At 59.8% G+C, this 57671-nt stretch carries 51 protein-coding genes (2 of these 51 running past the window's edge); 29 read left to right on the forward strand and 22 right to left on the reverse strand.

The genetic code is table 11. The features are described 5' to 3' along the window. The 3 genes from IB254_RS04115 to dnaQ all read right to left on the reverse strand — a co-directional run. Positions 1-520, reverse strand: partial view of a GNAT family N-acetyltransferase gene (locus IB254_RS04115; RefSeq protein WP_192227359.1) — the 5' portion only. Its footprint begins 95 nt before the window's first position; the window shows 520 of its 615 coding nt (coding positions 1-520); the start codon lies at positions 518-520; the stop codon falls past the left edge of the window. A 14-nt stretch (positions 521-534) separates the two neighbouring features. Continuing rightward, the gene (locus IB254_RS04120; RefSeq protein ID WP_192416502.1) at positions 535-2790 is read right to left on the reverse strand and encodes an Orn/Lys/Arg decarboxylase N-terminal domain-containing protein; all 2256 of its coding nucleotides are present in this window, start codon (positions 2788-2790) and stop codon (positions 535-537) included. 229 nt (positions 2791-3019) lie between these two features. Next, positions 3020-3778 carry a DNA polymerase III subunit epsilon gene (dnaQ, locus tag IB254_RS04125; protein ID WP_008038265.1) on the reverse strand — a complete coding sequence of 253 codons (759 nt, stop codon included), beginning with the start codon at positions 3776-3778 and terminating at the stop codon, positions 3020-3022. A 190-nt stretch (positions 3779-3968) separates the two neighbouring features. On the opposite strand from dnaQ, the gene IB254_RS04130 reads away from it, so the two are divergent. After that, positions 3969-4280 carry a DUF2388 domain-containing protein gene (locus IB254_RS04130; RefSeq protein ID WP_008038263.1) on the forward strand — a complete coding sequence of 104 codons (312 nt, stop codon included), beginning with the start codon at positions 3969-3971 and terminating at the stop codon, positions 4278-4280. Between the two features lie 96 nt (positions 4281-4376). Here the strand turns inward: IB254_RS04130 and rnhA are convergent, their stop codons facing one another. Continuing rightward, positions 4377-4829 carry a ribonuclease HI gene (gene rnhA, locus IB254_RS04135; RefSeq protein ID WP_008028618.1) on the reverse strand — a complete coding sequence of 151 codons (453 nt, stop codon included), beginning with the start codon at positions 4827-4829 and terminating at the stop codon, positions 4377-4379. Between the two features lie 90 nt (positions 4830-4919). Then, entirely contained in the window at positions 4920-5678 is a 759-nt protein-coding gene (locus tag IB254_RS04140) for a methyltransferase domain-containing protein (RefSeq protein WP_008038260.1), read from the reverse strand. Positions 5679-5743: 65 nt separating this feature from the next. On the opposite strand from IB254_RS04140, the gene gloB reads away from it, so the two are divergent. From gloB to fabI, 8 genes are all read left to right on the forward strand, one after another. Then, complete coding sequence (gene gloB / locus IB254_RS04145) at positions 5744-6511, forward strand: hydroxyacylglutathione hydrolase (RefSeq protein ID WP_192416503.1); 768 nt, start codon at positions 5744-5746, stop codon at positions 6509-6511. Positions 6512-6610: 99 nt separating this feature from the next. Next, on the forward strand, positions 6611-8068 hold the full coding sequence (locus IB254_RS04150; RefSeq protein ID WP_192416504.1) for a transglycosylase SLT domain-containing protein: 1458 nt from the start codon (positions 6611-6613) through the stop codon (positions 8066-8068). 353 nt (positions 8069-8421) lie between these two features. Further along, positions 8422-10236 (forward strand): extracellular solute-binding protein, encoded by a 1815-nt coding sequence (locus tag IB254_RS04155; RefSeq protein WP_412548217.1) that lies wholly within the window; start codon positions 8422-8424, stop codon positions 10234-10236. Then, entirely contained in the window at positions 10233-12074 is a 1842-nt protein-coding gene (locus tag IB254_RS04160) for an extracellular solute-binding protein (RefSeq protein ID WP_192227362.1), read from the forward strand. Before IB254_RS04155 ends, IB254_RS04160 begins: the two co-directional genes overlap by 4 nt. 3 nt (positions 12075-12077) lie before the next feature. After that, a complete protein-coding gene (locus IB254_RS04165; protein WP_008028636.1) occupies positions 12078-13151 on the forward strand; it encodes a microcin C ABC transporter permease YejB in 1074 nt (357 codons plus the stop codon). Between the two features lies 1 nt (position 13152). Continuing rightward, complete coding sequence (locus tag IB254_RS04170) at positions 13153-14172, forward strand: ABC transporter permease (protein ID WP_008028637.1); 1020 nt, start codon at positions 13153-13155, stop codon at positions 14170-14172. A 1-nt stretch (position 14173) separates the two neighbouring features. Further along, positions 14174-15784, forward strand: a complete 1611-nt coding sequence (locus tag IB254_RS04175) for an ABC transporter ATP-binding protein (protein ID WP_192416506.1) — start codon at positions 14174-14176, stop codon at positions 15782-15784. A gap of 21 nt (positions 15785-15805) precedes the next feature. After that, on the forward strand, positions 15806-16600 hold the full coding sequence (gene fabI / locus IB254_RS04180) for an enoyl-ACP reductase FabI (protein WP_008028639.1): 795 nt from the start codon (positions 15806-15808) through the stop codon (positions 16598-16600). A gap of 163 nt (positions 16601-16763) precedes the next feature. On the opposite strand, the gene IB254_RS04185 is transcribed toward fabI, so the two are convergent. Continuing rightward, complete coding sequence (locus tag IB254_RS04185; RefSeq protein WP_192416507.1) at positions 16764-17645, reverse strand: LysR family transcriptional regulator; 882 nt, start codon at positions 17643-17645, stop codon at positions 16764-16766. Positions 17646-17759: 114 nt separating this feature from the next. Between IB254_RS04185 and IB254_RS04190 the strand changes: the two genes are divergently transcribed. After that, positions 17760-18185, forward strand: a complete 426-nt coding sequence (locus IB254_RS04190; RefSeq protein ID WP_192416508.1) for a VOC family protein — start codon at positions 17760-17762, stop codon at positions 18183-18185. Between the two features lie 149 nt (positions 18186-18334). Here the strand turns inward: IB254_RS04190 and IB254_RS04195 are convergent, their stop codons facing one another. From IB254_RS04195 to IB254_RS04215, 5 genes are all read right to left on the reverse strand, one after another. Then, positions 18335-18916 (reverse strand): GGDEF domain-containing protein, encoded by a 582-nt coding sequence (locus IB254_RS04195; RefSeq protein WP_192416509.1) that lies wholly within the window; start codon positions 18914-18916, stop codon positions 18335-18337. A 74-nt stretch (positions 18917-18990) separates the two neighbouring features. Further along, positions 18991-19569, reverse strand: a complete 579-nt coding sequence (locus IB254_RS04200) for a hypothetical protein (RefSeq protein WP_192416510.1) — start codon at positions 19567-19569, stop codon at positions 18991-18993. 1 nt (position 19570) lies between these two features. Then, on the reverse strand, positions 19571-21739 hold the full coding sequence (locus tag IB254_RS04205; protein WP_192416511.1) for a xanthine dehydrogenase family protein molybdopterin-binding subunit: 2169 nt from the start codon (positions 21737-21739) through the stop codon (positions 19571-19573). A 15-nt stretch (positions 21740-21754) separates the two neighbouring features. Continuing rightward, positions 21755-22210: a (2Fe-2S)-binding protein gene (locus tag IB254_RS04210; protein ID WP_192227367.1), complete on the reverse strand. Its 456-nt coding sequence runs from the start codon at positions 22208-22210 to the stop codon at positions 21755-21757. Between the two features lie 296 nt (positions 22211-22506). Next, positions 22507-23352: an oxidoreductase gene (locus IB254_RS04215; RefSeq protein WP_192416512.1), complete on the reverse strand. Its 846-nt coding sequence runs from the start codon at positions 23350-23352 to the stop codon at positions 22507-22509. Between the two features lie 113 nt (positions 23353-23465). Between IB254_RS04215 and IB254_RS04220 the strand changes: the two genes are divergently transcribed. Then, a complete protein-coding gene (locus tag IB254_RS04220) occupies positions 23466-24386 on the forward strand; it encodes a LysR family transcriptional regulator (protein ID WP_192416513.1) in 921 nt (306 codons plus the stop codon). A 34-nt stretch (positions 24387-24420) separates the two neighbouring features. Here IB254_RS04220 and IB254_RS04225 read toward each other — a convergent pair whose 3' ends face one another. Next, positions 24421-24669 carry a transmembrane sensor/regulator PpyR gene (locus tag IB254_RS04225; RefSeq protein ID WP_192416514.1) on the reverse strand — a complete coding sequence of 83 codons (249 nt, stop codon included), beginning with the start codon at positions 24667-24669 and terminating at the stop codon, positions 24421-24423. Between the two features lie 293 nt (positions 24670-24962). Between IB254_RS04225 and IB254_RS04230 the strand changes: the two genes are divergently transcribed. The 5 genes from IB254_RS04230 to IB254_RS04250 all read left to right on the forward strand — a co-directional run bounded on the left by IB254_RS04230 (position 24963) and on the right by IB254_RS04250 (position 30537). Continuing rightward, entirely contained in the window at positions 24963-25487 is a 525-nt protein-coding gene (locus tag IB254_RS04230; protein WP_192416515.1) for a sigma-70 family RNA polymerase sigma factor, read from the forward strand. Between the two features lie 4 nt (positions 25488-25491). Next, positions 25492-26475: a FecR domain-containing protein gene (locus IB254_RS04235; protein ID WP_192416516.1), complete on the forward strand. Its 984-nt coding sequence runs from the start codon at positions 25492-25494 to the stop codon at positions 26473-26475. 103 nt (positions 26476-26578) lie between these two features. Then, positions 26579-29071 carry a TonB-dependent siderophore receptor gene (locus tag IB254_RS04240; RefSeq protein ID WP_192416517.1) on the forward strand — a complete coding sequence of 831 codons (2493 nt, stop codon included), beginning with the start codon at positions 26579-26581 and terminating at the stop codon, positions 29069-29071. Positions 29072-29164: 93 nt separating this feature from the next. After that, positions 29165-29668, forward strand: coding sequence for a VOC family protein (locus IB254_RS04245; RefSeq protein WP_008038228.1), 504 nt, complete (start codon positions 29165-29167; stop codon positions 29666-29668). A 35-nt stretch (positions 29669-29703) separates the two neighbouring features. Then, entirely contained in the window at positions 29704-30537 is an 834-nt protein-coding gene (locus IB254_RS04250) for an AraC family transcriptional regulator (RefSeq protein WP_192416518.1), read from the forward strand. Between the two features lie 8 nt (positions 30538-30545). On the opposite strand, the gene IB254_RS04255 is transcribed toward IB254_RS04250, so the two are convergent. Next, entirely contained in the window at positions 30546-31133 is a 588-nt protein-coding gene (locus IB254_RS04255) for a LysE family translocator (RefSeq protein ID WP_192227376.1), read from the reverse strand. An 85-nt stretch (positions 31134-31218) separates the two neighbouring features. Further along, positions 31219-32550 carry a PLP-dependent aminotransferase family protein gene (locus tag IB254_RS04260; RefSeq protein WP_192416519.1) on the reverse strand — a complete coding sequence of 444 codons (1332 nt, stop codon included), beginning with the start codon at positions 32548-32550 and terminating at the stop codon, positions 31219-31221. Positions 32551-32651: 101 nt separating this feature from the next. Between IB254_RS04260 and IB254_RS04265 the strand changes: the two genes are divergently transcribed. The 7 genes from IB254_RS04265 to IB254_RS04295 all read left to right on the forward strand — a co-directional run bounded on the left by IB254_RS04265 (position 32652) and on the right by IB254_RS04295 (position 41085). After that, the gene (locus tag IB254_RS04265) at positions 32652-33548 is read left to right on the forward strand and encodes a DMT family transporter (RefSeq protein ID WP_192416520.1); all 897 of its coding nucleotides are present in this window, start codon (positions 32652-32654) and stop codon (positions 33546-33548) included. Positions 33549-33639: 91 nt separating this feature from the next. Further along, complete coding sequence (locus tag IB254_RS04270) at positions 33640-34260, forward strand: LysE family translocator (protein WP_192416521.1); 621 nt, start codon at positions 33640-33642, stop codon at positions 34258-34260. A 504-nt stretch (positions 34261-34764) separates the two neighbouring features. Next, positions 34765-36267, forward strand: a complete 1503-nt coding sequence (locus tag IB254_RS04275; protein WP_192416522.1) for an O-antigen ligase family protein — start codon at positions 34765-34767, stop codon at positions 36265-36267. 550 nt (positions 36268-36817) lie between these two features. Continuing rightward, positions 36818-38461: an O-antigen ligase family protein gene (locus IB254_RS04280; RefSeq protein ID WP_225602237.1), complete on the forward strand. Its 1644-nt coding sequence runs from the start codon at positions 36818-36820 to the stop codon at positions 38459-38461. 74 nt (positions 38462-38535) lie between these two features. Further along, positions 38536-39618, forward strand: a complete 1083-nt coding sequence (locus IB254_RS04285) for a bifunctional transcriptional activator/DNA repair enzyme AdaA (RefSeq protein ID WP_192416524.1) — start codon at positions 38536-38538, stop codon at positions 39616-39618. Positions 39619-39649: 31 nt separating this feature from the next. After that, positions 39650-40462, forward strand: a complete 813-nt coding sequence (locus IB254_RS04290; RefSeq protein ID WP_192416525.1) for an isocitrate lyase/PEP mutase family protein — start codon at positions 39650-39652, stop codon at positions 40460-40462. 5 nt (positions 40463-40467) lie between these two features. Continuing rightward, positions 40468-41085 (forward strand): DNA-3-methyladenine glycosylase family protein, encoded by a 618-nt coding sequence (locus IB254_RS04295; RefSeq protein ID WP_192416526.1) that lies wholly within the window; start codon positions 40468-40470, stop codon positions 41083-41085. Between the two features lie 130 nt (positions 41086-41215). On the opposite strand, the gene IB254_RS04300 is transcribed toward IB254_RS04295, so the two are convergent. The 3 genes from IB254_RS04300 to IB254_RS04310 all read right to left on the reverse strand — a co-directional run bounded on the left by IB254_RS04300 (position 41216) and on the right by IB254_RS04310 (position 44410). Continuing rightward, entirely contained in the window at positions 41216-42313 is a 1098-nt protein-coding gene (locus tag IB254_RS04300) for an extracellular solute-binding protein (RefSeq protein ID WP_192416527.1), read from the reverse strand. Positions 42314-42315: 2 nt separating this feature from the next. Next, a complete protein-coding gene (gene aguA, locus IB254_RS04305; protein WP_192416528.1) occupies positions 42316-43425 on the reverse strand; it encodes an agmatine deiminase in 1110 nt (369 codons plus the stop codon). Between the two features lie 100 nt (positions 43426-43525). Continuing rightward, positions 43526-44410, reverse strand: a complete 885-nt coding sequence (locus IB254_RS04310; protein ID WP_192416529.1) for a LysR substrate-binding domain-containing protein — start codon at positions 44408-44410, stop codon at positions 43526-43528. Positions 44411-44668: 258 nt separating this feature from the next. Between IB254_RS04310 and IB254_RS04315 the strand changes: the two genes are divergently transcribed. The 4 genes from IB254_RS04315 (at position 44669) to IB254_RS04330 (ending at position 48920) form a co-directional block, all read left to right on the forward strand. Beyond that, a complete protein-coding gene (locus IB254_RS04315) occupies positions 44669-45070 on the forward strand; it encodes a PaaI family thioesterase (RefSeq protein ID WP_008028682.1) in 402 nt (133 codons plus the stop codon). Positions 45071-45127: 57 nt separating this feature from the next. Beyond that, positions 45128-45616: a GFA family protein gene (locus tag IB254_RS04320; RefSeq protein WP_192416530.1), complete on the forward strand. Its 489-nt coding sequence runs from the start codon at positions 45128-45130 to the stop codon at positions 45614-45616. 106 nt (positions 45617-45722) lie between these two features. Beyond that, positions 45723-47972, forward strand: a complete 2250-nt coding sequence (locus IB254_RS04325) for a TonB-dependent siderophore receptor (RefSeq protein ID WP_192416531.1) — start codon at positions 45723-45725, stop codon at positions 47970-47972. Positions 47973-48131: 159 nt separating this feature from the next. Next, on the forward strand, positions 48132-48920 hold the full coding sequence (locus IB254_RS04330; RefSeq protein ID WP_192416532.1) for a MipA/OmpV family protein: 789 nt from the start codon (positions 48132-48134) through the stop codon (positions 48918-48920). Between the two features lie 110 nt (positions 48921-49030). Here IB254_RS04330 and IB254_RS04335 read toward each other — a convergent pair whose 3' ends face one another. From IB254_RS04335 to IB254_RS04345, 3 genes are all read right to left on the reverse strand, one after another. Then, entirely contained in the window at positions 49031-50317 is a 1287-nt protein-coding gene (locus IB254_RS04335) for an ATP-binding protein (RefSeq protein WP_192416533.1), read from the reverse strand. Then, positions 50318-51025: a winged helix-turn-helix domain-containing protein gene (locus IB254_RS04340; protein WP_032828732.1), complete on the reverse strand. Its 708-nt coding sequence runs from the start codon at positions 51023-51025 to the stop codon at positions 50318-50320. Between the two features lie 230 nt (positions 51026-51255). Next, complete coding sequence (locus IB254_RS04345) at positions 51256-51864, reverse strand: tRNA-(ms[2]io[6]A)-hydroxylase (RefSeq protein WP_008028695.1); 609 nt, start codon at positions 51862-51864, stop codon at positions 51256-51258. Positions 51865-52022: 158 nt separating this feature from the next. Here IB254_RS04345 and IB254_RS04350 point away from each other — a divergent pair, with 158 nt between their 5' ends. Beyond that, positions 52023-52886, forward strand: a complete 864-nt coding sequence (locus IB254_RS04350; RefSeq protein WP_192416534.1) for a universal stress protein — start codon at positions 52023-52025, stop codon at positions 52884-52886. A gap of 101 nt (positions 52887-52987) precedes the next feature. Here IB254_RS04350 and IB254_RS04355 read toward each other — a convergent pair whose 3' ends face one another. Next, positions 52988-53458 (reverse strand): DUF1289 domain-containing protein, encoded by a 471-nt coding sequence (locus IB254_RS04355; RefSeq protein WP_008028699.1) that lies wholly within the window; start codon positions 53456-53458, stop codon positions 52988-52990. A gap of 408 nt (positions 53459-53866) precedes the next feature. Here IB254_RS04355 and acnB point away from each other — a divergent pair, with 408 nt between their 5' ends. Then, on the forward strand, positions 53867-56476 hold the full coding sequence (gene acnB / locus IB254_RS04360) for a bifunctional aconitate hydratase 2/2-methylisocitrate dehydratase (protein ID WP_032832425.1): 2610 nt from the start codon (positions 53867-53869) through the stop codon (positions 56474-56476). Between the two features lie 178 nt (positions 56477-56654). Here acnB and IB254_RS04365 read toward each other — a convergent pair whose 3' ends face one another. Beyond that, positions 56655-57671, reverse strand: the 3' portion of a protein-coding gene (locus tag IB254_RS04365; RefSeq protein ID WP_192416535.1) for a SulP family inorganic anion transporter. The gene runs 645 nt beyond the window's last position; the window shows 1017 of its 1662 coding nt (coding positions 646-1662); its start codon lies off the right edge, out of view — the gene reads right to left on this strand; it ends in the stop codon at positions 56655-56657.

The raw sequence follows: 57671 nt of genomic DNA on the forward strand, positions 1-57671 counted from the left end.
TCGGGTCGATGCCGCGATAGCGCAGGTGATCGACACCGCCCATCACATAACCGCAGCGCTCATACAGCCGACATGCGCCCAGATTGTTGTTCTGGGTTTCGAGCATGATGCCCGGCAGTTTTTTCTTGCGGCTCCAGAACTGCGCCACATCCAGCAGCGCCTTGGCCACGCCATGCCGCCGTGCCGGCGCATGCACCGCCAACTCGTCGATGTGGGCAAAGCCGTTCCAGTTGGTGCTGACCACCAGGTGGCCCACCGGCTCATCATCGAGATAAGCCATGAAAATCGCGCTGTCGGCGGCGTCGCGGAAACTGCTGAATTCCTCGGGATCGATGCCATAGCACTTGCGGTAAGGGGTGATTGGCGTGACCGACCACTGCTCCATCGGTTTGCCGATTTCGGCGGCGACATAGGCCGTGACTTCAAAACTGAAATCACTGCCCCAGATGTAAGCCGCAAAGCCGTCGTCGGCAACGCGAACCGACAGCCCTGGGTATTTCGGATTCATGACGGGTTGCATACTGGGAAAGGTCCTCACTCCTTGATGCAATCGACGGTGTAATGCCGCCCATTGCCCTCGTCTTCGTGTTGCAAGCCGTGCACATCGACGACAAACCCCGGGAAACTGCTATCGAACGTGCGGGCAAACGCCAGGTAATCGATGATCGAGCGGGTCGACTCGGTGAAACGTTCGCCGGGCATGATCAACGGAATCCCCGGCGGGTACGGCACCAGCATCACGGCGGCGATACGGCCGTCCAGTTCATCGATGGACACCGCTTCCACCTCGCCACGCACCAGATGATCATAAGCGTCAGCCGGCTTCATGGCGATTTCCGGCAACACGGTGTACATGCGCTTGAGATGTTTGGCCGTGGCATTGCTGCGGTAACAGGCGTGCAGTTGATCGCACAAATCGCGCAGCCCCATACCCTTGTAACGCGCGCCTTCCTGCTGCGCCACGCAGGGCAGGCAGGTCACAAGGCTGACGTTGGCGTCGTAGCTGCGCTTGAACTCCAGCAACTCGGTCAGCAGCGTGCTCCATTTGCCCTTGGTGATGCCCATGGAGAACAGCACCAGAAACGAATAGAGCCCGGTCTTCTCGACCACCAGCCCACGCTCCCAGAGGAATTTGCTGACCACCGCCGCCGGGATCCCGCGTTCGCTCAACGCACCGCCGGCGGTGAGGCCCGGCATCACCAGCGTGACTTTGACCGGATCGAGCAGCACGTAGTCATCGGTCACGCCGCCAAAGCCGTGCCAGTCGGCATCGGGTTGCAGCAACCAGTCTTCAGTCACCACGCGCTCGATGCCTTCCACCGACGGCGGCTGCCAGATGGAGAACCACCAGTCATCAGCGGCAATGTGCTGACGCAAATTCGCCAGCGCCCGGCGGAAGCTCAGGGCTTCGTCGAACATTTCCTGCAACAGCGAGCGACCCGCCGGGCCTTCCATCATCGCCGACGCCACATCCAGAGAGGCGATGATGCTGTACTGCGGCGACGTGGAGATGTGCATCATGAACGCTTCGTTGAAGCGGTCGCGATCCAGTTGCCGCGCTCCGCCGTCCTGGACGTGAATCATCGAGGCCTGACTGAACGCCGCCAACAGTTTGTGGGTGGAATGGGTGGTGAACACCAACGGGCTGTCCGCACTGCGAGCAGTGCCCATGCCATAACGTCCGGCAAAAAATTCGTGAAACGCCGCATAGGCATACCAGGCTTCATCGAAATGCAGCACCTCGACGCTGTTGCCCAGGCTTTGCTTGATCAGTTCGGCGTTGTAACAGAGCCCGTCGTAGGTTGAATTGGTCACCACCGCCAGTTTGACCTTGGGCGCACGGCCCTTGGTCAACGGGCTGGCATCGATCTTGGCCTGAATCGATTCGCGGCTGAATTCACTCAGCGGAATCGGGCCGATGATCCCCAGCTCGTTGCGTTCCGGGCACAGGTACAACGGAATCGCGCCGGTCATGATGATCGAGTGCAATACCGACTTGTGGCAGTTGCGGTCCACCAGCACCAGGTCATCGCGAGCGACCATCGAATGCCAGACGATCTTGTTGGCCGTCGAGGTGCCATTGATCACGAAAAAGGTGTGATCGGCGCCAAAGTTGCGCGCCGCTCGTGCTTCCGCCTCGGCCAGCGGGCCGGTGTGGTCGAGCAGCGAACCGAGTTCCGGCACCGACACCGACAAGTCCGAACGCAGGGTGTTTTCCCCGAAAAACTGGTGAAACGCCTGCCCCACCGGGCTCTTGTGATAGGCCACGCCGCCACCGTGGCCCGGCGTGTGCCAGGAATAGTTGGAGTCGGCGGTGTGTTGCACCAACGCCTTGAAGAACGGTGGCAGCAGGCCGTCCAGGTATTTGCGCGCGGCTCGTGCGACCTGCCGCGCCAGAAATGGCACGGTGTCTTCGAACAAATAGAGAATGCCGCGCAGCTGATTGAGCTCGTCCATTGCATCGGCGGGGGCGTTTTCCAGCGTCACCTGCTCGCCTAGCGCGAAAATCGGCAAATCCGGCGCACGCACCCGCGCCAGACCGATCAGTTCGGCCATGTTCTGCAGCAGATGGGAATTGGCGCTGGGGTCTTCGGCGGCGATCAACATGCACGAGAGGCCATGATGGGTCGACGCGACCAACCGCCCTTCGGTGTAATCCACTGCCGAGACAATGCTGAAACCTTCCTGCTCCAGCTCCCGGGCGATGCCACGCACCCGATCACCGGCAACCGTGTCGGCCTTGATGTCGCGATGGACGATCAAGACCGGGAATCTCAAATCTTTATACATGGGGCTCAGTGTCCTGAGGCGGCAGTCCGTAGCCTGCCAATAACCTCAGGGTAGAGGGTTGAGGCGCATGTGGCGAGTGCAATGCCCCGAAATGGGTCACGAGTGGATCGCATAACCCTGTAGGAGCCGGCTTGCTGGCGATAGCGTCCGTTCAGGCAATGAACGTGTCGACTGCCCCACCGCAATCGCCAGCAAGCCGGCTCCTACAGGTTAGTGTCTATCTCGAGATTTACGCCTGAGCTTCGGCCTCAAGCAGTTGCTGCCACAGCGATGGCGCACCAGCGGATTTGGCGATGACTTCCAGACGAGCCATGTGTTGCGCCAAATCATCTTCACTGGCGCGGATGATACGGGTTGGCTGGCGATCGGCCGGCAAACGGCGGATCTCCGTGGCTGAGTTGTCCGCCCCTTCACCAGACCCGTTGCCGTCGGACGCATTGCCGGCCAGCGACAGGCTGGTCTGGCCGCCGGTCATGGTCAGGTAAACGTCGGCGAGAATCTCGGAGTCGAGCAAGGCGCCGTGGAGCTCACGGCCGGAGTTGTCGACGCCATAACGTTTGCACAAGGCGTCGAGGCTGTTGCGCTGCCCCGGGTGACGTTCCCGGGCCATCATCAGGGTGTCGAGGATCGAGCAGTGTTGCGTGATGTCCGCACGATCGTGCTGGCCCATCAGGGCGAATTCGTTGTTGATGAAGCCAACGTCGAACGCCGCGTTATGGATGATCAGCTGCGCGCCCTTGATGAATTCGAAAAACTCATCAGCCACTTCAGTGAAGCGCGGCTTGCCCACCAGGAATTCGTTGGTGATGCCGTGAACGCCGATGGCGCCTTCATCACTCTCGCGGTCCGGTTGCAGGTAAACGTGAAAATGCCGGCCGGTCAGGCGCCGACCGATCAACTCGACACAACCGATTTCGATAATCCGGTGGCCGTCGGTCACCGGCATGCCGGTGGTTTCGGTATCGAGTACAACGGATCTGGTGGCCATCAGTGCTCAGCTCTCAACGGGGCAATCGTGCAAAAACGGCGATGTTAACACGCCCACGGGATCAGGCGTGCGCACAGGCAAATGACTGAAGCTCATGCAGTTTTTAACAATCATTAGCAATGTTCATAAAGTCTGGCAGAGAACGGCTTGATAGCGTGCGCGGCTTGTTTCCGATGGATTTGAGTTCGTCATGACCACCACCCAATCGCTACGCCTGCTGGTCCTGGGCGGTTGCCTGATCGCAACCACCGCCCAGGCCACCAGTTTTGTAATCAGCACCGATATCACGTTGAGCCTGACCTTGAGTTCGTCCAAGGGCACGAGCGGATCATTCAAGGACGACAAGATTGTGCTGGCGGCCAAGGATGATGCCGCTGCGTTTGTGGCGAGTGACGGGGAGATTCGCGGGGCGCGGATTGAAGCGGCATTCGAGAGGATTCGTGGCGGGCTGAGCGATCAGTATTCAGACCAACAACTGGCCAACGCCATTTTGATGCTGTGAACACCCACTTTGTAGGAGCCGGCTTGCTGGCGATAGGTCCTGAGCCTTGCATTGATCTCGGGGACGCTATCGCCAGCAAGCCGGCTCCTACAAAGGTCAGGCTTGTTTGTAACCGCGCACTTCATCCACGCCACGGTTAGCCAACTGGTCGGCCCGCTCGTTGCCGTGATGCCCGATGTGTCCGCGCACCCACTTCCAGGTCACGTTGTGCCGGTTGACCTGCTCGTCCAGCAATTTCCACAGGTCAGCGTTTTTCACCGGTTCTTTCGCTGCCGTTTTCCAGCCGCGCTTCTTCCAGTTGTCCATCCATTCGTTGATGCCTTTCATCACATACTGCGAGTCCGTCACCAGCAGCACGTCGCAAGAACGCTTCAGTTCTTCCAGCCCGCGAATCGCGCCCATCAGCTCCATGCGATTGTTGGTGGTGTTGGCTTCGCCACCCCAGAGTTCTTTTTCAACGCCCTTGCACACCAGCAATGCGCCCCAGCCGCCTGGGCCAGGATTGCCCTTGCAGGCGCCGTCGGTGAAGAGTTCTACGCTATCGCTCATGCCAATCTATCCAGAAAATGCGGTGGCCCGCCGATCGTTGATCGACGATGCCCGAGGCCGGGACGCGCCCGGCCGGGAATATAAAAAGTGTTACGGCTCGATGTTGCGGCGGTTGACCTTGGCCATCGGCAATGGAATCAACTTGCCCATCGGCTCGCGACGTTCCTGCCGAACCGGCCGCAGGCCGACTACGATCTTGCGCGCGACCAATAAATAGAAGCCGCCACCCGACAGTTGCCAGTCACCGGCCTTGCGTTCCCAACCGGCCAAACGGGCTTGCCAGGCGGGGGACGCAAGCGGCGGACGATAGCACCCGAAGCGGCGTTTCTCCAGCGCGAAGCCCAGCAGGTTCAGCCAGTCTGCGACCCGCGACGGCGAAATGCATCGGGCCTTGCGCAAGGCGTCATGGGCGAACACGTGGCGCAAACCCCAGCTGCTCCAGGGGTTGATCCCGATGATCAGCAAATGCCCGCCGGGACGCACGCTGCTCGCCGCTTCGCGCAGCAAACCATGGGGCGACAGGCAGAAATCCAGGCCGTGCTGCAACACCACCACATCGGCAGCATGCTCGCTCAACGGCCAGGCCTGCTCTTCGCACACAATCTCGACACCCGGCAATGGCGCACCCAGCCGCACATTGCGCTGGACCTGAGGCGCCGACGGCGGTGTCTCGGCCGAAGGCCCGTAATGCACCAGATAGCCACCGAAGAAGCGCCCCAGCTCGTCTTCGAGCATGCGTCGTTCTTCGTCCAGCAGAAATTGCCCGATGGGGCCCGACAGCCATTCACGGGCCGCGCTGATCAGGGCCAGCCAGTCAGGATCAGCCTGAGCGAACGCTTTATCAGTCATTGCATTCTCCAACGCGCCAGGAAGTTCTAAGATGCGCCATTGTTTTCCGCTTGGCGAATCCGACGATGATACAGATCAGTGCCCTGCCCGCCTTCACCGACAACTACATCTGGTTGTTGCAAGACCCCGACACGCGACGCTGTGCGGTGGTCGATCCCGGCGATGCCGCGCCGGTCCAGGCCTGGCTCGCGGCGAATCCGGGTTGGGCACTGAGTGATATTTTGATCACTCACCATCATCACGACCATGTCGGCGGTGTCGAACAGCTGAAAAAAGCGACGGACGCGAAGGTCTACGGCCCGGCCAGTGAAACCATCCCGGCGCGGGACGTCGCGCTCAAGGACAACGACCGTATCAGCGTGCTGGGTTGGGACTTCGAGGTGATCTCCGTTCCCGGCCATACCCTGGGGCACATTGCCTACTACCATCAGGGCGTGCTGTTTTGCGGCGATACCCTGTTCGCCGCGGGTTGCGGACGGCTGTTTGAAGGCACCCCCGAGCAAATGCACACGTCGCTGAGGCGCCTCGCCTCCTTTCCGGAGGACACGCGGGTCTACTGCACTCATGAATACACCTTGAGCAACCTGCGTTTCGCCGTAGCGGTCGAGCCCGGCAACCCACATACCGTCGAACGTCTGGCTAAAGTCACGGAACAACGGGCCGCCGGAGTCATTACTTTGCCGTCGACACTGGCCTTGGAAAAGCAGACCAACCCGTTTTTACGTGTCGACGAAACATCTGTTAAAGAAAAAGTGGACGAACGGAATGGCACCTATAACCGGGCTCCGAGTGCGGTTTTTGCTGCTCTGCGCGCTTGGAAGGATAAGTTCTGAGAGGGCTTGCCGTTGGTGCGAAAAATCTGAATGGTTGACCGCAGAGGGTGCGCTTTCTAGAATCGCCCGACATTTTTGCCCGGAACTTACTTCCAGCCAATGTCGTCATCTATTCGTAAAGCCATCAATTCAGACGCATTGACCCGCTTGGCTCAAGCCATAGCGGTGGCTGTGTCCGCCACTCTGGCGGGCTGTTCCAGCCATGTGCCGCAGACCGACGCGGCACATACCCCGAACATCGCAGCGCGAGCCAAACAGAAGCCCATCTGGCTCAGCGAAAAGCCTACTCCGCAAATTCCACAGGACGTCTGGGAGCGCATGCGCCAGGGCTTCCAGTTGCAGGAAGGCCTGGGCGTCAACCCGCGTATCGAGCAACAGCGCCTGTGGTTCGCCAGTAATCCATCCTTCCTCGAAAACGCCGGCGAACGCGGCAGTCTCTACATTCACTACATCGTCGAACGCCTTGAAGAACGCAACATGCCGCTGGAACTGGCACTCCTGCCAGTGATTGAAAGCGCCTACAACCCAATGGCCTATTCCCGGGCCGACGCGGTTGGCTTGTGGCAGTTCATTCCTTCCACCGGGCGTTACTTCAACCTGCGCCAGACCCGTTTCTACGATGGCCGTCGCGACATTACCGCGTCGACCACCGCCGCGATGGATTACCTGACCCGTCTGCACGACATGTTCAACGGCGACTGGCTGCTGGCCCTCGCGGCTTACAACGCGGGTGAAGGTACGGTCAGCCGGGCCATCGAACGTAACGAAAGACTTGGCCTGCCTACCGATTACTGGAACCTGCCACTGCCGTCCGAAACCCAGGCCTATGTGCCGAAGTTGCTGGCCCTGTCGCAAGTGGTCCTGGCGCCCGAAGCCTACGGCGTGAACCTCAACCCGATCGCCAACGAACCGTATTTCCAGGCCGTCGAAATCAACCAGCGCATGGACCTGTCCAAGGTTGCAGCGGTGGCCAATATCGACGAAGACGAGCTGTTCCAGCTCAACCCGGCCTTCAAGCAGCGCACCACCACTCTGGACGGTCCTCAGCATTTGCTGGTGCCGACGTCCAAGGCGCAACTGCTGACCGCCAGCCTGTCGACCATGCGTCCCGAAGAGCTGATCAGCAAGAAGTCGCTCAAACCGGTGTTCGAAGGCGTAGACGACACCCAGCTCGCCAGCCTCAAACGCGCCTACCGCGTGAAACGTGGCGACAACCTCGGCACCATCGCCAAGGCCAACAAGGTCGACGTAAAAGACCTGCAACGCTGGAACAAGCTGACCGGCAAGGACCTCAAGGTTGGCCAGACGCTGGTGATGCAGGACAAGACCAAGCGCAGCTCCGGACGCGTCAACACCGTAGTGGCCGCCAATACCAAGACGAATGGCAAGACGGACACCAAGAAACCGCAGACCCAATACAAGGTCCAGCAAGGTGACTCGCTGTACATCGTGGCCAAGCGTTTCAACGTTGAAATGCAGCACCTCAAGCGCTGGAACCCGCGTGTCGGCCAGGCGCTGAAGCCGGGTCAGATGTTGACGGTTGCTTCGCCGCACTAAAAAAAGCCCCTGACTTCAGGGGCTTTTTTTTGCCCAAATACCATAAACAGGTTCACACACCCCATGTAGGAGCCAGCTTGCTGCGGGCGGCGTTCCGACGATGGGCTCAAGTGCGCCGCGTTTAACCAGATTTCACGCGTTATCGTTAACGACCATCGCCAGCAAGCCGGCTCCTACAGGTTTTTGTAAGACGAGCGATCAAATAGGTTTCCAAGCCTCCACAAGGGATCTGTGCCGGCAATTAAGGGGTCGTTAAATCCCCGTCTTTTTCCTGTCCATACAAGCTGTTACTGTACGGCCCACAAAGCCCAAGCCGCCTGGATCGGATCTCTGACTTGAAGCGTCCCCTCCTCCTGCTCCTCATCAGCCTGGCCTTGAGCTCCTCCGCAAGTGCGACGATCAGCGAAAGCCACGGTTATGCGCAGTTCGGCACGCTCAAGTACCCGGCCAGATTTACCCATTTCGACTGGGTCAACCCGCAAGCGCCCAAGGGCGGTACGTTGCGGGTGATGGCGTTTGGCACCTTCGATACGCTCAACCCATACACCTTCAAGGGCTCGAGCCCGGTTTCCACCGCGAATTTCCTGCAGTACGGCATCAACGAGCTCAACGAGCCGCTGATGGTCGGCACCGGCCAATACGCGCCGTCCGGCGACGAACCCACGTCCAGTTATGGCCTGATCGCCCAATCGGTGGAATACAGCGAAGACCGCAGCTGGGTGGTGTTCAACCTGCGCCCCGAAGCCCGCTTTCACGATGGCACGCCGATCACCGCGTACGACGTCGCGTTCTCTTATCGATTGCTGCTCAAGGAAGGCCATCCGCAATACCGCACCAATCTCCAGGAAGTGTTGCGGGTCGACGTGCTCAACCCGCAGCGCATCCGCTTCGTCTTCAAGCGCGCTGGCAACCCACTGCTGATCCTGCGCCTGGGCGAGTTGCCGGTGCTGCCGCAGCATTACTGGAAAGGTCGCGACTTCAAGGCCACCACCTTCGAGCCGCCGTTGGGCAGTGGCCCTTATCGCATGACCTCGGTCACGCCCGGGCGCCAGATTGTGTTTGAACGGGTCAAGGATTACTGGGGCAAGGACCTGCCGGTCAATCGCGGCAAGTACAACGTCGACCGCATGGAAGTCGAGTTCTACCGCGACAGCGACGTCGCGTTCGAAGCCTTCAAGGCCGGCGAGTTCGACATCTACATCGAGCATCAGGCGAAGAACTGGGATAACGGTTACAACTTCCCGGCCGTGCGACGAGGCGATGTCATCAAGGCGCAGATCCCGCACCAGATCCCGACCCAGAGCCAGGGCCTGTTCATGAACACCCGGCGCCCGGCCTTCTCCGACGCAAAGGTGCGCGAAGCGCTGGGGCTGATGTTCGATTTCGAGTGGACCAATCGCACGCTGTTCAGCGGCGCATACAAGCGCGCCATGAGTTACTACCCCAACAGCGAGTTCTCGGCCACCGGCCTGCCGGTCGGTCATGAGTGGTTGATGCTCAAGCCGTACCGCGAGCAATTGCCCGCCAAACTGCTCACCGAGCCGTTCAGCCTGCCGCAGACCCAAGGACGCGGCATTCCGCGGGACACCATGCGCCAGGCCCTGAGCCTGCTCGCCGAGGCCGGCTGGAAGCTCAACGGTCAGCGGGTCGAAAACGCCAAGGGCCAGCCGCTCTCGCTTGAGATCCTGCTGGTCAACCCGAACCTGGAACGCATTCTCCAGCCTTATGTCGAGAACCTCGCCAGTATCGGCATCGACGCCCGGTTGCGCACGGTGGACCGCGCCCAGTACAAACAGCGCCTCGACCAGTTCGATTTCGACATGATTCTGATGACCCTGAACCAGACCCTCAGCCCCGGTCTGGAGCAATGGCAGTATTTCCATTCCAGCCAGGTCGGGGTCAAGGGCAGCAAAAATTACGCGGGCATCGCCAACCCGGTGGTTGACCATTTACTTGAGCAACTGCTCGCCGCCCAGACCCGCGATGAACAGGTTGCCGCCGGCAAAGCCCTGGACCGCGTGTTGTTGTGGCAGCACTACATCATTCCCAACTGGTACCTCAATTATCACCGCCTGGCCTACCGCAACCGGTTCGCCTTCGTCACCACGCCGCCCTATACGCTGGGCCTGAGCGCGTGGTGGCTGAAATCTTCGGAGAAAGATCGATGAAACCCGTACGCGCCCTGCTCTTGCAGGCCAGCGGCCTGTTGTTCGCCGGGCTGGCCTGCGCCGCACCGCAACACGCCCTGACCTTGTACAACGAGCCGCCGAAATACCCGGCCGACTTCAAGCATTTCGATTACGTGAATCCCGACGCGCCCAAGGGCGGGGTCTTCCGTCAGGCCGGTTTCGGCGGCTTCGACAGCCTCAACCCGTTCATCAGCAAAGGCGTGTCGGCCGGCGACATCGAGCTGATCTACGACACCCTGGCCAAACAGGGGCTCGACGAACCGTTCACCGAATATGGATTGGTTGCCGGCAAGATCGAGAAAGCCCCGGACAACAGCTGGGTGCGTTTCTACCTGCGCCCTGAAGCGCGCTTCCACGACGGTCATCCGATCCGTGCCGAAGACGTGGTGTTCAGCTTCGAAACGCTGATCAAGGACGGCGCACCGATGTATCGCGGTTACTACAGCGACGTCGCTGAAGCGGTCGCCGAAGACCCGCTGACCGTGCTGTTCAAGTTCAAGCACACCAACAACCGCGAACTGCCGTTGATCCTCGGTCAGTTGCCGGTACTGCCCAAACACTGGTGGGCGACCCGGGACTTCAACAAGGGCAACCTGGAAATGCCGTTGGGCAGCGGCCCGTACAAGGTCAGCGAAGTAAAGGCCGGGCGCTCGATTCGCTACGAGCGGGTCAAGGATTACTGGGGCAAGGACCTGCCGGCCAACCGTGGTTTCTACAACTTCGACGTGATGACCACCGATTACTACCGCGACAACACCGTGGCCCTGGAAGCACTCAAGGCCGGACAGTTCGATTACTGGCTGGAAATGAGCGCGAAGAACTGGGCCAATGCCTACAACATTCCGGCGGTTGCCGAAGGTCGGCTGAACAAGGAACAGATCCCCAACGGCAACCCGACCGGCATGCAGGGTTTTGTCTTCAACCTGCGCCGTCCGGTGTTCCAGGACGTGCGCGTGCGCCAGGCGCTGACGCTGTTGCTGGACTTTGAATGGACCAACAAGCAACTGTTCAACGGCGCCTACGTGCGCACCCGCAGTTTCTTTGAAAACTCGGAAATGGCCGCCACCGGTTTGCCGGATGCCGATCAGTTGGCCATTCTCGACCCGTTCCGCGGCAAGATCCCCGAACAGGTATTCACCGAGGCCTTCCAGAACCCGGTGACCGACGCCAGCGGCATGATCCGCACGCAGCAGCGCAAGGCTTATCAGCTGTTACAGGAAGCCGGCTGGCGGATCGTCGACGACAAGATGGTCGACGCCAACGGCAAACCGGTGAACATTGAGTTCCTGCTGGCCCAGACCGAATTCGAGCGGGTGCTGCTGCCGTTCAAGCGCAACCTCAGCGACCTGGGGATCGACTTGGTGATTCGCCGGGTCGACGTCTCGCAGTACATCAATCGCGTGCGTTCGCGGGACTTCGACATGATTGTCGGCAGCTTCCCGCAATCCAACTCGCCGGGTAACGAACAGCGCGAATTCTGGATGTCTGCCGCCGCCGACAAACCCGGCAGCCGCAACTCCATGGGCCTGAAAGACCCGGTGGTGGACCAACTGGTCGAGCAACTGATCAACGCCGATTCGCGCAAAAGCCTGGTGGCTCACGCCCGTGCACTGGACCGCGTGCTGCAATGGGGTTATTACGTGATCCCCAACTGGCACATCAAGACCTGGCGCGTGGCTTACTGGAACCATATCGGCCACCCGAAAATCTCACCCAAGTACGACATCGGTACGGCCACCTGGTGGATCAAGCCCAACGTGACACCGGCGATAGAAGTCGAAACCAAACTGCAAGCCGACCCTGCGGGCACGGAGTAATAGATGCTGGCGTATATTTTTCGGCGACTGCTGCTGATCATCCCGACGCTGCTCGGCATTTTGCTGATCAACTTCGTGATCATCCAGGCCGCCCCCGGCGGGCCGGTGGAGCAGATGATCGCCAAGCTCGAAGGTTTCGAAGGCGCCACCAGCCGCATTGCCGGCGGTGGTGCAGAAGTGTCGGTGGCCGGCTCGGCCTATCGTGGCGCCCAGGGCCTGGACCCTGCGCTGGTGAAAGAAATCGAGCACATGTACGGCTTCGACAAATCGGCGCCGGAACGTTTGTGGATCATGGTCAAGAACTACGCCACCCTGGATTTCGGTGACAGTTTCTTTCGCGACGCCAAGGTCATCGACCTGATCAAGGAAAAGATGCCGGTGTCGATTTCCCTCGGGCTGTGGAGCACGCTGATCATGTACCTGGTGTCGATCCCGCTGGGGATCGCCAAGGCCACGCGGCACGGCAGCCACTTCGACGTTTGGACCAGCTCGGCGATCATCGTCGGCTATGCGATCCCGGCGTTCCTGTTCGCCATTCTGTTGATTGTGGTGTTCGCCGGCGGCAGCTATTTCGACTGGTTCCCGCTTCGGGGACTGACCTCGAACAACTTTGATGAACTGAGCATGGGCGGCAAGATTCTCGATTACTTCTGGCACCTGGCGTTGCCGGTGACGGCGCTGGTGATCGGTAACTTCGCGACCATGACCCTGCTGACCAAAAACAGCTTCCTCGATGAAATCAACAAGCAGTACGTGGTCACCGCCAAGGCCAAGGGCCTGACCAATCACCGTGTGCTCTACGGCCACGTGTTCCGCAACGCCATGCTGCTGGTGATTGCCGGTTTCCCGTCGGCGTTCATCGGGATTTTCTTCACCGGTTCGTTGCTGGTGGAGGTGATTTTCTCCCTCGACGGTCTCGGCCTGATGAGTTTCGAAGCAGCGATCAACCGCGATTACCCGGTGGTCTTCGGCACGTTGTTCATCTTCACCCTGCTGGGATTGGTGGTGAAACTGATCGGCGATCTGACCTACACCTTTGTCGATCCGCGCATCGACTTCGAAAGCCGGGAGCATTGAGATGAACCTGTCCCCTCTCAATCGCCGGCGTTTCGAACTGTTCAAGGCCAACAAGCGCGGCTGGTGGTCGCTGTGGCTGTTTCTCGTGTTGTTCGGCCTGAGCCTCGGTGCCGAGCTGATCGCCAACGACAAACCCTTGGTGGTGCATTACGACAACAGCTGGTACTTCCCGGCGCTCAAGCGTTACCCGGAGACTACGTTCGGCGGCGAATTCCCGCTGGAAGCCAACTACAAGAGCCCGTACATCCGCGAATTGCTCAAGGCCAAGGATGCCTGGGTGCTGTGGGCGCCGATTCCCTATAGCTACCAAAGCATCAACTACGACCTGAAAGTCCCGGCCCCGGCACCACCGTCGACCGACAACCTGCTGGGCACCGACGATCAGGGTCGCGACGTGTTGGCGCGGGTAATTTACGGCTTCCGGATTTCGGTGCTGTTCGCGCTGACGTTGACCATTCTCAGCTCGATCATCGGCGTGATTGCCGGTGCCTTGCAGGGTTTCTATGGCGGCTGGGTCGACCTGGCCGGGCAGCGGTTCCTGGAGATCTGGTCCGGGTTGCCGGTGCTGTATCTGCTGATCATTCTCGCCAGTTTCGTCCAGCCGAACTTCTGGTGGCTGCTGGGGATCATGCTGCTGTTTTCGTGGATGAGCCTGGTGGACGTGGTCCGCGCCGAGTTCCTGCGCGGACGCAACCTCGAATACGTGCGCGCGGCCCGGGCGCTGGGGATGCAGAATGGTGCGATCATGTTCCGCCACATCTTGCCCAACGCGATGGTTTCGACCATGACCTTCATGCCGTTCATCCTGACCGGCGCCATCGGCACGCTGACCGCGCTGGACTTCCTGGGTTTCGGCTTGCCACCGGGCGCGCCGTCGCTCGGTGAGCTGGTGGCCCAGGGCAAATCCAACCTGCAAGCGCCGTGGCTGGGCATGAGCGCGTTTGCGGTGCTGGCGTTGATGTTGAGTCTGCTGGTGTTCATCGGCGAGTCCGCTCGCGATGCCTTCGACCCGAGGAAGTGAAATGAATCAGGACAATCTGATCGAAGTGCGCGACCTGGCCGTCGAATTCGTCGTTGGCGAGCGCTGCCAGCGGGTGGTCGAAGGTGTCAGCTTCGACATCAAGCGCGGCGAAACCCTGGCGTTGGTGGGTGAAAGCGGTTCCGGCAAATCGGTGACCGCGCACTCGATCCTGCGCCTGCTGCCCTACCCGCTCGCCCGGCATCCGTCCGGCACCATCGAGTACTCCGGGCAAGACCTGCTGAGCCTGAAAGAGAAAACCATCCGCCACATCCGTGGCAACCGGATCGCGATGATCTTTCAGGAGCCGATGACTTCGCTCAATCCGCTGCACTCGATCGAGAAGCAGATCAATGAAGTCCTCGGCATCCACAAAGGTTTGATCGGCAAAGTCGCGACCAAACGTACGCTGGAACTGCTGGAAATGGTCGGCATTCCGGAGCCCGAGAAGCGCCTGAAAGCCCTGCCCCACGAATTGTCCGGCGGCCAGCGCCAGCGCGTGATGATCGCCATGGCCCTGGCCAACGAGCCGGAACTGCTGATCGCAGACGAACCGACCACCGCGCTGGACGTGACCGTCCAGCTGAAAATCCTCGAATTGCTCAAGGAATTGCAGGCCCGTCTGGGCATGGCATTGTTACTGATCAGTCACGATTTGAACCTTGTACGAAGAATTGCGCATCGCGTATGTGTCATGCAGCGCGGTTGCATCGTCGAACAGGCATCGTGCGAAGAGTTGTTCCGCGCGCCGCAGCATCCGTACACTCGGGAACTGCTGGCAGCGGAGCCCAGCGGCAAGCCGGCGACCAACGTGATTGGCCCGCCATTGCTGCAAGTCGAGGACCTGAAAGTCTGGTTCCCGATCAAGAAAGGCTTGCTGAAAAAGACCGTCGATCACATCAAAGCGGTGGACGGGATCAATTTCAGCCTGCCTCAGGGACAGACCCTGGGGATTGTGGGAGAAAGCGGTTCCGGCAAGTCGACACTCGGTTTGGCGATTTTGCGGCTGATTGGCAGCAAAGGTGCGATCCGTTTTGAAGGCAAGCAGCTAGACTGCCTGACGCAACAACAGGTTCGGCCGCTGCGTCGGGAGATGCAGGTGGTGTTTCAGGACCCGTTCGGTAGCCTGAGCCCGCGGATGTGCGTGAGCCAGATCGTTGGCGAAGGCCTGCGGATTCACAAGATGGGCACCGAGGCGGAACAGGAACAAGCGATTATTGCGGCACTCAGGGAGGTAGGTCTGGATCCGGAAACCCGGCACCGCTACCCCCACGAATTTTCCGGCGGGCAGCGGCAGAGAATCGCCATTGCCCGGGCATTAGTGCTAAAACCGGCGCTGATTCTGCTGGACGAGCCGACTTCGGCCCTCGACCGGACAGTGCAGCGCCAAGTGGTGGAGCTTTTGCGTTCACTGCAAACCAAGTACAACCTGACGTATCTGTTTATCAGCCATGACCTGGCTGTCGTCAAAGCGCTGAGCCACCAGCTGATGGTGGTCAAGCATGGCCAAGTGGTCGAACAGGGAGACGCGCAAAGTATCTTTGCCGCCCCCCAACATCCGTATACACAGCAGTTGCTGGAAGCCGCTTTTCTGGCACCAGCCACTGCGCAATAACCTGAAAGAGAGGAGCAACACATGGGTTTTCTCGCCGGTAAGCGCGTACTGATCGTCGGTGTCGCCAGCAAGCTGTCCATCGCATCCGGCATCGCTGCCGCCATGCATCGCGAGGGCGCTGAGCTTGCCTTCACTTATCAGAACGACAAACTCAAGGGTCGTGTCGAAGAGTTCGCACAAAGCTGGGGTTCCAACCCGGACCTGTGCTTCCCGTGCGACGTGGCCAGCGATGAAGAAATCGCCAAGGTTTTCGTTGAGCTGGGCAAGAAGTGGGATGGCCTGGATTGCATCGTGCACTCCGTCGGCTTCGCTCCGGGCGACCAACTGGACGGCGACTTCACCGAAGCCACCACCCGTGAAGGTTTCCGCATTGCTCACGACATCAGCGCCTACAGCTTCGTGGCTTTGGCCAAAGCTGGCCGCGAAATGATGAAAGGCCGCAACGGCAGCCTGCTGACCCTGTCGTACCTGGGCGCCGAGCGCACCATGCCTAACTACAACGTAATGGGCATGGCCAAGGCTTCGCTGGAAGCCGGCGTACGTTACCTGGCCGGCTCCCTGGGCCCGGACGGCACTCGCGTCAACTGCGTATCGGCTGGCCCGATCCGCACCCTCGCCGCTTCCGGCATCAAGAACTTCCGCAAGATGCTGGCCGCCAACGAAGCGCAAACCCCGCTGCGTCGCAACGTCACCATCGAAGAAGTCGGCAACGCCGGCGCCTTCCTGTGCTCGGACCTGGCGTCCGGCATCAGCGGTGAAATCATGTACGTGGACGGTGGTTTCAACACCACGGCCATGGGCAGCCTCGAAGAGTAATCTTCGACGGTAACGAAAAAACCCGCCTCTACAGGCGGGTTTTTTTGTGCCTGCGATTTCAGACTCAACGCAATCCCCTGTAGGAGCCGGCTTGCTGGCGATAGCTATATTCGACTCACTGCAAATGTCGGCTGTGAGATCGCCATCGCCAGCAAGCCGGCTCCTACAGGGGTTGTGTGTTCAGGTCGATTGAGGTGAGACAGTTGGCAAATAGTTGCTGGATGGGCTGCGTACGCTGGCTGTAGCGCTGCAACAGCACAATCTCGCGGTAGAACGTCAATTCGCCCAACCGGATGATCCGCACCTTCGCGCCATACTCAAGCCACAACCCGGCTTCGGGAAGCAGCGACACACCCAATCCGCATTCAACCATTTTGACGATGGCCTCCAGCTCATCCAGCTCCAACGCCACCTGCACATCAATCTGCTGCTCACGCAGGAACCGCGTCACCAGGCGCCCACCGAAGGAATTGCGGTCGTAACGCACATGGGGATGGTTCGCGAGGATCTGCAACGGGTCATCACCTTCAAGCTCCGGCGGCACGATCAGCACAAACGGTTCCTTGCGAATGACCTGCGCCGACAACTCCTTGGGCAACTCGAACGGCGGCTTGATCAGAATGGCCAGATCAACCTCCCCGGTATCGACCTGGCTCAGCAGATTCAGCGAAACGCCCGGCACCAGTTTCGGTTCCAGCAACGGCGCTTGCTGGCGTAGCCGCAACAACGCCTGGGGCAGCAACCCGGTCTGGGCCGTGGCCACTGCGCCAATCTTCAACTCGCCGCGGTACTCGCTGACGTCATCGCTGACCGCCATGCGACTGAAGGTTTCCAGCATCTCCCGAGCCATCGGCAACGCCCGTTGCCCTGCCGCATTGAGAATCGCCTGACGCCCGGTGCGATCGAACAAACGAATGCCCAACGCCTGTTCCAGATTGCGCATCTGCGCGCTGACCGCCGACTGCGTCAGGCCGATGTGCATGCCGGCGGCGGCGAATGTGCCGTAGCGTGTAACAGCGATGAAGGTTTTCAGTTCACGCAGCATGACGGTCTCGATTGATCGAAATAATTTGAGCTCGATGCAAAAACTATCGTCTTTCAATCGAAAAGCACAGCGCTAAACTCCACCTCAACCACCGTCAATCTGCGAGGCACAGCGATGCAACTCTCCCCTTTTCACTTGGCCATCCCGGTATATGACCTCCCGGCATCCCGGACTTTTTACCGTGACGTCTTCGGTCTGGAGGAAGGTCGGTCCAGCGACCATTGGGTTGACTTCAACTTCTTCGGCCACCAATTGGTGATTCACCTGGCGCCCAAAAACGCCTCACAGGAAGCGGCGCACACCAACGCCGTGGACGGGCATGACGTGCCGGTGCCGCATTTTGGCGTGGTGCTGGGGATGGATGAGTGGGAGGGTTTGGCTGAAAGGCTGAAGGCGCGCGACACCCGATTCGTGATTGAACCGGGCATTCGGTTTCAGGGGTTGGTCGGTGAACAGGCGACGATGTTTTTGTTTGATCCTTGCGGCAATGCGCTGGAGTTCAAAGCGTTCAAGGATATCGGGCAATTGTTTGCCAAGTGAAGATATGAGTGATTTTGAGGGCCTCATCGCGAGCAGGCTCGCTCCCACAAGGATTTGTGCCGGATGCAAGTTTTGTATTCTGCGAAGATCCACTGTGGGAGCGAGCCTGCTCGCGATGAGGCCCTTTCATTCACCGCGGAACTTCCAGCCTACCGGTGCAACGCCCTCTCCGCCTCAATCAGCAGCTCATCGATCGAGTGATGCAGATTAATGTCGTACTCGACCTGGCCAATGCTGAAACGAATGTCATAACCGCGACGCATCGTGGCGTTGCGCTCGTCGAGGATTTCTTCGAGCCGCGACTTGATGGCGCCAATGTCCACAGCGCTTGAACCGGTCAACAAGGCCACAAACTCGTCGTCGCCGAGCCGGCCAATCACATCGTTTTCGCGAAAGGCGATGCGCAGCACGTCGGCAAAGGTTTTCAGGGCGTCATCACCCTCGGTGCGACCGTACAAATAGTTGATGTGTTTGAAATTATCGAGATCGAAAAACAGCAGCGTGGCCGGTTTTTCCAGTTGCTGACAGGCGTCCAGCCCCAGTTGAGCCAGTGTCGTGAAGCCGTGGCGGTTGGACAGCAGCGTCAACTCATCCATGCTCGCCATCTGCACACCAATCACTTCCTGCTCGGCTTTACGGGCCTGATCTCGCAGCAATTGACGCGCTTGTTGGGGCGACAGCAACGGGTCTGCGTTAGCGCCGTGTTTTACCGGTTTGCCTGGGTTCAGCATGACTCACTCCATTGGCGGGTATGTTCTTTAGAGTGGTCGATACCCGGTTTGACTCCCGGTTAACGGACCGTCGGTCAACTGCCCACCACCGGACAAGGCCCTCCGGCCTCGGCCCAGCGCTTGAATTGAGTGACGAAGATATCGTGTGGCACCGGCACCGGCGCTCGCCCTTCACCCGGATTCCAGCCCCACAGCACCAGTTTGTCGTCGCTGACATGCTTGATCAGCGCGGCGAAATCCCGGTCGCCATTACTGGAGCGGTCCTTGATCATTGCGCACAATTTGTCGGCCGGCAGTCCGATCCAGGCCATTTTGTGCGCCGCAGACGGCAGGCTCCAGTGCGGTGCACCCGGCGGCGCATGCGGGCCGTAACTGGCCGGCGGATTGCTGTCGGCGTGGCAGGTGGCGCACGGCAAACCGGCCGCGCCATTGCCGTCCATGCCGCGTAGGACGTTCATCGCGTGGGGCGTTCCGGCATCGAACTGCAACGGTGAATCACCGGGAATATGGCAGTTCTGGCAGCGCGGGCTCTGAAACACTTTCTGCACGGTATCGAAAGCCTTCAACGCTTCCCTATCCTCTGAGAACAGGTTCGTGGCGTAGACCGTCAGGAGGATCAGCACCACTGCGCCCAGAATCAGATGTCGCCTCATCTCACACCCCCGACAGTTGCAAGGGCAGTTCGCGCAACCGTTGCCCGGTCAGGGCAAACACTGCGTTGGCCACCGCTGGCGCCGTGGGCGGCACGCCAGCCTCACCGATGCCGCCGGGTTTGTCGGTGCTGGGCACGATATGCACTTCAACCACTGGCATTTCGTTCAGGCGCAGCACCTGATAGTCGTGGTAATTGGACTGCACCACCTGCCCATTCTTGAAGGTCAGTTTGCTGTGCAGGGTAAAGCCGAGGCCGAAGGTGATGGCCGACTCCATTTGCGCCGCGATGCTCATCGGGTTGACCGCAATCCCGCAGTCCACAGCGCACACCACCCGGTGCACGCGGATCTTCAGGTTGTCCTGGGACACCTCGGCAACCTGCGCGACGTAGCTGCCGAACGACTCATGCACCGCAACACCCAGTGCATGCCCATCCGGTAATGGCGCTGTCCAATTGGCCTTCTCGACCGCCAGGTTCAACACACCCAGATGCCGCGCATGGTCCTTGAGCAAGGTTCGCCGGTACTCCACCGGGTCCTTGCCAGCCGCTTCGGCCAGCTCATCGATCAACGACTCCATCACGAACGCTGTGTGGGTGTGCCCGACCGAACGCAACCACAACACGGTGATGCCGGTTTTCGGCGAATGCAGTTCCACCTGATGATTGGCCAAGTCCTCGATGTACGGGCTGTCGACAACGCCTTCCACCGACGTTTTGTCGATACCGTCCTTGACCATGGTGGCCGCAAACGCTGTGCCGTCCATGATCGACTGCCCGACCATCACGTGCTTCCACGCAATCGGCATTCCACTGGCATCCAGGCCGATACGCGCCTGATGCAGGAACGCCGAGCGGTAATAGCCGCCGCGGATGTCGTCCTCACGCGACCACACCGTTTTCACCGGGCCGCCTGCCGCCTTCGCGACCTCCACGGCCTCAGCGACAAAGTCCGAAGTCGGGTTGGCCCGCCGGCCGAAACCGCCGCCCAGAAACTCGGTATGAATCTCGACCTGCTCGGGTTTGAGCCCGGTGATTTTTCCCGCGATCATCTGATCCAGCGTCTGGAACTGCGTACCGGTCCAGATTTCGCATTTGTCCTGGGTGATTTTCACCGTGCAGTTGAGCGGTTCCATTGGCGCATGAGCCAGGTACGGCACGCTGTACTCGACGTCAATCGCCTTCGCGGCCTTGCGCAAAGCGCCCTGCGCATCCCCGGCCTTGCTGGCCGAAGTGCCCGGCGTGGCGGCGAGTTTGCGAAAGCTCTCCAGCAGATGTTGGCTGTCGAGCCCGGTGTTCGGCCCCGGATCCCAATCGACCTTCAGCGCATCGCGCCCCAGTTTCGCCGCCCAGTAATGATCGGCAATCACCGCGACGCCCGTCGGCACCTGCACCACTTTGTGCACGCCCGGGATCTCCAGCGCTTGCGCGCCTTCAAAGGATTTGACGCTGCCGCCGAACACCGGTGCGCGGGCAACCATCGCGGTCATGAGTCCGTCGAACTGCACATCCATCCCGAATTTGGCTCGCCCGGTGATTTTCTCCGGAGTGTCCAGGCGTTTGGTCGGTTTACCGATGACCTTCCAGTCTTTCGCCTCCTTGAACTTGATCGACGCCGGGTCCGGTGCAGGCAGTTTTCCCGCGTCATCGGCCAGTTCGCCGTACGTGGCGCGGTTGTCGCCGGCAATGACCACACCCGACTCGGTGCGAATTTCCGAAGGCGCAACATTGAAGCGCTTGGCGGCGGCTTCGATCAGCATCAACCGCGCCGCCGCGCCCGCCTGACGGTAGCGATCGAATTCCATCCAGGTCGAGGTCGAACCGCCAGTGATTTGCATCCCGCCAAACCCGGCCAGACCATAGTCGGCGGCCGAGGCAGGGGCGTGTTCGACGCGGATTTTCGACCAGTCGGCGTCCAGTTCTTCGGCGATCAGCATGGTCAGGCCGGTCCAGATGCCCTGGCCCATTTCAGAATGGCCGAGCAGCACGGTGACGCTGTTGTCGTTACCGATTCGTAAAAATGCATTGGGCGCGAAGACGTTGCCCTGGTTCTCGGCGCCCATGGCAAAACGGTGGGCGCCGGGGATGATAAAGGCGATCACCAGCCCACCGCCCAGCACTGCGCTGCCCTTGAGAAAACCACGGCGCGATAACGGATTGATGCTGTTCATGGCGCATGACTCCCGTCAACCGATGTCGGCGGCGCGTTTGATCGCGGCACGAATCCTCGGGTAGGTGCCGCAGCGGCAGATGTTGCCGGAGAGCGCCTGGTCGATGTCGCTGTCAGTAGGCTTGGGGATCTTCGCCAGCAGCGCCGCCGCCGACATGATCTGCCCGGACTGGCAGTAGCCGCACTGGACCACATCGAGTTCGGCCCAGGCTTGTTGCACCGGGTGCGAACCGTCGGTGGACAGGCCTTCAATGGTGAGGATTTTTTGCCCGTGGGCCACCGCCGTGGCGGGCGTGATGCAGGAGCGCAGCGGCGCCCCGTCGACATGCACGGTGCAAGCGCCGCACTGGGCAATACCACAACCGAATTTGGTGCCTGTCAGGTGCGCGACATCGCGCAGGACCCAAAGCAGCGGCATGTCCGCAGGGACATCCAGTGCCTGATCCTTGCCATTGATGTTGAGGGTCAGCATGACGAATTCCTCAGACTCACGGCGCATGTAGAAGCGAAGTTTGCTCGCGAAGGCGGTGTGACAGACGACTTCCATGTCAAATGACACGGCCCCTTCGCGAGCAAGCTTCGCTCCTACAGGTAGCGCTGTTTGGGTTATCCCTATAGCTAAGCGCAAATTGCCGGGCGAGACCGGTTCATCGACCACCGGTACTCTCAAAACCACCCCAAACCTGTAGGAGCCAGCTTGCTGGCGAAGCGGTTTTATGGCCGCTGCCGCTTCGCCAGCAAGCTGGCTCCTACAGGTCGCGTTGGGGCTTAGAAATCGGTGGACACCGACACTTCGCGCCAGGCCTGCAACTCACCGGCGACATAGGCGTTCTTGGCTTCGATCGCCGCGACGCAGTCACTGCCCAGCGGCAGGCGCAGCGGTGCCTTTTGCGCTTCCACCAGGGTGATCATGACCTGGGCCAGTTTGTCCGGATCACCAGGCTGATTCAGGGTCACGGCCTTGGCAATCTTGCGTACTTCGCCTGCAGTGCCGTCGTAGTCGGCAATCGAGGACGGCGATTCGACCAGCGAATTGCCTTCGAGAAACTCCGTGCGGAAATAGCCCGGTTCAACGATGGTGACCTTGACACCCAGGGGCTCCAGCTCGGCGTGCAGCGCTTCACTCAACCCTTCGACGGCGAATTTGGTCGAGCAGTAAACACCGAATCCCGCCCCGGATCTGTATCCCCCCACCGATGACAGGTTGATCACATGCCCGCTACGAGCGGCGCGCATGTGCGGCAGGACGGCGCGAGTGACGTTCAGCAAACCGAAGACATTGGTTTCGTACACGCGGCGTACTTCATCGGCAGTGGCTTCTTCTACTGCGCCGAGCACACCGAAACCGGCGTTGTTGACCAGCACGTCGATGCGGCCGAAGTGCTCGATGGCGGCTTTGGCGACCGCAACGCCCTGCGCTTCGTCAGTGACGTCGAGGGTGACGGTCAGCAAACCGGGTTGATCGCCAAAACGCTTTGTGATGCTGTTGGCATCGCGGGCGGTGGCAACCACCGCGTCACCGTTGGCCAGCGCGGCGGCGGCGATTTTTGCGCCGATACCGCGAGAAGCGCCTGTGATGAGCCAGATACGTTTGAAGTTATTGGAGATGGTCATGAGCGTGTTCCTTGTGTGCAGTGGGGGTAGGCACAAGGTACGCATGAAGATTGCCCGGAAAAATGCCCTCGTGTTACAAGCACTATGAAACGCTCTTTCATAATGGCACCGCGATGAATCACGATCCTTTCGATGGCTTGACCGAGTTTCTGGCGGTGGCCGAGCACAAGAGTTTCACCCTCGCCGCGACGCGGTTGGCGGTCACCCCCACCGCTGTCAGCCATGCGATCAAATTGCTCGAGCGCCGTACGGGCGTGTTGCTGTTCCAGCGCACCACACGCCGAGTGGCGTTGACTGAAGCCGGGGCCAGCCTGTTTGCGCGGTTGCGGCCTGCGGCCAGTGAAATCGATGAAGCGCTGGCGGTGCTCAGCGGCTTTCGCGATCAGCCCATGGGCACGCTGCGCCTCACCGCACCGAGGCTGTCCGGGGCCTTGTTGATGGAGCCGCTGATTCCGCTGTTTCGCGAGGCTTATCCGCAAGTCACCCTCGACATCTCCCTCGATGACGCCACAGTGGACCTGATGGCTGGCGGCTTCGATGCCGGGATCCGCCTGGGCGAGTCCATCGAAAAAGACATGGTCGCGGTGCGCCTCACGCCGGATCTGCAATGGTCGGTGGTGGGTGCGCCGGAGTACTTCGCCAAGGCAGGCAAACCGGCCAGCCCTGAGGACCTGACCCGTCATCAATGCATCGGCTTTCGCTTTTCGACCTCGGGGAGCGCACACCGCTGGGAGTTTCGCCGCGAGGGGCGCGATTTTACGGTGGGTGTCGAGGGCGGCGTGATCGTCAATGACCGAAGGTTGCTGGTGGCGGCCGCCCGTAGCGGTTCGGGCCTGGCGTATGCCTGCGATCTGGAAATCGCCGATGAGTTGGCGGACGGCCGACTGGTGCGGGTGTTGCAACCGTTCGTGCCACTGAGTTCGGCGCTGTACCTGTACTTCCCCAGCAGAACCCAGACTCAACCGAAATTGCGCGCCTTTATCGACCTGGCCACCCGCTGGATCGCCGAACAGGGTGGTCTGGGACGAGGCTAGCGTCTCGGCACAAACAAAATGTCGGTCTGATGCCTCAAACCGCTGCGGTAACCAAACCTTTGCCCATCCGATGCTGAGCCAGCAGGCGCATGACATAGCCGATCTTGATCAAGGTAGGTCCGATGATGGTCATGGCATGCATCGCGACCAACACCACGATCGGCAGGTGTCCGGCGTAGAGATAAGCGCCGTAGATGCCTGCCAGCAACAGCGCCAGGCCCGCGCCCAACATGTTGCCAGACAGGTGCAAGACTTTCTGAGGATTGCTGAAGTAAGCGAACATTTTTCCGTACTCCCGAATCAGACCAGTTGTACGTTTGTTACTTCAGGTTTCGTGCCAGCTTTTTAAACTATAAAAATCAATACGCTGCGACGAAGGCAGTCAATTTGACCTGACACCAGAACAGTCAATACGACTACGGCAAGAGTCAATTTGACTTCACCAGGGCCTTCTACCTGTCCACACACCCTAAAAGCAAACCAATATCATTTGCACGCAGCCAAACCTTTTGTTTTAATCGCGACCAATTCTTATTTGCACCAATGGCACCCGCCGCCCATGGATATCTGTTCACGATGATGGTCGCCGATTCTTCCAGCGTTCAGAACCTCTACGTCACGCATCACCGCTGGCTGCATGAGCTGCTGCGCCGGCGCTTGAGCAATGCGTTCGATGCTGCCGACCTGGCCCATGACACCTTTATCCGCGTGCTCAAGCGCCCTCAAGTGTTCGATTGCGAAAGTCGCGAGCGCTCCTACCTGGCGACCATTGCCCGTGGCTTGTGCATCGATCACTGGCGCCGTCGACAGCTGGAACAGGCGTGGCTGGAAACGCTGGTTGCACGCCCGCAGGCGGTTCAACCGTCGCCGGAGCAACGGGCAATCATCGTCGAGACCTTGTATGAAGTGGACGCCATGCTGCTGCGCCTGCCAAAGAATGTGCGCGACGCGTTCATCCTCGCCCAGTTGCATGGCCTGCCCTACCGCGCCATCGCCGAAGAAATCGGTGTGTGCGAACGCATGGTGAAAAAGTACCTGGCACAGGCGCTGATGCACTGCGCGATGCTTGAGGCCGAACTCGATGGCCTGTTGATCGAGTAGCGCCATGCCCGCCGGTTCTTCAAACTCGATCAGCCATGCCAGCCTCGAACAAGCGGCGCAATGGTATGTGCAACTCAACGATCAGCATGTGGGCGATCAGGAACGTCAGCGCTGGCAAGCCTGGCTGGCGCAAAGTGGCGATCATCAGGCGGCCTGGCGCTATGTCGAGCGTGTTGGCCAGCGCTTTGCCGCGCTACAGGATGATCACCCGCAGGCCGCCGGACTTGTGCTGCGTAATACCGCGCGCTCGCCGATCAGCCGTCGGCAGACAGTCAAGAGCCTGCTCATTCTCGCATCGGGCGGGCTACTGGGCTGGAACGCCTGGCGGGAATCTTCGCTGCCGGACGCTCTGGGCCGATGGACCGCCGATCTTTCTACGGGCACCGGCGAAACCCGGGAAAGCCTCCTGAGCGATGGCAGCCGCATCTGGCTCAACGCCCTCAGCGCGCTGAATGTGCGTTTCGACACCTCGCAACGCCTGCTGCTGTTGAGTGCCGGGGAAGTGTTGATCGATACCGCCAAGGACAGCAGCCGAGCGTTTCTGGTGCAAACCACCGAAGGCCGGATGCGCGCGCTCGGCACTCGTTTCAGCGTGCGCCAGGAACAACAGCGGACGTTGCTGAACGTCTACGAAGGCGCGGTCGAAGTTCGAACCACGGCGGGCCAGGTGCAGGTGGTCGAGGCCGGACGACAATTGGCGTTCACGCAAAACCACACGCCGCCTTCCACCGAAGCAGCGGCGGGCCGCGAAGCCTGGCGCCGTGGTCTGTTGCTGGCGGACAACCTGCCGCTGGGGCAGTTGATCGAAGAATTGAGCCGCTACCGACCGGGGCATCTGGCGTGCGACCCGGCCATCGCCGGTTTGCCGGTGATGGGCTCGTTTCCGCTCAAGGACACCGATCAAGCCTTGCGCCTGCTGGAAGCGGCGCTACCGATACGCGTCGAAAAAACCATGGACTGGTGGGTCAACGTCGCGCCAAAAGCGTGAACCAAAAACATTTCAACGCCACAGTTCCCTTTTTGGTTTTTCGTTCGGTTAACCCTGTGAAGCACTTCAATTGCCGCTCGATCTGATTCCAGGGAACACCCTTTTGCGCGACTCCTTCGCTCGCACTCGTTTTGCCTTGCGTCCGTTGGCACTGGCCCTTCCGGTCGCGCTGCTGAGTCTTGCCCCGGCCCTCGCCCACGCCGAAACAGCCGGCACCAGTGAACAGCCCACCCGCCAGAAGCGTTATTACACGATCGCTGCCGGCTCGTTGGTCAGCGCACTCAACCGTTTCGCCGAACAGGCGGGGATATTCCTCGCCGGCCGCAACGACCTTGCGAGTGATAAATATAGCCCGGGGCTTGAAGGCGAATTCACCGTGCAACAGGGCTTGCAGCGACTGTTGCAAGGCAGTGGCTTGCAAGCCCAGCCTCAGGGCGACCACGGCTATGTCCTGCAGGTTGCCCCCGCAGCGGATGGGCCGCTGGAACTGGGCACCACCAACGTTTCCGGCCAGGCGCTCGGCGCCATCACCGAAGACAGCCACGCCTACACCCTCGGATCGACCTCTTCAGCCACCGGGTTGTCGCTGTCCTTGCGTGAAACCCCGCAGTCGGTATCGGTCATCACCCGCCAGCAATTGGACGACCAAGGCTCCACCAGCATCGCCGACGCCCTGCGCCGCGTGCCCGGCGTCAGTGTGCAGAACTACGACAGCGAGCGCTGGGAGTTTTCCAGCCGTGGCCTGCCGATCACCAACTTCCAGTACGACGGCGTCAACACCGACTACGACGGCGTCTACGATTACGGCACCACCAGCACCGACATGGCGACCTTCGACCGCGTCGAGATCATCAAGGGCGCCACCGGGCTGATGACCGGTTCGGGGGATCCATCTGCCACGGTCAACCTGATCCGCAAGCGCCCAACCAAAGCATTCAAGGCCTCGATCACCGGCGCCGTGAGCTCCTGGGACAACTATCGCAGCACCGGCGACATTGCTGGCCCACTGACGGAGAGCGGCAACGTGCGCGGGCGTTTCGTCGGGGCGTATCAAGACCGTAGCGCGTACCTGGACAACTACCGCAACACCCGCGACATCGCCTACGGCATCCTCGAAGCCGACCTGACGCCGGGCACTCTCGTGACCTTCGGTATCGACCAGCAAAATACCCGCTCCCGTGGCGCCAGCTGGACCGGTTTCCCGATGTACAACAGCGACGGTTCGCGCACCCGTTTTTCCCGTTCGTTCAACCCGGCCACCGACTGGAGCCGGCGCGATTTCACCAACCAGACGATCTTCGCCTCGGTGGAACAGCAACTGGTGAATGACTGGAAGCTGAAGGTCAGCTACGACCGCAAGCATCGCCAGCACGACACCTTCCTCGCCTCGGCCAGCGGCGGCAATCCGGACCCGCTCACCGGCAACGGCATGTTCATGTACATGTACATGGGACGGTTCAAGGGCGATCAGTTGCAGGACAACCTCGACGTCAATTTCACCGGCCCGTTCAGCCTGCTGGGTCGCGAGCATGAGTTGATCGCCGGTTTCATGTCGATGCACACCCGCCAGGACATCCCGGTGCACGGTTCGGTCTACCCGCCCCTCGACGGCAGCATCTTCGACTGGCGCGGCGAGTTCGCGAAACCGGACATTGCCAAGGTCGGCGACAACGACATCGACCAGCGCCAGACCGGTGCCTACCTGGCCACCCGGCTCAAGCCAACCGACGACCTGGCGGTGATCCTCGGCGCCCGGGTCAGCCACTTCACCGCCAGCGACGAGCTGGACTACAGCGCCCCGACCACCAAGGATGTGCGCGACAGCTATCGCCAGACCGGCGTGGTCACCCCGTATGCCGGGCTGGTCTACGACCTCGACGACATCTGGTCGGTGTACACCAGCTACACCAGCATCTATCAGCCGCAGATGAGCAAGGACGCCGAGCGCAAACTGCTCGACCCGGTGCAAGGCGACAGCTACGAGGCCGGGCTCAAGGCCGAATTCCTTGACGGGCGCTTGAACGCCAGCTTCGCGGTGTTCCGCATCGAGCAAGACAACGTCGCCGAGTACGTCAGCGGTGTCGATACCGAGTCGGTGTACCGCCCGGTGCAAGGCGCCACGACCAAAGGCTTTGAAGTCGAAGTGGCGGGTGAAGTGATGGAAGGCTGGAATCTGTCGGCCGGCTACAGCTACAACCACACCCGCGATGCCAAGGGCGATTACGTCTATGGCTCGATCCTGCAAACCACCGCGCCGGAACAAGTGGTTCGGGTGTTCAGCACCTACCGGCTGTCAGGGGCACTGGAAAAACTCACCGTCGGCGGCGGGGTGAACTGGCAGAGCGAATTCTTCGGCAATGTGTTCCAGCCCAACCCCGACGACCCGGTCAACTTCGGCCAGTCTTCGAAAATCACCCAGCAAAGCTATGCCCTGGTGGACGTCATGGCGCGTTACCGCGTCAACGACCACCTGAGCACCACGCTGAACGTGAAGAACCTCTTCGACCAGACCTATTACACCGGGCTCGGCAACTTTGGCACCGGGTTCTACGGCGAGCCTCGCAACGTGCAACTGACCACCCGCTGGGATTTCTGATCGGTAACTTGTCGATCTGCGGTACTTCCGAGCCCCTCCCGGCTGACTACGCTGAAAGTTCAGCACGAGTGAACCGTGGAGAGGATTACCGCTATGCAACGCGTTCAGAAGCTCACGCCCTGCCTGTGGTTCGACGATCAGGCGGAGGAAGCCGCGAAGTTTTACTGCTCGGTGTTCGATCATTCAAAAATCACCGCCACGACCTACTATGGCCACGCCGGTTTCGATTTGCATGGCCGCCCTGAAGGCTCGGTCATGACGGTCAGCTTCGAGCTCGACGGACAGAGTTTCACCGGCCTCAACGGTGGCCCAATGTTCAAGTTCAGCGAGGCAATCTCGTTTCAGGTCAATTGCCAGACCCAGGAGGAAGTCGATCACTTCTGGGGCGCCCTGAGCGCGGGGGGCGTCCCTCAGGCCCAGCAATGCGGCTGGCTCAAGGACAAATTCGGCCTGTCGTGGCAAATCGTGCCGATCGCCCTGATGAACATGATGAAAGACCCCGACACGGCAAAATCACAGCGCGCCATGGAGGCGATGCTGCAAATGAAAAAACTCGATATCGCTGCACTGCAACGAGCCTTTGACGGCGAGAGCTAATACACTCCGGTGCTGAACTGCCGAGGACACCGACGATGAAGCCCACCGCTGGCAAAGACGCTGACAAGGCCCCCCGCTTCTGGCGCGACGATGCCCTGCCCTTCATTGAGGCCCGCTCCATCGCCGATGGGCGCGAGGTCTGTTACACCCGGCATGCTCACGAGCACTTTTCCATCGGTGCGATTACCGCCGGGCGCAGTACCTATATCCATGAACAATCGGAGTTTGAGGTCAGCGCCGGCACCGTGGTGCTGATGAATCCCGGCGACGTCCACGCCTGCAATCCAATCAATGACCAACCGTGGTCGTACTTGATGCTGTACGTCGATACGCCGTGGCTCACCGACTTGCAGCATCAGCTCGGGTTCGGCAGCGACTTGGCGTTTCGGCGGTTTTCCATCACCCATACGTCTGACGCCAGCCTGTTTGCCGGCCTGAAGGCGTTGTTCGAAACACTGGTCGACAGCGAGCAGGACGTGCTGAGCAAACACAGCGCGGCGGTCGAGTTTTTCACCGAGGTGCAGCAACGACTCAACCCCGGCGATCAACCGCTGCGCGAGCCCAATTTCAAACTGGAGCGCGCGGCTGACTACATTCGCGACAACTGCACGAAAATGCTCAAGCTCGAAGATATTTGCGACGCTGCGCAACTGTCACCGTCCTACCTGATCCGCGCCTTCAAACAGCATTACGGCATGACGCCCCACGCATTTCTGGTCAACCGCCGTATCCAGTTTGCCCAGGATCGACTGCGCAGCGGCAAGCTGATTGCCGACGTGGCGCTGGAAGCCGGGTTTGCCGATCAGGCGCATTTTCAGCGGGCATTCAAACAGCATCTGGCGGCGACACCGGGGCAGTATCGCGGCTGAATGATCGATCAGGGCAGCAGCAGGTAAATCGCACTCATCGCCAGCAACAGCGCCATGATCCGGTTGAACACGCGCATCCCCGCCGGGTTGTTCAGATAGCCGCGCAGAAAAGTCCCGGCGTACGCCCAGCAACCGACGGACAGGTAGCAGATCACCAGATAAACCGCGGCAAACTGCCAGACCAGCCGCGCCTCGCCATCCGCGACGAACGCGCCCATGCCGGCCACGCAGGCCAGCCAGGCTTTCGGGTTGAGCCACTGCATGACCGCGCCGTACACCATCGACGGCGCCCGCCCCGACTCCTTCGCGTCGAGTTGCCCGTTGTCCGCCGCCAGTTTCCACGCCATGAACAACAGAAACGCCACACCGGCCAGTTGCACCACCCGCGTCAGCGCCGGCCATGCCTGCAACACTTCATGCAGCCCCAACCCCATCAACACCAGCAGCAACACAAAACCCAGCGTTGCGCCGGCCACGTGGCGCTGACTGGCGCGAAAACCGAACTGCGCGCCGGAACTCAACGCCACAATGTTGACCGGCCCCGGCGTAATCGAGGCCACCAGGGCAAACGCCGCCATCGAAATAATCAGACTCATTGCATACCTTCTTCAATTCAGTTGAACCAGGCCTCACGGTAAGGCGCGGGCTGGTCCGCGTATTGAAGAAAACTGCCCAACCGTTCTAGGAATAAGCGCCCACCACCCGCTTCACCTTGATCAGCGCTGCCCGAAGAGAATCCATGTCCACCGACCCCAGCGCCAATCGGATCGCATGGGGCGCATTGGCAGCGACGGAAAAGGGTTCGGCGGTGGAAACAGCCACTTGCTCTTGTATCAACTCCACGGCGATCTGGTCCGCCCTGGCGTCCTCCGCCAGAGGCAGCCACAAAAAGTAGGAAGAAGGATGAGTGATGCACGGCAGCCCTTTCAGAAGCTCCGCAGCCAGGGCTTGCCGAGCCTGTGCGTCCGCGCGCTTTTGCGCCTCAAGCTTGCTGACGGTTCCATCGTCGAGCCATGCGCAGGCAATCGCGGTCATCACGCCAGGCGTATTCCAGGTGGTCGCCCGGATCACGCGTTCCAGTGCCGGCACCTTTTCAGCCGGCGCGGCAACGAAGCCGACACGCAAGCCGGTGGCGACGTTCTTCGAAAACCCTGAAACGTAGACCGTCCTTTCCGGCGCCAATTGGGCCACTGGTGGTGGCGGGTCAGTGGCGAGAAACGCGTATGCGGCGTCCTCGATGATCAACAGATCGTGGGCGCGCGCAATCGATACGAGCTGGTTCCGCCACGCCGCGTCCATCACCCAGCCCAGCGGGTTGTGCAGGGTCGGCATGGTGTAGACGGCCCGCACCGAACGACGCCGGCAGAGCGTGTCGAGTGCATCGAGATCGGGGCCGGTCTCGGTGACGGGAATGGGCACGATTTCCAGGTGCAACGCTTGCGCCAGTACTTTGAAACCCGAGTAAGTCAACGCGTCTGCCGCAATCACATCGCCCGGTTTCAGCAGCGCCATCATCGTCACCGCCAAGCCATGCTGGGCACCGCTGACGATCAATACCTGCCCGGCCTCTACGCTCAGCCCTCGCGTGCGCAAATGGCTGGCGACCGACGCGCGCTCATGCAGGCGCCCGCCATGCGGCTGGTAGCGCAGATGGGATTCCAGATCGCCGGACAACGCGAGCTGACGCAAGGCGTTGCGCAACAGATCGGCCTGGCCAGGCAATGAGGGGTAGTTGAAATTCAGGTCCATCACGCCCGCCGCCACTTCGGGTTGATCAACGCCATGGCCGGGCGGCAGCGACGTCTCCCGAACGAACGTGCCCCGCCCGGTTTCCCCACTCACCAGCCCCATCGCCTCAAGCTCTGCATATACCCGGCTGGCCGTGACCAGGGCCAGCCCTTCTGACTCGGCCAACTGACGGTGCGTGGGCAAGCGAGTGCCCGGCGGCAAACGTCCGCAACGGATATCAGTGGCAAAGGTGTCAACCAGCGACTTGTATCGGGAGCGCGGCATCTCGAGATGTATCCATGACAATTTTTTGATTGTCTTTATAGTCGGCCATACGATGCGCTCAAGGCAACCCGCCGCGAAAACAATCATGGAGTGTGACCTCAATGGAACGCGTATCGAACCTGCATATCGAGCCCCGGGAAAAGACCACCAGCGGGTGGGTCAACGGGTTGATCGGCGTAGTGATCTTCAGCGGCTCGCTGCCGGCCACTCGAGTGGCAGTGCTGGAGTTCGACCCGGTTTTCCTGACCGTCGCCCGGGCAACCATCGCCGGCGTTCTGGCGCTTTGCATGCTGTGGCTGTTCAAGGAAAAACGCCCTGCAAGGAGCCAACTGCTGCCGTTGTTCATCGTGGCCATGGGCGTGGTGGTTGGCTTTCCACTGTTGACGGCGCTGGCGTTGCAATACGTGACGTCGGCGCACTCCATCGTCTTCGTTGGCCTGTTGCCGCTCGCGACCGCCGTGTTCGGCGTGATCCGCGGTGGTGAGCGGCCGCGGCCGGTATTCTGGTTTTTCTCGGTGCTGGGCAGCCTGCTGGTGGTGGGATTTGCCGCCTCCCAAGGCCTGACCGCCTCACCTGAAGGCGACATCCTGATGCTGCTGGCCATCCTCGCGTGCGGCCTCGGTTATGCCGAAGGGGCGAAACTGTCCAGAACACTGGGCGGCTGGCAGGTGATTTGCTGGGCGCTGGTGCTGTCGCTACCGGTGATGGCGCTGTTGACCTGGTGGCTCGCCCCCGCATCGTTCTCCGGGATCAGCACTCCGGCCTGGTTCAGCCTGGGTTACGTGTCGCTGTTCAGCATGCTGATCGGCTTCGTTTTCTGGTATCGCGGGCTGGCTCAGGGCGGGATTGCCGCGGTCGGGCAGCTTCAGCTCCTGCAACCGTTCTTTGGCTTGGCGTTGGCGGCGACCTTGCTTCACGAGCAGGTCAGCATCGGCATGCTGGCGGTAACCGTGGCGGTGATTCTATGTGTGGCGGGGGCGAAGAAGTTCGCGAAGTAAGCGATTGTACGGGACGTGCCGTTCGCCACTGTATGGGTCGGGCCGCACGGCACCTGTGATAAAAATATCGCTCTCGCTTCTGGAGCCGATCATGGACCTCGCCACCTTGTCCCTTTTTCTCCCGGCCTGCTTCGCCCTGAACATGGCACCGGGTCCGAACAACCTGCTGTCGGTCAGCAATTCGACGCGTTACGGGTACCGCACCGCGTGTGTGGCCGGGATCGGTCGACTGCTGGCATTCGCCGGGATGATCGCACTCGCCTCAGCGGGTCTGGCGGTGGTGTTGCAAACGTCGGAATTGTTGTTCTACGGGATCAAGATTGTCGGCGCGGCGTACCTGTTCTACCTCGCCTGGCAATTGTGGCGCGCGGATCCGGGGGCTGAAAACGTTGTGACTGGCGCGCCGGCGGGGATGCTGACATTGGCGCGGCAGGAGTTCCTGGTGGCCGCCGGCAACCCGAAGGCGATCCTGATTTTCACTGCATTCCTGCCGCAGTTTGTCGACCCGAACCGGGCCGTGACGCCGCAATTTGCGGTGCTGGGTGCGCTGTTCCTGATCCTGGAATGGATCGCCATCGGCGCCTACGCCTACATGGGCCTGCACATGCGCCGCTGGTTTGCGAAACCTCGGGGCAAGCGGATTTTCAATCGCTGCTGTGCGGGGTTGCTGTCGGCGGCGGCTTCGGTGTTGCTGATGGCACGCCGTGGTTGAAGTGTTTCACGCCTGGTGATTTGTCTGCTCCAGGCCGACAGCGAACACTCGAAAAACGGATTCATTCATTTCAGGTCCATCGCGCATCCAGGCATTCAAGCTCCCGGTAACGTCCTTCGCCACGGCTTCAAACCGAGCATTTCCAAAAGCCGAACAAGGACTGCGCGCCTGACCTCCCGTCCCGAATAGCCATAACACCCCTCGCGTTGCATCAGCACACTGGCTAGAATGTTCGCTTCAAAATATTTCAGAATTGATCCGACCTATGGTCATAGCGCCACAACCCCACCGAGTCTAGCCTCTCGGCGGGTGATTTAACGGCAATTTGGCCGCCAACAGTGAGATTCCGGAACTTTGTCAATGCCAGGTTAACCAGCTGCATTATCGTTTTGATTGGCTCTCGCTTTTAGTCGATGGAACCAGCCTGAACTGAAAAGTTCTGCTTCAGGCCCTCGCTCAAGGCGGTCTCCCCTTACTAACACGGAAGTAATCAAGGTAATAGAAATGATTTTTAATAAAAATAGCGCAACAATTGCAGTTGCAGCGCTTACCGCTATTTGCCTGATACAAGAACACGGTTTTGTTTTTTATCTGGGTGTCGCCGGGATTTGCTCACTCATCATCCTGGCGGCGTTTTCGCCCTGGCTGGGAATGCTCGCGTTATTCCCCCTGCTGTTCTCTCTGCCCCCGGCACCTGCCACCATCGGAATCACCGAACTTTCGTTCGCCCTGCTACTGGGCGTCATCTTTGTGGGTGTACTGGTAAAACTTTCACGATCTGCGAACAAGGCGGCACTCAAGTATTTCGGCTTGGCATTACTTGTCGGATTGTTTGTATTGGCAGTCAACCTGTTCGTCGCGGTAAAAAACGACGTGCCGTTGGTCGACTGGGTGCGCGGCGCAATTCCGTTTCTCTTCATTTATAACTTTTTGTCTGTCGCGATACTCGTAGGCAACGATGAGAGCAGGATACGTTGGCTCGGCGGGTCCATTGCCACACTCATATTCCTGTTCTCCGGCTATATTATTTTTTACTATTTTTACTACGACATCTGGCTACCCTACTGGCTGGTGATAGTAGACGACAAGGTCGTCAGAATGTCCGAAACTGCTGCCCTGCAATATTCCGAGGCCCTTGGCCCGATGCGCGACAGGGTGACGATGGTGGTGGCGCAGGCAACGGATGCCTTGTTGCCCGTCGGGGTCGTGTTGGGCGTCGTCCTGGCGACCCTGGCTCGCCGCAAAAGTGTCGTCGCAATCGGTTTTTTGATGGCCTTGACCTGCCTGTTCGCCGTACTGATCACCTTCACCCGAAGCATGTTGATGAGTTCGCTGCTCATCGCCTTTGTGTTTACCGCTTTTATATTCATGTTCCGCAAGGAAATGCGGCTTAAAGTCGTGAAAATTGGAGCAGCGTTAGGCGTAGCTGGCGTGGTCTTCATGTTCGCCACTGGCATGCAAGACATATGGATCGGGCGAATGAACCAACTGACAGAAATAAAAACTGGCAACCTGAAGGAGTTCTACAGTAAAGACCCTGTCTTGAAAGAAAAACTGGACTTTAACGTTTCGTCCAGACTGGTAGAGTACAAAATTGCCTGGAACATGTTTGTCAGCCATCCCGTATTAGGCAACGGCCTGGGTATCAAGCACGAAATGCAGTGGGAGACCGTTGAGAATGAGCGGCAAACCAAATGGGTTGCTTATGTGCACAACTGGGTTTTTTATATTTTGATGGTCGGCGGCATCGCTGGCTTCCTTGTTTATTCGGTCGTACTGATCGGGCCGCTGTTTTTCAGGTTGTCCTGGGTCAAGTCTGAGTCGACGCACTGGACCATTATCCGTGCGGCCGTACTGACCATGACTGTCTATGGTGCTTTCTTCGCTGTCTTCCGGCTCATCACCTTCAATCTTTTGATTTCCGTTATCTGGGGACTCATATTTGCCCAGATACTTGCCGATCGCCGCAAAAGCCAGTCCTCTATCAAGGAAGAGGTGGCTTTGTAAAAAAGCGGTCAGGTCAACGTTTTTCGAGTCCACGGCATTGAAAACCGCGACGCCCTTAATCCTGGGCGTCGCCGGGCCGCGATAATAGTGTCTCCCCCCTCGCCTCGCCTTGCTCCTCCTCCGCTTACCACCTGCCCAGGGTTTTGATAGCTGCTCCGCGGTTTCAGACACTGGCGCTTGATACAGGGAAAGCGGAGTACCCATTTCAGGAACTTTCCTACATTCAGCAACTGAGTGTGTCGGTATCTTCTTCTGCCCGCGCCCTGATTCCCGGGCTCCCAAGAATGCCTGAAAGGACTCCTCATGATTTATTCAGCCTGCCGGACAACAGCGACGCCTGCCCAGTCTTTGGTCAAGGTCCGATTCATAAGCACAGAACAGACAGCACGCATGAATGTGCAATTCAATTGTGCTGACCGGCTGAGTTAAACGCACCGATCGATTCGTTGCAAGTTGAATCATGGACAGGGGCGATTTGGTCATATCAAACCGCTTCAAGCCATCCTAAAGACGCTCTCCTGAGGGAGAGTGACTCATGGTATTGAACACTATGACCCGCATTAAAAATAGCGCTGCAATAATTATTGCAGCGCTGACTGCTATTGGCCTGACACAAGAAAACGACACTATTCTTTTTATGGCCGCTGCCGGCATGACCTCAGTTATCATCATGGCGGCTTTTTCTCCATGGCTAGGGCTACTGACACTATTCCCACTTGCATTTGCGCTACCTCCAGCCCCCACTACAATTGGCTTGCAAGAATTTTCATTTGCGCTTCTTTTAGTTGTCATTACGACAGGCACTTTTATTGAGTGCCTACGCGCCCCCATCGCCCGCCCCCTCTTGAAACTTTGGGGGCTTACATTACTGGCAGTCTCGACTGCAATAACGATAAATCTGACAGTAGCGCTGAACAACAACATCCCGCTCAGGGACTGGATCAGGGGAATTATTCCTTTTCTTTTCATATTGAATTTTTTACCTGTTGCGGTATTGACCGGCAAAGACGAAAACCGGATTCGCTGGATTGGAATTTCAATCGCAACGTCAATATTCATGCTCGCGGGTTTTATTATTTTTTATTATTTTCACAACGACATATGGCGGCCTTATTGGCTTCTTTCGGTCGATGACCAGGCGCTCAGAATCCCGGAAGCCGTTGCAAGTGAATACGCCGACGCCATTGGCCCCATGCGCGACAGAATAACCATGTCGATCGCACAGGCCACCGACGCCCTCCTGCCTGTCGGGCTCGTCATCGGTGTAACCCTGGCCACACTGGCGCAGCCAAAGGCCGCAGCGACGACTGGTTTACTGATGGCCCTGTCCTGCATGATCGCAATACTTATCACGTTTACCAGAAGCATGTTACTGAGCTCGTTACTGGCGATGTTTATATTCCTGGTTTACCTCATCGTTTACCGCAAAGAGGTGCTGCCGAAATTTATTACAACCCTCACGGCGCTCGGCGCGGCGGGCTTGATATTCATTTACTCTACGGGCATCCAGGATATCTGGATTGGCCGGATGAGCCAATTGATCGCCCTGCCAACCTCAGAACTCAACAACACGTCTGTTGACACCATTGTCGAGCCCGATGCACTTATTTCGACAACAGCACTTTCCACCCCCGAACAAAACATATCGAAAGAGACATCACCGAACGGCACCAGTACAGTTGAAGCGCTGCCCGCACCCGATAACTATCACTCCATTCAACCGGAAGCATCTTCAGACAATAAAACAACAAAAGACTTCAACATCTCTGCGCGCATGGATGAATATAAAATCGCATGGGAAATGTTTGTACCTCGCCCGATAATGGGTGATGGATTGGGAGTCAAACACGAAATGCGCTGGGAAACCGCTGACAACGTTTCGGAAGCCAAACAAGTGGCCTACGTGCACAACTGGCCATTCTATATATTGATGGTCGGGGGATTAAGCGGCTTATTAGTGTATTCGGCCTTACTTTTTGGCCCTGTCATTTTCAAACTGTCATCGATCAGATCAGAGCCCATACACTGGACACTCATACGTATGGCTATCCTGACCATGGCGATATACGGAGCTTTTTTTGCAGTGTTCAGGCTCATCACGTTCAATCTTTTATTAGCGGTCATATGGGGAATCATCGTTAGCCAGGTTCTAATCGACCGTCAGAAGAACAAGTCCGAAGTCGAGAACACGTAGCGCCCGACTGCTCACTGGAATTCTCTGTCGATTTTCCGGTGGAGGTGCCGAGCGCCGCGTCTTATGCTCATGCCATGAACTTACAAGACACTTTGCTCCCTCCCCATGCCGAGATGGTCCGCGCCATGCTCGAACGCGACACCGCGTACGAGGGAGTGTTTTTTACCGCGGTCAAAACCACCGGGATCTTTTGCCGCCCCAGCTGCACGGCGCGCAAGCCGAAACCGGAGAATGTCGAGTTCTTTGCCCATGCGGATGAGTGCCTGTCCGCCGGTTATCGAGCCTGCCTGCGATGCAAACCGCTGGACGCTGCCGCCATTGCCCCGGACTGGGTGCAAAGGCTACTCAAGTCGGTGGACGCCGCCCCCGAGCGGCGCTGGACCGATGTGCAACTGGTGGCCGAGGGCATTGAACCGCTGAAACTGCGCCGCTGGTTCAAACAGCATTTCGGCATGACCTTTCACGCATGGCTGCGTACCCGGCGCCTCGGCATGGCACTGGGCGGGATCAGACAAGGCGATTCCATTGACAGCGCGGCGTTCGATTCGGGGTACGAATCGCTGAGTGGATTTCGCGATGCGTTTCAAAAATCCTTTCACATCACGCCCGGCCGCGCGGCCCACAGCGAGCCCCTGTTGTTCACACGCCTGACCACCCCGCTGGGGCCGATGATCGCCATGGCCGAACGGCGTGGGCTGGTGCTGCTGGAGTTTCTGGATCGGCCGGCGCTGACCCGCGAAGTCGAGGCCTTGCAGAACCGTTACGGCTACGCAGTGGCGCCCGGTCACAACGCTCACCTGCAGCAAATCGAAGACGAGCTGACGCAATATTTCGCCGGCAAGCTGACCGAATTCAAGGTGCCCCTGCACCTGCCCGGTAGCGAGTTCTCCCGGCAAGTCTGGGCCGAACTGGCGAAAATCCCATACGGCCAGACCAGCACCTACGGCACCATCGCCGCGCGGCTGGGCAAGCCCGGCGCCAGTCGCGCCGTGGGCCTGGCCAACGGGCACAACCGCCTTTCGATTGTATTGCCCTGCCACCGAGTGATCGGTGCAGATGGATCGCTGACGGGCTATGGTGGAGGACAACCGCGCAAGGCGTTTCTGCTCAGGCTGGAAAAAGCGGCGGTGCAGATCACCCATCAACTCGCGTTCTGATCACTCGGTGTTTTCATAAGGAAGGAAATCCATGGATACGCTCGACCAATCATTCCACAGGCTGCATCAGGACGGCCTGCTGATTCTCACCAACGTTGCCGATGCCGCCGGGGCCCGCATCGTTGAACAACTGGGCTGCAAAGCCGTGGCCACCAGCAGCGCGGCAGTTGCCTGGGCGCACGGTTACGCAGACGGCAACACCCTGCCGCTCGAACGCCTGGTATCGAGCATCGAGGCCATCGCCCGAGTGATTTCGCTGCCGTTGACCGTGGACATCGAAGCCGGCTATTCCGATGACGTGGCGCAGGTCGCCGAAGTGGTTGAGGCGGTGCTCGCCGCTGGCGCTGTCGGGATCAACATCGAGGACGGTGCTTCTCCGCCCGAGCTGCTGGCGCGCAAGATCGCCATCGCACGCCAGGTCGCTGAACGCCGTCAGGTGAAGTTGTTCATCAACGCCCGCACCGACGTGTACCTCAAGGCCTTGGTGCCGGCCGAAGACCGCGTCGCGGAAACACTGAAACGCGCCGCGCTGTACCAAGCGGCCGGCGCGGATGGACTGTTCGCGGCAGGCGTTTCGGCGGAGTACGAGATTGCCGCGCTGTGCCGTGGCACCACGCTGCCGGTTAACGTACTCGCGGTGCCGGGGTTACCCGCCCCTGAGACGTTGAAAGCGTTGGGTGTACGGCGTTTGAGCGCGGGCTCCGCAATCGCCGAGTTTCTGTACGGCGCGATGGCCGGCCTGGCCAAGGGGTTTCTGGAGACCGGAAAACTCGACAGCAGCCAGCTCAAGGCCTTCACGTACGGGGAAGTGAACGCCCTGCTGAAATCCGTCGGAAACACTTGATCCTCATGCCCGATCCCTATCAGCCCGCGACCCGTTTTCTGGCGTCCATTGACGACGATTGGGCGCGCCATATCGCGACCATCGGCCCTTGCCTGCATCAGCCTCATGCGGCTCGCGACCCGTATGAGTCGCTGGTGCGGGCTATTGCCTATCAGCAACTGCACGCCAGGGCCGGTGATGCGATTGTCGGACGGCTGCTGGCGTTGTTTCCTTCAGCCTCGTTTCCGCGGCCCGAACAGATTCTGGCGAGCGGGTTTGATCAACTGCGCAGTTGCGGCTTTTCCGCCGGCAAAATCGCGACCATTCAGGGCATCGCTCAAGCAGCGCTGGACGGCGTGGTGCCGGACTATGCGACGGCGCTGGCCATGGACGATGAGGCGTTGATCGAGCAGTTGATTACCTTGCGCGGCGTTGGGCGCTGGACCGTGGAGATGCTGCTGATCTACAGCCTGGAGCGCCCGGACATCCTGCCGGCGGATGACTTTGGGGTGCGTGAGGGCTATCGGCGGTTGAAGGGCCTGGAGGTGCAGCCGACGCGCAAACAGATGGTCGAGATCGGCTTGAAGTGGAGTCCTTATCGGACGGTAGCGTCCTGGTATTTGTGGCGGGTGCCAGCCAAATAGTCCGCATTATTGTTCTTTGCCGCCAAGCCGGCCTCGCTCCTACAGGGATTTTGTGAACGCTGGAGATCCCCTGTGGGAGCGAGCCTGCTCGCGATGGCGCCAGCCCATTCAACACATCACTCAAATCCAGTCACAACCCGGATTTCAACCGACTGAACGCCCGAATCAACGCCCGGTTGAACGCCTTGCCATTGTCATTCTTGCTATACAACGAAGCCCTTACCTGCGCCGACGGATACGTCCCCGGATCATTACGAATCGCCGGGTCGATCAAGTCATCCGCCGCCGTGATCGCATTGGCGTAGTGAATGGTGTCGGTGATTGGCGCAATTACCTCCGGTGTCATGAGGTAATCCATCAACGCCAGCCCGGCCTCGGGATGCGGCGCATCCTTGGGAATGACCATGGCGTCGAACCAGATCAACGTACCTTCCTTCGGTATCCTGTAGGTCAACGTGAACGGTTTTTTCGCGGCTTCTGCCTGGCCCGCCGCAATGGCCACGTTGCCATTCCACGACATCGCCACGCAGGTGTTGCCATTGGCCAGGTCGCTGATGTTCAGGTCATTGTCGAAGTAACGGATGTACGGCCGGACCTTCGCCAGTTGCTGCTCGGCCAACTTCAGGTCATCGAGGTTCTGGCGGTTGATGTCCAGCCCCATGTACTTCATCACCGCGGCGAACACCTCGTTGGGATCGTTGAGCAAACTCACGCCGCAATCGGCAAATTTCGAGACCACCGCCGGATCGAACAGCATCGCCCAACTGTCCGTTGGCGCCTCCGGCAGGCGCTTTTTGACGGCCTCTTCCTGATACCCCACACCGGTCGTGCCCCAGGCATAAATTCCGGCGTAACGATTACCCGGATCGAACACCGCCATGTGCTGGCGGAACTCGTCACCGACGCCGGCAAAGTGCGGCAACCGCTGCAGGTTCAAGGTTTGAATGGCACCGCTCTGGATCGCCCTGGACAAATGCTGCCCCGCCGTCAGCACCAGGTCATAACCACTGCGACCGGTGAGCAGTTTGGTCTCGACGGTTTCCAGGGAATCAAAATGATCGGCGATCACATGGATGCCGGTCTTTTTCTCGAAATTGGTCAGGGTATCCGGGGCCAGGTATTCGCCCCAGATGTACAGGTTCACCACCGGTCTGGGGCTGTCGGCGGCCTGCACACACAAGGGTGCAAGCACCAGCAATAACGCTTGAGTCAGTTTGTGCAGGCCCATGATTACACTCCTTTACCCGCGTATTGAGGCATGGTGATGCACGCGACGTTACCGCCGCCGAGCAGGATTTCCCGGGAATTTTCGATACCGACGATCTTGTGCTGTGGGAACAGCTCAGCCAGTGTCGCCAGTGCCACCTGATCGTTACGATCACCAAACAACGGCACCACAATCGAGGTGTTGCCGGCGTAGTAGTTGATATACGACGCGCAGATTTTGGTGCCGGCCTGACGGGTGTGGGTGCTGTCTTGCTGGTCCAGACCTTCGGCTTCTTCTGCAGTCCATTCCAGCACGTCGGGTTGTGGCAGTTTGTGAACGATCAACTCGCGGCCACGGCTGTCACGGGTGCTGCGCAGGACGTCGTAGGCTTCCTGATAGATTTCCCATTGCGGGTCATCGCGGTTGTCGGTCCATTGCAGCACCACTTCACCGGGACGCACGAAGCACGCGAGATCGTCGACGTGACCGTCGGTTTCGTCGAACTTGCAACCGCGCGGCAACCAGATGACTTGCTCGGCGCCGAGGTAGTCCGTCAACCGCCGGGTGACTTCTTCCTTGCCCAGGTGCTGGTTTCGATTGCGGTTGAGCAGGCATTGTTCGGTGGTCAGGATGCTGCCCTGGCCATCGCTCTGGATGCCGCCGAGCTCGGCGATCAGCGGTGCGCGGTAGCGGTCGAAACGCTCGATTTCGAGGATCTTGCCGGCGATCTGGTCGTCCTTGTCCCACGGGTAGTACAAGCCGCCATCGAGGCCGCCGTACGCGTTGAACTCGAAGTCGACGCCGCGTACCTCGCCGCTGGCGTCATTCACCACAAAGCACGGACCGCTGTCCCGGAACCAAGTGTCGTTGCAGGTCATTTCCACCACACGAACTTGCGGCGGCAACTGACGGCGTGCCGTGGCGAATTGCGCGGCGGAGGCACACACGGTGACCGGTTCACTTTGAGAGATGGCGGTGACGATCTGCACCCAGACTTTCTGCGCCGGCTTGGCCCCGTTGCGCCAGACATCGGTGCGCTCCGGCCAGCCGAGCCAGCAACCGGCCTTGGTTTCGAATTCGCCGGGCAGGCGGAAGCCGTCTTGTTTTGGGGTGGTGTCGAGCGAACGTGCCATGGTCAAACCTCGTTGACGGGGATTGGAATGACCACAGGCTAAGGTCGTCGGCGCCCTCCTCGCCAACGATGATTATTGCGGAATACTTGAATTAAACTCATCAATCGAGCAGCTGATCGTTGAACCATTCGAGCATCTGCGCCACAGCCGGACGCTCCAGGCGCACTCGTTCACACACCAACGCGTATTGGCCCAGCGCGGTCATGCTTGAGGTAAACGGCCGGACCAGTCGACCGCTGAGCAAGTCTTCCTGCGCCGTGAGGTTATCGCCCATGGCCACGCCCTGTCCTTGGGCCGCGGCTTCCAGCGCCAGGCCGGCATGGGCGAAATACAACTGTCGTTCAGGGCGTTGATCGCCGGCATGACTGGTGAGCCACGCGGTCCAGGTCTTGCCGTCCTGATCGTCGTGCAGCAGGCAATGGCGCGCCAGGTCCTTCGGGGTTTTCAAGGCGCCCTGGTTGAACAGGCCGGGGCTGCACACCGGGAAAAACTGCAATGCCGGCAACGGCCGAACAAAGTACGCGCTGCTGTCCACCGGGCCGGTGCCATAGGTGATCGCAAGGTCGATGTCTTCCCCCGGCACGGTGGCGTCGATGGGCTGTTCGTAGAGGTGCAAGGTGATGTGCGGATAGCGCGCGTAGAAATCCGTGAGGCGACGCATCAACCACTTTTGCGCCAGCTCGGCCGTCACCGCCAGGCGCAACACCGCCAGCGACGACGGATCGCGCAGTTCATCGCAGGCTTCACCAATCAGTTCGAAGGCTTGCTGCAGGCTTTGCATCAGGCGCCCGGCGGCCATGGTCGGACGGATTTGCCGGCCTTCGCGGATGAACAGCGACACGCCCAGTTGCTCTTCGAGCTGGCGGATCTGATGGCTGACGGCGCTGTCGGTGACGCACAGCTCTGCGGCGGCCCGGCCGAAGTGGGCGTGGCGGGCGGCGCATTCGAAGGTTTTGAGGGCTGCAAGGGAAGGTAGTCGGCGCATGGGTCGGTTCCCGATTCGAGGTGCTCATGCTGACTTGGCGGGCGGTGGGCGTCCAGTGGGACCGTGTTTTCGTTTATCGCCAGCAGGCTAGCTCCCACATTGGATCTCCAGTGTTCAGGAGACCACTGTGGGAGCTAGCCTGCTAGCGATGAGGCCTGAATATTCACCACCAAGCCACCCGCCCATCACCCTTCTTTATCCACCATGACATCCCCCAAAACCCGGCGCATGTTGATGCCTCAACCGGAGGGATTCGCCATGCTTGATGCACTCAAAAAGATCAATTCAACGTCCGCCTTCAACCGCTGGGCCGGTTTCGAGGTCACCCGCACCGAGCCGGGCGAGGTGGAACTGACCCTGGCTTTTCGCGAGGCGGACATGGCGCAATACGCAGGCTTTCTGCATGCCGGCCTGATTGGCGCGCTGCTCGATACCGCCTGTGGGTTTGCGGCCGGAACGGTCGCTGGCAATGTCCTGGCATCACATTTTTCGGTGAATTGCCTTGCACCCGCCGTCGGTGAAGTGTTCATTGCGCGCGGCCAGGTGGTGAAGTCTGGCAAGAAGCAGGTGTTTGCCCGTGCCGAACTGTTCGCACAAACAGGGGATCAGTTGAAGCTGGTGGCAACCGGCGATGCGATCCTGGTGCCGATCCAGCAATGAACCACCGGTTTTCGAGGCGGTCAGGGAAGTAACAGCCAATCATTTGGAGGTTCTGCCATGCGACTCGAAGGCTCCTGCCACTGCGGCGCCGTGTCGTTCAGTCTGACCAGCGCCCACCCCTACCCTTACCAACGTTGCTATTGCTCGATCTGTCGCAAGACCCAGGGCGGTGGCGGTTACTCGGTCAACATCGCGGGCGATGCCGCCAGCCTCAAGGTGCGCGGTCGCAAATCCATCGCGATCTATCACGCACGACTCAAGGACGAAGATGACAAGCGCGCACACCGCAGCACGGCAGAGCGGCACTTCTGCTCGATGTGTGGCTCGGGCTTGTGGCTGTTCAGCCCTGAATGGCCGGAACTGATTCACCCGTTCGCCTCGGCCATTGATACGGCGTTGCCGGTGCCACCCGAGTACACGCACGTGATGCTCGATTCGAAAGCGCCGTGGGTGGAGGTTGCGGCGCATGCCGGTGATCGGCAGTGCGAGATCTGGCCCGAAGAGTCCATCGCACAGTGGCACGAGCGACTGGGTCTGGCTCGCTAATCAAAACTTCGATTTTTTTCACACGGCAGTTCCCCTTTGCGTTTTTCGTTCGGTTAACCCTCAGAAGCCTTTCACTTACCGATCGATTCGATACAAAGGGATCTCCATGTCGCACCCAATTGCTGCGCGTTTTCGTTTTGCCCTGTGCCCCTTGGCGCTGGCCCTTCCGGCCGCTCTGCTGAGCCTTGCCTCCACCGCCCATGCCGCCGAAACAGCCACCGGCAAAACGGCAGCCAAGGACGATGGCGTGCTGCAACTGGGTGCAACGAACATCAATGGTGTCGCCTTGGGCGCGACCACCGAGGACACCCATTCCTACACCACCGGCTCAACGTCTTCGGCCACCGGCCTGCCGTTGTCGCTGCGTGAAACACCGCAATCGGTCACGGTGATTACCCGCCAGCAAATGGACGATCGCGGGGTGCAAAGCATCAGCGATGCGTTACGTAACACCCCCGGTGTTTCGACGCAGAAATACGACAGCGACCGTACCGAGTTTTCCGCCCGCGGCTTTGCCATCACCAACTTCCAGTACGACGGGGTCAACCAGCCGTACGACGGTGTTTATGGTGAAAACCCGAACAACAGCGACGACTCCGCCAGCCTCGACCGCATCGAGGTCGTCAAGGGCGCGACCGGCCTGATGACCGGCGCTGGCGACCCGTCCGCCACCGTCAACCTGATCCGCAAGAAGCCGACCAAAGAGTTCAAGGCCTCGATCAGCGGCACCGTCGGTTCGTGGGACAGCTACCGCACCACCGGCGATATTTCCGGCTCGCTGACTGACTCGGGCAACGTGCGCGGGCGCTTTGTCGGCGTGTACCAGGACAAGGATTCCTACATTGACCACTACAGCCAAAAGAAAGACCTGTACTACGGCATCCTCGAAGCCGACCTGACCGACGATACCCTGCTGACGTTCGGCATCGACAAGTCCAGCGCCACGCCTCGCGGCAGTTCCTGGACCGGCAACCCGACGTATTTCTCCGACGGTGGCCGTACCGACTTTTCGCGCAGCTTCAACCCGGCGGCCGACTGGAGCCGCCGCGATTTCGACGAAACCACCTACTTTGCCTCGCTGGAACAAGCGCTGGCCAACGACTGGAAATTCAAGGCCAGCCTCAGCGAGAAAACCACCGAACACGACACCCAACTGGCCTCGGCCAGCGGCGGCAATCCGAACCGCGATACCGGCGACGGCATGTTCCTCTTCTGGGGTCGCTGGGAAGGTCATCGCGTGCAGGACACCGCCGACGTGAACGTCTCCGGCCCCTTCTCCCTGGGCGGTCGCGAGCATGACCTGGTAGCCGGCGTCATGGCGTCCCACTCCCGACAGACCGGTTCCACCTACGACACCAGCGCCTTCGAAATGGTCCCGGGGAGCATCTACGACTGGGACGGCCATCTGCCGAAACAGGAGTTCCTGGCCAACGGCAAATACGAACGCACCCAGAGCCAGAACGGTGTGTACCTCGCCACTCGCCTGCGCCCGACCGATGATCTGTCGGTCATCCTCGGCAGCCGTCTGAGCACCTTCAAGTACAACGAAGACTACCGCTACAACGCGGATTCACCGCTGGACGACACCCAAGCGAGCTACAAGGAACACGGCGTCGTCACGCCTTACGCCGGCGTGGTCTATGACCTGAACGACGTGTACTCGGTATACGCCAGCTACACCTCGATCTATCAGCCACAGACCAACAAGGATGCCAGTGGCATGACCCTGGCACCGGTTGAAGGCGTCAGCTACGAAACCGGTCTGAAAGCCGCTTACCTCGATGGCCGGCTGAATGCCAGCCTGGCGTTGTTCCGCATCGAGCAGGACGGCGTCGCCGAGCAGACCGGCACCAACGCAATCACCAACGAAGGCATCTACAAAGCCGTCGACGGCACCACCACCAAAGGTGTGGAACTGGAACTGGCCGGCGAACTGGCCGATGGCTGGAACCTGATGGCCGGTTACACCTACGCACGCACCCGTGATAAAGACGAGCAGCGCATCTTCGGTTACCCGTTGTCCACCAGCAAACCCGAGCACGTTGTGCGCACGTTCACTACCTATCGCCTGCCTGGCGCCCTGGACAAAGTGACCGTTGGCGGCGGCATCAGCTGGCAGAGCGCTTTCTACGGAAAAATCTACAGCGCTCCCGCTGGCGACTACACCCGGATCAAACAGGGCGGCTACACCCTCGTGGACCTGATGACCCGTTACCAGTACAACGAGCACCTGAGTTTCACCGCCAACGCCAACAACATCTTCGACAAGAAGTACCTGACCGGCCTGGGCAACTTCGACACGACGTTCTACGGCGAGCCGCGCAACCTGATGCTGACCACCAAGTGGGACTTCTAAGCTGAACCCGTGGCGAGGGATTTACGCCCTCGCCACAGGCGACTAGCTGCTCGCCAACCCCCGTTCACAGTCTTTGACAGTTTTGCGACAAAGCTGCCAAAGATTGCCGGGCGGCACCCGCCTAGCATGGGCGCATCCACTATCACCCAGGGTGCTCCCATGTTTCGTTCGCTGTATTTGCCGTTGACCTCTTTTTGCCTGCTTCTCCCCTCCACCTCCTTGTATGCCGAAGACTGGCACTACAGCCTGCGCGCCGGTGCTGCCAGTGCGCCGCGTTACAGCGGCAGTGATGAACGCGTGGTGGCGCCGCTGCTGGGCGGCGAAATCGTCAGCCCTTATGGTTTCTTTCTCGACACGCAAAAAGGTCTTGGCTGGGCGTTTGACGAAGACGATTTCGGCCTCAGCGTCTACGTCGGCGCAAGTGATGTGCGCAAGGACCGTAAAAGCGGTTTCAAGGGCTCGGATGAGCTCAACGGCATGGGCTCGATCAAGTCGCGTCCCGTGCTGGGGCTGGACGGGACCTATCACATGGGGCCGATCATTCTCGGCGCCAGTTATGAACATGCGCTTGAAGAAGACGAGGACGAACACGACACCGGCTCAGCCTGGAACCGATTGAAACTGAGCATCAGCGCGCCGTTTTATGAAGGTGACTACGGCAAGGTCGTCGGCAGCCTGAACAGTCAGTTCGGCGACAGCAATTACATGCGCACCTGGTATGGCGTGAGCAGCGCTCAGGCGTCGCGCAGCAAGTTCAAGGCGTATGACACCAAAGGTGGCCTGGTGAGTCGGGGGGCGGATCTGACCTGGTCGCTGCCGATCAACGATGAATGGAGTTTTACCACGGTGCTGGCGGTGCAGTACCTGGGTGGTAAAGCGGCGGACAGCCCGATTGTCGAGCGTCGGATGCAGACTTCGGTGGCTGGGCAGGTCGTTTACAGCTTTTGATTTGAGGGTGTTGCTGGTGACGCCATCGCTGGCAAGCCAGCTCCTACAGGGTACGCGTACAAATTGTAGGAGCTGGCTTGCCGGCGATGGCGTCGGCCGCAGCGCCGCACCTAATCCTGATGCACCCAGGTCATGCGAAACGACGCCCCGCCCCACGGCGAATCCGCCACTTGCACTTGCCCGCCATGGGACTGCGACACCCGCCGCACCAAGGCCAGGCCCAGGCCGAAGCCACCCGTGCGGCGATCTCGACTGGCGTCCAGGCGCGAGAACGGTTCGAAGATTTTCTCCCGCCCGTCCACCGGCACGCCCGGCCCGTCGTCGTTGACCTGGACTTCGTAATGATCACCGGTGCGCACCAACGACACCTCCACTCGCTCTTCGGCATAGCGAATGGCATTGCGCAGCAGGTTGATCACCGCGCGCGCCATGAAGCGCGGCTCGATGCGCACCTCATCGACCCGACACTCGACAATCAGCAGTTGCACCCCGGCCGCTTCGGCTTCCAGCGCCACGCTGCCGACCACGCTGTCGAGCCAACTGTTGGCCTGAATATTCTCCCGGGTAATGACCGTGGCGCCGCGCTCAAGGCTGGCGTAGGTCAGCAGTTCCGAGACCATTTCTTCCAGCTCGCCGAGGTCGGCGTACATGTCGGCAATCAGTTCGCGACGCTGGCTCGGATCGGATTGTTGCTTGAGCTGATCGAGTTCGAACGACAGCCGGGCAATCGGCGTGCGCAATTCATGGGATACCGCGTTGGTCAGCTCACGCTGATTGGCGATCAGGCCTTCGATACGCGCAGCCATCAGGTTGAAATGCTCGGACAGGTCGCGAATGTTCGAGCGCTTGGACAGCAGGATCCGCGACGACAGGTTGTTGTCGCCAAAGCGTTCGGCGGCGAGGCGCAGTTTCTCCAGATCTCGCCAGTGTGGCCGCACCCAGAAAAACAACACGAAACCGATCATCACCGCGATCATCAGATAGGCCGTGGCAATGTAGAACGGCATCAGACTCGGCTCGGCCGGCAGCTTGATGCTCAGCAACTGCGAACCGTCGTCAATGCGCGAGATGAACTGCGTGTACTTGTCACGCAGCACCAGCAGGCCTTGGGCCAACTCGGCTTTTTCCTGATCGGTCAGGGCCAGTTGATCCGTTTCGACCAGGCTCAGGCCCAAACCGTAGTGAGGGCGCACGGTTTCCAATTGGCGTTCCCGCGCCGGACCGTCCAGGCCGCGCAACTGCTCCACCAGCGACCAGGCCTGACCTCGCACCGCCTCGCGGTTGTAGCTCTGCATTTGACCGGCGAGCAGCGCATCAAACGTGCGCTCGACGGTTTGCAACCCCAATACCAGGCCAACCGTCATCATCACAAACAGACCGAGAAATAACCGCAGCATTTACAGCTCCCACGCGAACGGATTGAACAGGTAACCCTTGCCCCAGATGGTCTTGATGCAGACCGGCTCACGCGGGTTGTCCTTGAGCTTGCCGCGCAACTTACTGATGTAGACGTCGACGCTGCGGTTGAGACCGTCGAAGGCGATCCCGCGCATGCGGTTGAGGATGTCGTCGCGGGACAAAATCTTGCCCGCCGCACTGGCCAGCAACCACAGCAATTCGAATTCCATGGTAGTCAGCTCGATGCCCTCACCCGCCAGGCGCACTTCGCGACAGCTGCGGTCGATGCTCAGATGGCCGAATTCCAGCGAGCTGCAGACTGTGCTGTCCGGTGTTTGCCGGCGTTGCAACGCACGCAGACGGGCCAGCAATACCGGCGGCTTGATCGGCTTGATCACGTAGTCGTCGGCGCCGGATTCCAGGCCGAGGATGTGATCGAGGTCGTCTTCCTTGGCGGTGAGAATGACGATCGGCGTATCGGACACGCTGCGAATTTCGCGACACACGTGCAGGCCACTCTGGCCCGGCAGCATCAGGTCGAGTACAACGATTTTCGGCTTGAAGTCGAGGAACGCGGCCAACGCGAGATCGCCGCGATGCACCTGTAACACCTCAAAGCCATGTTGGGACAGGAAGTGCGCGATCAGCCCGGCAAGCCTTTCGTCGTCTTCCACCAGCAGAACTTTGCCAAAACCCAGGTTATCCATAACGAACGCGTGCCAACTCTTGTGTGAAGTGGGCGGCATTATGGCGTCAATCAGCGTCGGGGCGGCGATTGCAGGCAGCAAAAACCGGCCTCTGGGGCCGGTTTTCAGTGATCTTTCATACTCTTAAGAGTTTTTAACAATTCCATACCAAAATCGACATTTGTAGGAGCCGGCTTGCCGGCGATGGCAATCTCAGGGCCGCCATCGCCGGCAAGCCGGGCTCCTACAGGTCATGCGGCGGCTGGGACACCGCTGTGGAAGCGGAACTCCACGTCCGGCGATTCGATCAGTTCCTGCTCGGCAGCGCGGACCCGCTCGATCACCTGAGCGATGTCCTTGGCGTCACCGTACTGGTAGGCCAGTTTCAGGTAACCCTGGAAGTGCCGCGCCTCACTTTTCAGCAGACCGAAGTAGAACTTGCCGAGTTCTTCGTCCAGGTGCGGCACCAGCGCCTCGAACCGCTCGCAGCTGCGGGCTTCGATAAACGCACCGACTACCAGGGTATCGACCAGCTTGACCGGTTCATGGCTGCGCACTACTTTGCGCAAGCCAGAGGCGTACCGCCCGGCGGACAGCTGGCGCAGCTCGATCTTGCGCTTCTTCATCAGGCGCATGACTTGTTCGTGGTGCACCAGCTCTTCCCGGGCGAGCCGCGACATCAGGTTGATCAGATCGACGTGGGAGTGATACTTGGCGATCAGGCTCAATGCCGTGCTGGCCGCCTTGAATTCGCAGTTCTTGTGATCGATCAGCAAGGTTTCCTGATCGGCCAGCGCGGCCTGGACCCAGCCGTCAGGGGTGCGGCAACCGAGGAACTCGTGAATTTCGGGAAGGATCATGGGGCTCACGGACAAAAGGTTCAAAACGAAGGGCGCCGATTATACCGGCCCGCCGCCAGACCACCAGCCACGACCGTTGATATGCATCAAGTCCCGGATGCGCGACCAGCAACTATAGTTGTGCAACGCCATGCTTTTTTTATCTGGAGATCCCGATCATGCAAGCCATTCGCAGCATTCTGGTGGTCATCGAACCCGAACACTCGGAAAGCCTGGCGCTTAAACGGGCCAAGCTGATTGCCGGGGTAACCCAGGCTCACCTGCATCTGCTGGTGTGCGACCGCAAGCATGACCATAGCGGCATGCTTGGCGTGCTCAAGGCAGCACTGCTCGCGGATGGCTACAGCGTGACCACCGAGCAGGCGTGGAACGAAAGCCTGCACGAAACCATCGTCGATGTGCAGCAAGCCGAAGGTTGCGGGCTGGTGATCAAGCAGCATTACCCCGACAGCTCATTGAAAAAAGCCCTGCTGACCCCGGCGGACTGGAAACTGCTGCGCTCCTGCCCGACGCCGGTACTGCTGGTGAAAACCTCGAAACCCTGGGCAGGCGGTGTGGTCCTGGCGGCGATTGATGTCGGCAATACCGATGACGAACACCGTCACCTGCACAACATCATCATCGATCACGGTTATGACATCGCCAGCCTGGCCAAGGCGCATCTGCATGTGGTTAGCGCCCACCCTTCACCGATGCTGTCGGCGGCGGACCCTACACTGCAGCTCAGCGAAACCATCGAGGCGCGTTACCGCGAACAGTGCATAGCGTTTCAAGCCGAGTTCGACATCGACAACGAGCACCTGCATATCGCGGAAGGTCCGGCGGATGTGCTGATTCCGTACATGGCCCACACCTTGGGCGCATCGGTGACCGTGATTGGCACGGTGGCGCGGTCCGGGATATCCGGCGCGTTGATCGGCAATACGGCGGAGGTGGTGCTGGATGCGGTGGAAAGCGATGTGCTGGTGTTGAAGCCGCAGGAGATTGAGGATCATCTGGAAGAGATGGTGTCTCATCATTGAGATGTGTGGTGTCGGTCAGATCGCCATCGCCAGCAAGCTGGCTCCTACAAGGGGTACGCGGTTACCTGTAGGAGCCGGCTTGCCGGCGATGCTCTTCAAATTCAACCGCCGAACGCATCCTTGAGGAACCCGGGCGCGATGTAACGCTGGTAATGCGCCTCGGAGAGCAAAAAGAACTCCCGATCAATCGCATCCCGCAGCTCCGGCAGGTTCCAGTCGCGAAACTCCGGCATCAACACCATCCCGTAGGCTTCCAGATTGTTGATCACCCGCGCGCCTCGGGCGATCAATTGATAAGCCCAGCAATACTCCGATTGATGCGGCACGAAGCGAATCTTGCGCTGTTCCAGTTGCAGACGCAGGCGCTGGGGATCGAAAACCTCCAGTTTGCTGGCCATCACCTGGGACAACAGTTGCTCCAGCCGCAGCCATACCGCGCGTTTTTCCTCCTCGTTGTAACCGTTCCAGTTGATCACTTCATGGTGGAAACGCTTGCAGCCACGGCAGACCAAGTCACCGTAAACAGTGGAGCAAAGGCCGACGCAGGGGGTCTTGATGGTCTGATTGGGCATAGGTCAACAAAGCACGGGAAAGCAGAACAGGCGGGCATGTTAGCCCTTTGTCTAACATTCATCACCCCTCAAAGTTGAGAGCCCAACTTACCTTTAAATTTTTTTTGCCGTAGAATCAGCCAGCCTTTTAAGGCGCCAATGTCCGTTAGAAGCTGTTTTCAAAGCGTCACGAGCACAGTCGTTCCTTCAGAGCGGTGTTGGCGAAGGGTTTTTCCAGCGGGGAAAAGCCCAACGCCAACCCTCATCAGCTCCCCGTTCTGCAGGCGTAAAACTTTGAAAGCAGCTTCTGTAAGGAATTGTCGGTAATTCTGGCTAAGTGGCCCACAACGCCACGCAGCGCATGAGTACGGCAATTTCGGGATGAGCGTCCCGGACACCCATTTGGGACCACTGATGAGGGTAATAACTGTGCTTGAAGCCTACCGCAAACATATCGAAGAGCGTGCAGCACTGGGTATCGTTCCCCAGCCGCTTAACGCCGAACAAACTGCAGGCCTGGTTGAGCTGCTGAAGAATCCCCCGGCTGGCGAAGAAGCTTTCCTCGTTGACCTGATCACCAATCGCATTCCGCCTGGCGTGGACGAAGCGGCCTATGTAAAGGCAGGTTTCCTGTCTGCCCTGGCCAAAGGCGAAGCCACTTCCCCTCTGATCGACAAGAAACGCGCTGTAGAACTGCTCGGCACCATGCAGGGCGGCTACAACATCGTGACCCTGGTTGACCTGCTCGATAACGCCGAACTGGCTGCTGTCGCTGCCGCTCAGCTCAAGCACACCCTGCTGATGTTCGATGCGTTCCACGACGTCGCGGAAAAAGCCCGCAACGGCAACGAACACGCCAAAGGCGTGATCCAGTCCTGGGCTGACGGCGAGTGGTTCCGCAACCGCCCTGTCCTGGCCGACAAGATCAGCCTGCGCGTGTTCAAGGTCACCGGCGAAACCAACACCGACGACCTGTCCCCTGCTCCGGACGCCTGGTCCCGCCCGGACATCCCGCTGCACGCCCTCGCCATGTTGAAAATGGCCCGTGAAGGCATCGTGCCTGACGTCCAGGGTGTTACCGGCCCGATGAAGCAGATCGAAGAAATGCGCGGTCAAGGCTTCCCTATCGCCTACGTCGGTGACGTGGTCGGTACCGGTTCTTCGCGTAAATCCGCCACCAACTCGGTGCTGTGGTTCTTCGGCGACGACGTTCCTTACGTACCGAACAAGCGTGCTGGCGGTTTCTGCTTCGGCAGCAAAATCGCTCCGATCTTCTACAACACCATGGAAGATGCCGGCGCACTGCCGATCGAATTCGACGTTACCAACATGAACATGGGCGACGTGATCGACCTGTACCCGCATGCTGGCAAAGTCTGCAAACACGGCACCGACGAAGTCCTGACCACCTTCGAAATGAAGACCCCGGTCCTGTTGGACGAAGTACGTGCCGGTGGCCGTATTCCGCTGATCATCGGTCGCGGTCTGACCGACAAGGCTCGTGCTGAACTGGGCCTGGGCCCTACCGATCTGTTCAAACTGCCTGAAGCACCTGTCGACACCGGCAAGGGCTACACCCTGGCACAGAAAATGGTCGGCAAGGCGTGCGGTCTGCCAGAAGGCAAAGGCGTTCGTCCTGGCACCTACTGCGAACCAAAAATGACCACCGTCGGCTCTCAGGACACCACCGGTCCGATGACCCGTGACGAACTGAAAGACCTGGCGTGCCTGGGCTTCTCGACCGATCTGGTAATGCAGTCCTTCTGCCACACCGCGGCTTACCCTAAGCCGATCGACGTGACCACCCACCACACCCTGCCAGACTTCATCATGACCCGCGGCGGCGTTTCCCTGCGTCCGGGCGACGGCATCATCCACAGCTGGCTGAACCGTATGCTGCTGCCGGACACCGTCGGTACCGGTGGTGACTCGCACACCCGTTTCCCGATGGGCATTTCGTTCCCGGCCGGTTCCGGTCTGGTAGCGTTCGCCGCCGCCACTGGCGTTATGCCGCTGGACATGCCGGAATCGATCCTGGTGCGCTTCAAAGGCAAAATGCAACCGGGCGTCACCCTGCGTGACCTGGTTCACGCCATTCCTTACTTCGCGATTCAGGCTGGGCTGCTGACCGTCGAGAAGAAAGGCAAGAAGAACGCCTTCTCCGGCCGCATCCTGGAAATCGAAGGCCTGGACAACCTGAGCATCGAACAGGCTTTCGAGCTGTCCGACGCCTCGGCTGAACGTTCGGCTGCCGGTTGCACCATCAAGCTGTCGAAAGAGTCGATCACCGAGTACCTGAACTCCAACATCACCCTGCTGCGCTGGATGATCGGCGAAGGCTACGGCGATGCACGTACTCTGGAACGTCGCGCTCAAGCGATGGAAGCCTGGGTTGCCAACCCAGAGTTGATGGTTGCCGATGCTGACGCCGAATACGCTGAAGTCATCGAAATCGACCTGGCCGACATCAAAGAGCCTGTGCTCTGCGCGCCGAACGATCCGGACGACGCCCGTCTGCTGTCCAGCGTTGCTGGCGAGAAGATCGACGAAGTGTTCATCGGTTCGTGCATGACCAACATCGGTCACTTCCGCGCTGCCGGTAAACTGCTGGATCAGGTCAAGGGTCAGCTGCCAACCCGTCTGTGGCTGTCGCCGCCGACCAAGATGGACGCTCACCAACTGACCGAAGAAGGCTACTACGGCATCTACGGCAAAGCTGGCGCACGCATGGAAATGCCGGGCTGCTCGCTGTGCATGGGTAACCAGGCACGTGTAGAGCCGAACTCGACTGTTGTGTCGACTTCGACCCGTAACTTCCCGAACCGTCTGGGTGACGGCGCGAACGTCTACCTGGCTTCGGCCGAGCTGGCGTCCGTTGCGTCCATCCTGGGTCGCCTGCCGACCGTCGAGGAGTACATGGAATACGCTGGCAAGATCGACAGCATGGCGGCTGATGTTTACCGCTACCTGTCCTTCGACCAGATCGCCGAGTTCCGTGAAGTTGCTGCGAACGCCAATATCCCGGTCGTTCAAGCCTAACGTTACAACGCTGTAAAAAACGCCGCCCATCGTGAGATGAGCGGCGTTTTTTTATGCCCGAAAGGATTGCACCAATCCCCTGTGGGAGCGAGCCTGCTCGCGATAGCGGTGGGTCAGTTAATACCTCCCTTGACTGACCCACCGCTATCGCCGGCAAGCCGGTCTCGCTCCTACAGGTTTATGTGGTTGGTTTGAGGGCTTGCTGGACGGCAACATCGACACTCAGGCCGCTGAGAATCACCTGCTCCAGTTCCTGCGCCGGCAACTTCGACAGCGCTGCTTTTGCCTGATGCTTGAGCCGCGCCAGGATCAGCAGTTTGTCCTCGGCGCGCACCTGCAAAAAGAACGCTTCCAGTGCTTCGATGCTGGTGCCGTCCAGATCGGGCGACTCTTCGAGACTGAGGATAACCGTATGCACCGGTGGCTCTGCGTGCCGTGCCAGGCGCAATGCACCGCCGAGAATGCGCTCCACATTGGCGAAAAACAGCGCCTCGCTGGGCCGCACGATCAGCACTCCGGGGATTTCCTTCGCGTCGGGATGTCGTTGCAGGTCAATAAAATCGTGACCTCCGGCCATTTGCCCCAACACCTGAATATCCGCCGACGACATCTGCTTGAGCATCAGCACCACGCTGATTGCCACTGCCAGCAGCAAGCCGTCCAGCACGCCCAGCACCAGCACCGCCGCCACCGCGCAAATCACCAGCAGGCGATCGCGACGCCAGATGAAATACCGGCCCAACGGTTGAAGGCTCAAGCCACGGGCCAAGGCATGAATGACGATGGCGGCCAGCACTGGCTCGGGAGTCAGGGCGATCCACGGCAACACCGTCAGGACGATGAGCAGCACCACCCCCGCCGCCACAGTCCCGGCCAGACGCGAACCGGCTCCCGCCGCTTCATTGGCCGACGTCGCCGAGTAACCGGCCCCTGCCGGCATGCCATGAAACAGTCCCGATAAAAGATTGGCCGCACCGAGGGCCAGCAGATCGCGGTTGGAAGACACCCGGTCGCCGTGTTTGAGCGCAAACGAGCTGATCGAGCCGTAAGACTCGGCATACAGGATCATCACCATGGCGAACGCCAGCTCACCCAAGCGCAACCAATCAGTGAACGGCAACACCGGGAGCTGCGGCACTTCGAGACTCAGATCGATGACGCCGATCAGCTTGACCCCGTAGGCCGGCAGGTTCAG

Source organism: Pseudomonas sp. PDM03 (assembly GCF_014852385.1).
Classification (GTDB): domain Bacteria; phylum Pseudomonadota; class Gammaproteobacteria; order Pseudomonadales; family Pseudomonadaceae; genus Aquipseudomonas; species Aquipseudomonas migulae.

Excerpts from the sequence above, each read along its gene's own strand:
- IB254_RS04275 (WP_192416522.1), top strand. The coding sequence starts at position 34,765 with ATGATTTTTAATAAAAATAGCGCAACAATTGCAGTTGCAGCGCTTACC.
- IB254_RS04160 (WP_192227362.1), top strand. The coding sequence starts at position 10,233 with ATGAAACCCGTACGCGCCCTGCTCTTGCAGGCCAGCGGCCTGTTGTTC.
- IB254_RS04245 (WP_008038228.1), top strand. The coding sequence starts at position 29,165 with ATGCAACGCGTTCAGAAGCTCACGCCCTGCCTGTGGTTCGACGATCAG.
- IB254_RS04255 (WP_192227376.1), bottom strand. The coding sequence starts at position 31,133 with ATGAGTCTGATTATTTCGATGGCGGCGTTTGCCCTGGTGGCCTCGATT.
- IB254_RS04350 (WP_192416534.1), top strand. The coding sequence starts at position 52,023 with ATGCAAGCCATTCGCAGCATTCTGGTGGTCATCGAACCCGAACACTCG.
- IB254_RS04345 (WP_008028695.1), bottom strand. The coding sequence starts at position 51,864 with ATGATCCTTCCCGAAATTCACGAGTTCCTCGGTTGCCGCACCCCTGAC.
- IB254_RS04335 (WP_192416533.1), bottom strand. The coding sequence starts at position 50,317 with ATGCTGCGGTTATTTCTCGGTCTGTTTGTGATGATGACGGTTGGCCTG.
- IB254_RS04250 (WP_192416518.1), top strand. The coding sequence starts at position 29,704 with ATGAAGCCCACCGCTGGCAAAGACGCTGACAAGGCCCCCCGCTTCTGG.
- IB254_RS04120 (WP_192416502.1), bottom strand. The coding sequence starts at position 2,790 with ATGTATAAAGATTTGAGATTCCCGGTCTTGATCGTCCATCGCGACATC.
- IB254_RS04185 (WP_192416507.1), bottom strand. The coding sequence starts at position 17,645 with ATGCTGCGTGAACTGAAAACCTTCATCGCTGTTACACGCTACGGCACA.
- IB254_RS04300 (WP_192416527.1), bottom strand. The coding sequence starts at position 42,313 with ATGGGCCTGCACAAACTGACTCAAGCGTTATTGCTGGTGCTTGCACCC.
- IB254_RS04225 (WP_192416514.1), bottom strand. The coding sequence starts at position 24,669 with ATGTTCGCTTACTTCAGCAATCCTCAGAAAGTCTTGCACCTGTCTGGC.
- IB254_RS04140 (WP_008038260.1), bottom strand. The coding sequence starts at position 5,678 with ATGACTGATAAAGCGTTCGCTCAGGCTGATCCTGACTGGCTGGCCCTG.
- IB254_RS04130 (WP_008038263.1), top strand. The coding sequence starts at position 3,969 with ATGACCACCACCCAATCGCTACGCCTGCTGGTCCTGGGCGGTTGCCTG.
- IB254_RS04195 (WP_192416509.1), bottom strand. The coding sequence starts at position 18,916 with ATGCTGAACCCAGGCAAACCGGTAAAACACGGCGCTAACGCAGACCCG.
- IB254_RS04220 (WP_192416513.1), top strand. The coding sequence starts at position 23,466 with ATGAATCACGATCCTTTCGATGGCTTGACCGAGTTTCTGGCGGTGGCC.
- IB254_RS04165 (WP_008028636.1), top strand. The coding sequence starts at position 12,078 with ATGCTGGCGTATATTTTTCGGCGACTGCTGCTGATCATCCCGACGCTG.
- IB254_RS04200 (WP_192416510.1), bottom strand. The coding sequence starts at position 19,569 with ATGAGGCGACATCTGATTCTGGGCGCAGTGGTGCTGATCCTCCTGACG.
- IB254_RS04310 (WP_192416529.1), bottom strand. The coding sequence starts at position 44,410 with ATGCGCCGACTACCTTCCCTTGCAGCCCTCAAAACCTTCGAATGCGCC.
- rnhA (WP_008028618.1), bottom strand. The coding sequence starts at position 4,829 with ATGAGCGATAGCGTAGAACTCTTCACCGACGGCGCCTGCAAGGGCAAT.
- IB254_RS04355 (WP_008028699.1), bottom strand. The coding sequence starts at position 53,458 with ATGCCCAATCAGACCATCAAGACCCCCTGCGTCGGCCTTTGCTCCACT.
- fabI (WP_008028639.1), top strand. The coding sequence starts at position 15,806 with ATGGGTTTTCTCGCCGGTAAGCGCGTACTGATCGTCGGTGTCGCCAGC.
- IB254_RS04175 (WP_192416506.1), top strand. The coding sequence starts at position 14,174 with ATGAATCAGGACAATCTGATCGAAGTGCGCGACCTGGCCGTCGAATTC.
- IB254_RS04260 (WP_192416519.1), bottom strand. The coding sequence starts at position 32,550 with ATGCCGCGCTCCCGATACAAGTCGCTGGTTGACACCTTTGCCACTGAT.
- IB254_RS04235 (WP_192416516.1), top strand. The coding sequence starts at position 25,492 with ATGCCCGCCGGTTCTTCAAACTCGATCAGCCATGCCAGCCTCGAACAA.
- IB254_RS04215 (WP_192416512.1), bottom strand. The coding sequence starts at position 23,352 with ATGACCATCTCCAATAACTTCAAACGTATCTGGCTCATCACAGGCGCT.
- IB254_RS04320 (WP_192416530.1), top strand. The coding sequence starts at position 45,128 with ATGCGACTCGAAGGCTCCTGCCACTGCGGCGCCGTGTCGTTCAGTCTG.
- IB254_RS04230 (WP_192416515.1), top strand. The coding sequence starts at position 24,963 with ATGATGGTCGCCGATTCTTCCAGCGTTCAGAACCTCTACGTCACGCAT.
- IB254_RS04325 (WP_192416531.1), top strand. The coding sequence starts at position 45,723 with ATGTCGCACCCAATTGCTGCGCGTTTTCGTTTTGCCCTGTGCCCCTTG.
- IB254_RS04205 (WP_192416511.1), bottom strand. The coding sequence starts at position 21,739 with ATGAACAGCATCAATCCGTTATCGCGCCGTGGTTTTCTCAAGGGCAGC.
- aguA (WP_192416528.1), bottom strand. The coding sequence starts at position 43,425 with ATGGCACGTTCGCTCGACACCACCCCAAAACAAGACGGCTTCCGCCTG.
- IB254_RS04270 (WP_192416521.1), top strand. The coding sequence starts at position 33,640 with ATGGACCTCGCCACCTTGTCCCTTTTTCTCCCGGCCTGCTTCGCCCTG.
- IB254_RS04290 (WP_192416525.1), top strand. The coding sequence starts at position 39,650 with ATGGATACGCTCGACCAATCATTCCACAGGCTGCATCAGGACGGCCTG.
- IB254_RS04170 (WP_008028637.1), top strand. The coding sequence starts at position 13,153 with ATGAACCTGTCCCCTCTCAATCGCCGGCGTTTCGAACTGTTCAAGGCC.
- IB254_RS04150 (WP_192416504.1), top strand. The coding sequence starts at position 6,611 with ATGTCGTCATCTATTCGTAAAGCCATCAATTCAGACGCATTGACCCGC.
- IB254_RS04285 (WP_192416524.1), top strand. The coding sequence starts at position 38,536 with ATGAACTTACAAGACACTTTGCTCCCTCCCCATGCCGAGATGGTCCGC.
- IB254_RS04280 (WP_225602237.1), top strand. The coding sequence starts at position 36,818 with ATGACCCGCATTAAAAATAGCGCTGCAATAATTATTGCAGCGCTGACT.
- IB254_RS04340 (WP_032828732.1), bottom strand. The coding sequence starts at position 51,025 with ATGGATAACCTGGGTTTTGGCAAAGTTCTGCTGGTGGAAGACGACGAA.
- gloB (WP_192416503.1), top strand. The coding sequence starts at position 5,744 with ATGATACAGATCAGTGCCCTGCCCGCCTTCACCGACAACTACATCTGG.
- IB254_RS04210 (WP_192227367.1), bottom strand. The coding sequence starts at position 22,210 with ATGCTGACCCTCAACATCAATGGCAAGGATCAGGCACTGGATGTCCCT.
- IB254_RS04295 (WP_192416526.1), top strand. The coding sequence starts at position 40,468 with ATGCCCGATCCCTATCAGCCCGCGACCCGTTTTCTGGCGTCCATTGAC.
- IB254_RS04190 (WP_192416508.1), top strand. The coding sequence starts at position 17,760 with ATGCAACTCTCCCCTTTTCACTTGGCCATCCCGGTATATGACCTCCCG.
- IB254_RS04315 (WP_008028682.1), top strand. The coding sequence starts at position 44,669 with ATGCTTGATGCACTCAAAAAGATCAATTCAACGTCCGCCTTCAACCGC.
- IB254_RS04330 (WP_192416532.1), top strand. The coding sequence starts at position 48,132 with ATGTTTCGTTCGCTGTATTTGCCGTTGACCTCTTTTTGCCTGCTTCTC.
- dnaQ (WP_008038265.1), bottom strand. The coding sequence starts at position 3,778 with ATGGCCACCAGATCCGTTGTACTCGATACCGAAACCACCGGCATGCCG.
- IB254_RS04265 (WP_192416520.1), top strand. The coding sequence starts at position 32,652 with ATGGAACGCGTATCGAACCTGCATATCGAGCCCCGGGAAAAGACCACC.